The organism is Flavobacterium celericrescens, assembly GCF_011392075.1.
Classification (GTDB): domain Bacteria; phylum Bacteroidota; class Bacteroidia; order Flavobacteriales; family Flavobacteriaceae; genus Flavobacterium; species Flavobacterium celericrescens.
In genome coordinates this window covers 1-57,671 of record NZ_JAAJBV010000011.1, presented here as the reverse complement: position 1 = coordinate 57,671, position 57,671 = coordinate 1, and the positions used below count along the sequence as shown (strand labels likewise).

Genomic DNA, 57,671 nt, shown 5'->3' with positions numbered 1-57,671 from the left:
AAATTATCGATATTACGCTAAAAGTAGGTAGTTACAGTCCTTATTATCATTATATGAAAGATAGAGCTTTAGAGTTAAGAGAAATAAGTCAAAGGGAAATGTATGATTTAAGTGAAAGCCAGATTAAAGAAATAATTTACAATAAAACTCCTTATTATCGGTAACACTACAACAATAAAAAAACCACCCTTTAAGAGGTGGTTTTGGAAATAAGTATTTACTAAATTTATGAAGCCGTACCAGAGCCAATGTAAATACTATTTGATAATTGTGTTTCTTCAAAATTCATAAAAGAAATGAACATGTGTAATTCATCACCTGAATAACTATTCGGAATAATTACAGTTTGAGATAAATCCGCTCTAGCAGCACCTTCTGTTAAGTAAACGCTTTCTCCTTTTAAGGGGTTAAAAGCTACTACCATAACTTTATCAGTTGCTAACGCATTACCTTCAGCTGAGTTATCATCCCAACTAAATTGAACTTGTCCAGGTGTTGTTAAATCAAAAACAGGGTTTAAAGCTCCTGCTAAATTACCTCTTGATAATAACGCCATTGAATAGTCAATTTCAAAATCAGGTGATACCCCTGTAATTGCATTATTCAGAATGTAAGACATCGCACTATTAAACTGCGACTTCTTTACTGCATAATTTTTATACCCAATCTTAATGAAATTTAAGTTAGGTTGTAAGAACCTCAACACTAAAGCAAATTTTGTTCTTTGATTTACTTGCAATAATGTTCTCGGATTTGCTACACTCTGAGGCTTAGCTCTAATGTAATCAATTCCTTTCCATCTTGAACCAACTACGTTGGCTACTTTTCCTGATACCCCTCCAAGAATACCTCTACCAATTTTACCCATATCTATACAATTTTAAAATTAAAAATTCAATTATGTGAGCTTGGTACGGCTTTGGTATTGATTTTTACATGTTCAAAATTATTATTTCCTAATGTATTTTTTTTAAACTCAAATTGTAATGTTAAAATTTGTTATTAATTATCATAAATTGTTAGTATTCAGATTTAAGAAGAAGGAAATTATTTTTTTATCCATTCCACTATTGCAAGTAAGCCTGTAACTTTCCATTCAGAAAAAAACTTTCCGAGTGGTTGGAATTGACGCTGTTTTTTTTGAAAGAATGCCTACCGATAAATATCAATCGGAGTGAAAAACGTCTGGCATTATTTTAAAAAAAATTGCACCCTAAGGGGTTTGGGGAAATGGGAGATTTCCCCAACTGTACTTTACCGAGTGCGTTGGCAGTAGCGGAACAAGGGTATAGTTTTTTATTTGCTTTACGAGATTTTCTGATTGTTTTTATTGACGGCTTGATGCTAGACACTTCTTTTTAAAAACGGGTTTATATGTTTATTTAATTGTTTTATTGACATTGCTTAGCATCAAGACGGCTTAAAGACAATTTACTACCAATTTTCTGGCAAATAAAAAACTATACTCTTGTGGGCAATTTTGATTTTTGAGGATGCTTGAATGTTCTTGAGGATTTATTACAAGATTATGAGTTCTTATGAAAATGGTAAGCATCTTCAAAAAACAATGAAAATACTATTCCTATTTCGGGCGGGTGCGGCTGGGAGCGGATATTTTACATAATGAAATTATAGTTCTAAAAAAATTCCAATAAAAATATTAACGCTTTTTTTTGAACTATAATGTTGCCATCATTATGTAAAATAGCTTGGGGTGGTTTAGCATTGGGAAAAACAGCTCTTGTTTTTTGGGATGGGTGTAAGTGGATAAAAAATGGCTTACTGTGCGCGTGGGGTTGGAAAAACAGAAAGCCATTTTTTATTGACTTACTTAGGGAAAACAAGTGCTGTTCTCGGTAGGGAAAGCCACATGTGCGGCGGGGAGCGTTGGACTGGGTGGGCGCAAATACGTCAGCGATAGCGTTCCTATCTTAGTTTTTGTATCAGGATAATTTACTAATATAATTTAAAAATGCTTTTTAGATGTTTATCTCTATTGGTATTTATTGAATTAAAGTAAGGTTTAGCATTTAGTAATTTTGTATTGTTTATTTGTATTGTTTTATCTTCAAATTTAAAGTTTCTATCTATAAAATGTTCTGGGGTTATTATTTTAGAGTCGATAGCAATTGCAAAAATTTCAATAGTAAGTTTATATTTCTGTAAACTTGTGTTGTGAATGTTTTTACCTATATTTTTAGACAAATTCAATAAATAGTTAGTTTCTTCATTAGTTAGTTTTTTTTCATCAATTATTAGTGGTTTACCGAAAGTAAAGAACAAGTCTAAATTCACAAAGCATACATCTGTTTCTTCAATTAACCATACTAAATAAGGAATATCTAAAAGAAAAATCCATTTAAAAGGTTCCCCATTTTGTGAACCAAAATCTATTGAATCATTTGTATCGATTAATTTATATTCACTTGCCATATACTTTACCAAACAATTAAAGTTTTTTTACTTAAACGAATTTAAATATTTTATTTTGAAATTAACGAAATGAAGCAAACAAAGAATTGATGCTAGGAATACTTGGACTAGGAGCGATTTTTGTGCAGCTGAATGAGATAATTTTAAGAAAATAATTTTCTAAAAAAATCAGCTATTGTTGACCAGATGCTTTTATTGGTTTCGTTGTTGGTTTGATTTGATTCACGAGAAAGAACGATTAAATCATAATACATAAGACGTGTTTCTAATGAATCTTCTGGTTTAAGACCTGTAAATTCTTTCTCTTGATCTTCTGTACTAAAAAGAGGTACAAATTCATTATCAGCGTAGTATTTTAATGGGCCTGGAGTATTATATGAATCAACAACAATAAAACGACAACCTGTTTTATTAGCTCCATCAATGAACCAAGATTTTATAAAATCCATTAATTGTTTGCCGGTTCTTTCTGTTTCTCCTTGAATGAAACGATAATTTCTATTTACACCTAAACGACCAATTAATACAGCTGGATAAGACCTCATTTGTTTTTGACGAGGTATTTCTTGTATTACTTTCTTTTTTCTTGAATTTGGTAAGTGAGTTGTTTTGATACTATCATTTGAAATAGTAAAAGCACAAACTATAATTTTAGGATTTTCATCTAAAGTAAAACAATAGGTTTTTCCTAATAACTCAGATTGATAATTTAAAGCATCGTCACGAAAGAAATCGTTTAAATCGGCATTATCACAATCAAAAGTATCACAAAAAGCCAATAATTGAGCATTATAGACTTGAAGTGTACATTTATCAAGTAGAAAACCCAAGGTGAAATTACAGTTTTGCTTTAGCTAAAATTTTAGACGCAACATTGGCTTGCTTGGAAAAATCTACAGAAGATTTTTTTGCAGTATTACCACTAATTCTATCTACAAAAGCTTTAGCAGCTTCACTTTTAAGAACTGGTATTGATTTAATTGCAATTGCCATAGTAATTTTTGTTTTGTTTCGTTATGCAAAGATATGAAAAATATAATACTTACAACATCTGTTGTAACTTCTTCAATTCTAACTCACTTTGCTTGTATTTATTTAACGCAATAATCTCATTAAAGTTACAAATGAAGTGTTAAAGTTTATATATGTCTTCTGCTTAATAAATTATTTTATTTATTAATATATTTTGATTCATCATAAAATAGATTAACACAACTTAAATTATCCTTGTAGATAAAGCATTCATCTCTAAAGTCTTTACCATATGGACATTTTTCAACTTTAAGACTTTTTACTGTATAATACTCAATATTATTAATTTCCTCATCATTTTCTATATCATAACCTGAAATTGTCTTAATAAAATCATAGTTTAATATATTGTAGTTTAACTTAGAATGCCCTGTATAAAGTAAAGAGACTACATATATATTCTCTACATTTTTAAAAAATTCAAATTGCCTTTTTTTAATTAATTTTCTAATTGTTCTACCATCGTTAACAACATCTGTGATTATAAGTATGTTTTTGTAATCATTATTGCTGTTATCAAAATTTAGTTGATTTTCATATTCATGATGTTCATCATGACGATATGAGTATGGTAAAAATGAATAAGGTTTATTAAATTTAATTGCCGCTTTTGATGATATTATATTTCCTTCATAACCTAAACCAATAATTAAATCTATTTTTTCAACTAAATTTTTATTTTCTATTACATCAATAATTGCATTTTTTACAAAATCTAAATTTTCTTTATTTTCAATAAGTTTTGATACATCAATCCAATTATGTGCTCTTGATGTTTCACTCCAATGAAAATGACCTGAATGAAATAAATTTAAGTTTTTTATTTTGTCATATAAAACGTCACTATACTTTTCATTGTAATAAACTTTAATTTGAGATGATATAGAACTAATTATGCTTTTCTCAACTTCTTCTGATGATGTTACAACTTCTTCACTAGGTAATTCTTTATACTCATCAATTAAAGGAGGTTTAACAATTGATATTTCAAAAACATCTTCTTGTCGTGCTTTTATATTAGTCCTTTTTTGCCAATAATACTGGTCGTCATTTAAACCAGTTTTTTGAAGACCGTAAATATTATTTTGTAAAATAATATTTTCTGAATTTTGCAATTCATATATTTTAAAAGCTGAATCATAATTTTTTGAAGATATAGTTCCAGAATCAGAAATTAATAAATCACCTGTAATTTTTTTACAACTACTTGTATGCTCATTTCCAGAGAAAATAAATTTAATACTATTTTCCTCTAAAACAGTCAAGAATCTACCTCTATTAACAATCTCCCATTGTCCTCTATTTTTATCTTCGTATGAAGAAGTTATATTATGATGACAGCAAGCTATATATTTTAGATTGTCATTATTCTCAATCTTTAGCAATTCTTCTTTAAATTTTTCAATATCTATTTTACCTTCAATATTTTCTAAATCTATTAAATGAGATGAATTTATACCTAAAAATAAAATTTTATCTTCAAAATTTAAAATATCAAAAATTACTTTATTAGAATCAAAAGGTTTATCTAACAATTTAAAATAAAAATCGCTAAAATTTTTAAACTTACATTCGTTTAATTCTTCAATAGAGTAACTTTCTTTTGAATATTTTAAATCCTCAATACTTTTTCGATTTATATCATGGTCACCTGGTAATAATAATATATTATCTTTATTAATATCAAGTTCTTTGATTATTAAACTAATATAATCAAATGCATAATCATATTCTAATTTTGCTCCACAATCAGTAATGTCACCTGTAATGAGTAGATATACTTTATTTTTACCACATTCTTCTTTCGCAGCAATAATAAATTTATCAATAAAATGTTTTGATAGTTCTTTTGAATCTGGAATTTTTAGATAAGAATCCTCATTAACTCTTTCTCCTTCGAGTTTGTTTTCTAAAGATACATGTAAATCTGAAATATGTAAAATTAAACTATTCATTAAGTGACTTTAAATTAGTGTATATAAAATATTCAAGCTCTTGGTTATTATTTTCAGTAATCGAAAATACAGAAATTGTTCTATCAATATTTTCTAATTTTAAATCCTCTCTATTAAGTGTCTCAACTTTTACTAAAGATACATTACCTAAATATTTTCCACCTGAAAACTCTATCAAATTTTTAGTTATTTTAACTTCAGTACCAAGACAAACTAAATCCGAAACAACAATATATTTACTTTTCTCAAAATTATGTTTGTCGATTTTATTATAAAGCTTCGTTATAGGTCCAATTTTATCAAATACAACAATATCAAGATTTAATAATTTTGATAATACAGAAACAATAAAAGTACTTGTTAGACTTTGTCCAACTAAAATTGGGTTGTTTAATAATTCCTTTTGCCATTTATCTTTTATTTTGATTGCAAGCCTATACAAAGCATAATATATAAATGGTCTTTCATTACTTATTATTTTTTTTAAATCAATAAATGAATTAAGATAAACAAAAGACGAAGCATGTTGTTTGTTGTAAACTTTGCTGTATTTCTTTAGTATAGACTTAAATTTTTCATAAAATAATTTTTCACTCTTTATTTCTATTTCATAAATTTCGGATGCCTCAACTGAAAAAAAATAAAATTCGTTATATCCATTAAATTCATTTAAAACATTTTTTGGATTGTCTATTGATTTTAAAGATAAAGGCTTTTTAATTTTTTCAGAAATATTAATAAATATAAGTTTAAAACCTAAATCTCTAATATCTGTAATTTTATCAATTATATTAGCTTGAACATGTTCCAAATTTTTAAAATCTAAAACAATATATTTTTGATGAATCTTATTTAATCCTTTTATAAAATTAAAAATCCTATTAACGGTTTCAAATTGTAAACTTTTAATGTAAATTCCTTGATTGCCATCATTTAAATAGCTTGATGAGATAACTTCTTCAGCATGTAAATTGAAGTAGTTATATAACGGAGTTTCTATATGCGATATAATCATAACTAAGCATTTGGAATTTCTACTTCAATATGAACACCTTTGAACTTTACATTGTAAAATCTAATTGATGAATACCTGTAGTCATTATTATATTTATCACAAACAATGTTATATAAATTCATGAAACAATCCATTATTTGATTTTTCAATTTAATCATTTGATCATCATAACGATTATCTTTAATAGAATTAATTAAAATATCTTCATGTATTTTAAATAAGTCATCTCTTAAATTTGATAATTCTAATAGTTGTTTATTCATTCTATTAGAAACAATAATTTGTGCATTATCAGAATGCAATCTAAAATATCCTTTTGATTCAAGAACAACTGAAATCATTAAATCAAACAAACCTCTTCTATCTTTAAGGGCTGAATAATAAAGTGTTTCAAAAATCACATGTAAATTATTGATTATTTTAGGATTAACTTTTAGAATACTTAGGTTATCAATTTTATTTTTTAATTCAAATGGAGTGTAAAGTAAATTTTCTGATTTAGATTTTAATGATTCCTCAAAACCAATCCCATTGTCTGATATTGAAAATTTGGTAGAGAAGTTATTTACAAACATTAAAGCAAAAGTATTTGATTTAGAATGCAAAACACCATTTGTAATTAATTCAGATAATAATTCTACATAGTAGTCGGTTTTGTTAGAAGTATTAGAATTATCAAATAATAATTCTTGAAAATGTTGTCTCACTGTGTAGACATATTCTGAAATTAAGAAATCTCTCTTTTCATCTTCGCTCTCAAATACTTCTAACTTACTAATTAAATTGTCATCATTGAGAGAGTAACATCTAACTCTGTGTTCAGGTCTAGGGTCTTTTTTTATGAAATCTCCCAAAAAAGATTCTTCAAATTTTAAAATGTTTTTACCTAAAGGATATGATGTGAGTTTGTTATTACCTGCAATCCAGAAAAAATCACTTTTATGTAAAAAGTTTAAAACTTCCTTAGTGGCATTATTTTTATAAAGTAATAGATCAATTGGTTCTTTGAAATATTTACTTAATTGTTCAGATAAACTCAGTAATAATGGTATTGATATTGGTTCTATTCTATAACTTGAATCAAATACTTTATCATCACCATTTTCAACAAATTTGAATATAACGTAACCTTCTTTGTTTATATCTTCTGCTACTTCTTTTAAGAAAGTAGTATAGAATACATATGGAGTGAAATTTTCATTATTTTTTAAAATGCTTACCATTTATTTCTTTTTTTACAATTACCAATCTTGAAACTCAAACAAACTATCAGACTTTCTATTTACTTCTTTACGGTAGCCACTTTCTAAATCAAAAATGTCTTCTAATTTAAATTGACTAATTAATAAATCATTGAACAAATTATGAATCATTCTATAATCAGTGAAATATTTATTGTTATCGTCTTCCCATTGCTTTCCAAAGTTCGAATACCAATTATAAAAAAGAAGTGTTTGTTCTGTATTAGATAATTGACTTCTTAATATTCTTAAAAAGTTTCTTTTCATTTCATAGGAAATAAAAGATTCATTTTGATTAACTATAAATTTTACTGTTTGAAATAGATGTCTATAATAATGTGCTAATTGATGTGAATGTCCTTTAAATAAAGAAAACTCTAACATTTGAGTAATATCTTTATTAAAGCGTAACCCTTCTCTTAACTTTTTATTGAAATTATCGTAATCTAAATTATCAATATAACTTTCCAATTCCAATATTTCATCAAAAAAAATATGCGTTCCTTTTTTAGTTTCACTTATTCCATTGAAAAAAATTGCATAGGCCTCATTTAATAAAACCTTAGGATTTTCATTGTGAAAGTGTTTTAGGGCTATCATATAAATTAAAATCAATTCAAATTTCATGTGTTCAAAAACGACTCTTCCTTGAACAGTGCTTTCTATTATATCCTCATCCTTTGGATATATTATTTTCTTCTTTGTAGTTAAATATAAGCTATTTACATTCTCTTTGTGTAATCTCAACATCTCATAAAACTGACTCTCAAATTGCTGTACTTTGAACTGTTCTTGGACTTGTCGATTTGCTTGATACTGTATATAAAATGCTAAAAAAGTTAGTAGAGCTGCACCAATTGCAATTACGGGATTTAGTATACCTCCAACAGCATCACCAATAGTACCAATACTATCAATTTTTGTAGTATTGTAAAATACCATAGGTAGCATTATCATAACAAAGCCTATAACACCAAAAAAAATGTATAAAAAGCTTAATTTGGAACTAAATTTTATAATTTCATTTTCTTTGCTCATATCTTTTATTTTTTTCCAATTTAAAATACCATATTTTTTTTGTTAAGAATACAAATTATATCTTAGTTGCCTGAAACCCCATTTATAAAAGTCTCAACGAAACCAACAATTTTATTGAGGATTTTATCTCCTAATTTTTTTCGAACTAATACTGACGGTTTTTCGCCTTCAATTAAATCTAACACCTCATCTCTTAAAGGTTCTCTTTCGGCAAATAGGTAACTTTCAATTAATTTATGTGTTTTGTCTGCTGATAGATTTTCTTCTTGAACTAATTGATTGAATGCTTTTTGTTGTTCTTTATTCCAATATTTATCAAATTCTTCTGGGATTGTATCGGTATCTTCAATAATTGGTAAGTTTTCTAAAATGAATTTTTCAATTAATTCTCGTTTACTTCTTAAATTGGCTTCTCCTGTTAATAAATCAACAATTTCTTTTTGTTTTTTTTCTTTATCAGCTTTTGTGGTGTCTTTTAATGCTGCTAATAACTTTAATATGTATGTAACATTAACTTCATCACGGTGAATTAACTCTAATTCAAAATCAACATCTTCAAGAATTGATACTTTTTCTACTTGGTGTTCATTTTTTACTTTGTCGTATAAATCAAGGTATTTGCTTTTATAGTCTTCAAATAATTGTTCGTTCATTGCTAAATCTTCCCAAACAAAATCTGCAAAAGTTACCATTGTATTTTTAATACGCATTAACTCACGGAAAGCTTTAATAAATTCTAATTCGTCTTCTTCACTCTGTAGATTATTAACACTATTTACTGTTGGAACAACATTTAACAAGCCTATAAATGCTTCGTTAAATTTATTTACATAATCCTCATAAGGTTGCATTATGATTTCTTCAATTGCTTCCTTATTACTGAATAGTGTAATTGCTTCGTCTGTAACTTTTTTTAGATTCCTAAAAACAATTATATTCCCTTGTGATTTTTGTTCATTTAGAATACGATTAGTTCTTGAATAGGCTTGAATTAAACCGTGATATTTTAGGTTTTTATCAACGTACAAAGTATTTAGAGGTTTGCTGTCAAATCCTGTAAGAAACATATTTACTACTAACAGAATATCTATTTTACGCTCTTTTACTTTTTTAGAAATATCATTATAGTAATTGTAAAAACTTTCGCTGTCTTTAGTTGAAAACTTCGTTTCAAACATTGTATTATAATGTCCTATAAACTCGTCTAGTTTTTCACGAGTGTGAACATTCAATCCATATAAAGCTCTTGGTTCTTCTACTACTGATAATTCTTCAGGGATAAATCCATTAGCATCTGCATCGTCTTCATTAGCTGAAAAACTAAATATTGTAGCTACTTTCAAGTTATGTTGACCTGAAATTTTCTTTTGTTGTAAAATGTCGTAGTACTTGATTAGGGTATCTACACTACTAACACAAAACATTGCGGTAAATTCTTTATTATATGTTTTACGATTGTGATTTGCAATTATATAATCTGCAATTTTTTCTAATCGCGTTGGAGCTTCCATTAATTCTTTAGTATCAATGTCTTCTACTTCAATATCTATTGCCGTTGCACTTTCTTTTTGTTTATATCTACCTACGTATTCAATAGAAAACTTCAATACATTTTCATCTTTTATGGCATCTGTAATTACATATTTATGCAAACATTCTCCAAATAGTTCTTTGGTTGTTCTTTTTCCTAATTCATTTTTAACCGCATTATCGGCAAATATTGGTGTGCCGGTAAAACCAAACATTTGATAGTTGTTGAAAAACGATTTGATTTTATTGTGAGTTTCTCCAAATTGCGAACGATGACACTCATCAAAAATAAAAACAATACGCTCTTCTTTAAGCTTTTCCATTTTACTTAAATACTGACTTTTACTTATGGCAGTATTTAGTTTTTGAATAGTGGTTACTATTAATTTTGTATCGTCTGAAAATTGCTTTACTAATGCTTTTGTATTATCAGTACCATCAATACTTCCTTTACTAAAACTATTGAACTCTTTTGTGGTTTGGTAATCTAAATCTTTTCTATCTACTACAAATACCACCTTTTTAACTTGTGGCATTTGCATAATAATTTGACTAGCTTTAAAAGAAGTTAGGGTTTTGCCCGATCCTGTTGTATGCCAAATATAGCCGTTGTGATTGCTGTTTTTTACTTTATCAATTAAAGCTTCTACTGCATAATACTGATAAGGGCGAAGCACCATTAATATTTTATTGGTTTCATTCAATACCACATACTTACATATCATTTTTGAGATATGACAAGGTTCAAGAAAATTACTAGTGAAACCATTAAGAATATTGGTTAAACGTTTGTTGTCTTTATCTGTCCAGTAATACGTTTGCTTGAATGATTGGTATTTATTGTTTGCGTAATATTTTGTATTTACTCCGTTACTAATGATAAATATTTGAATGTATTGAAATAAAGCAGCACCTGAACCAAAAGAATGTCTTTGATAACGATTGGTTTGATTGAATGCTTCTTTAAGTTCTAAACCTCTACGTTTTAATTCTATTTGTACTAATGGTAAACCATTAATTAAAATTGTAACATCATATCTGTTTTTATAACTACCTTCCATTGTAACCTGATTGGTTACTTGGAATTGGTTTTGACACCAGTGTTCTGATTGGATAAATTCAAAATATAGGTTGTCACCGTTATCTCTAACTATGTGTTGCTTTTCTCTTAATGTTTTAGCTTTTTCAAATACCGAACCTTTGCTAAGAATATTCATCACTTTTTCAAATTCTTTATCAGAAAATGAAATGTTGTTATGCTTTTCTAATTGCTTTTTAAGGTTTGAAAGTAATGCTGTTTCATCTTTAATTTCAACATAACTATAACTCAACTTTTGAAGTTGTTCAATTAGTTGTTCTTCTAAAATTTGTTCGGGTTGTTTACTCATATTGTCTCAAAAAAAAACCTTACCAATTATGGTAAGGTAAATATATTATTCTTTTTATACTTTTCTATTGTTTTATTTCAAAAACTACATCTTTTGTTACCAAGTTACTAACGTTTAGAGTTGGGATGATAAATCTATTAAAAGCTGTATTTTCTGTTTTTGCATGAAGTATTCCTCTTGAAGTTCCTACAGTAATCACGCAAAGATGTTCTAAAAAATGTTTAGGCAAAGTTATTTTCTTTGCAGATATTATATTTTCATTCCACGATTTTTCTTCTACATCAAAATTACAAATAACTGTTAAAGCTACTATTGGTTGTTTTTCGTGTAAAAATTGAAATTTCATTTTACATGCAACAACTCTATTTTCTGGATTTATTGAAAATTGAAGATCAGATTGCAAATTATTAGTATCAAGTAGATTTTCTGTCTCAAATGTTGCAAACTGCTCTGTAATTATATTTAATAGTCTAAAACTAATATTTTTTTTAGTCTCCATTTTATGAATGATTATAATTCAATTCAAAACATTCCTCGTCGTTTATATAGGTGTTTAAAGGAATTACTTTAGTTTCTTTTTCAGCTACCATTGTTTTTTCTATCTTATTCAAATAGGTGTGGACTTGATTGCTTATTTTGATAATATTTGTAGATGTTATAAGAAGACTATTATTGTTTTCATAAATGTGCATTAACTTAATGTCTAATGCTTTTTCAATTCTACCGATTGTAAAGAAACCAAAATTTTCAGAACCTTTAACCCATTTATTAACCGTTTGTGGTGTAACTTTTAATAAATCGGCTAAATCTTTTTGTGATAATTTTTTTTCTCTTAAAGTTCTTAAAATACGAACCGCAACTTGTTGAGAATAACGTAATCCTTCTTTATCCTCAAATCTTTTGTTGCTTTCTTCTATCCATTTACTAGGAGTTTTAGAAACTAATGCTTCTAATTTATTACTCAATTCTTGATTTTTCATAATGGTAGTTTTAATTAATGATGTCTATATATCCGAAGTCATCTTCTTCTAATAGTCCATTTTTTTTTAAATATGCAGCTGTAATTTTTAGTTTTGTCAATTCGATTTCTGTGTGGTCTTTCTCACCCATAGCTTCTGTTAGCTTGATTGCACTTCCCGAAACCACAAAGCATTCGGGACTAATACGAACGGCAAATACACGAAGCCAGGATTTGTTTCCTGTACCGTATGCTCTTGTTTCTTGTAATTTATAGGTTTGGTCATTTTTGTGTAATGGATAAAAAACTAAATCTTGTAATGAACTTTGTGTTTTAAATTTTCCAATTTTAGCCACTCTTCTAATTGTTGCTTCAAATACTTCTGCTTCTTCTATTGTCGAGAAAATAGCTTCCTCTACTGATATATTGCCATAAAAACCTGATTGTAAATCATTTTTATTATTTTCAAAAAAATCTTCTAAATACTCTGTATCGTTCCAGTTTCTGAATGCTAACGTAAACTCATCACAGTCGTTAGGTTCAAACTGAACCGACAATAATTTGTTTTTTACGACTGCAAATATATCAACTATTTCCATATAATCAACTTATAGGCTTATTATTTTAACTTTTATTTACACAAACATCTGTTGCAATACACCTTTTTTAAACTTTTTTGTTTGTTTTAATTGTGATGTAACAGCTTGTATTTGTTTGTCAATTTCATTTAAAAAGGCAGCTATTTTTTCTTGTTCTTTCACTTCTGGAAAAGGTAATGGTAACTTTTCAAAGCCATCTTTTGTTATATTCATTCTATCATGTCTAACACCGTAATTAGCAATTCCTTTCATGTATTTATGCCAAAAATTTGAATTAAAATAGTTTTCAAAAAAATCTAAGTTACCTTTTTTACAACTTAAAATAGTGTATAAAGGTGACATGACACCTATTGCTAAATTATTTCTTTTTAATGGGCCAACAGGAGCAGATTGAGAAATTCTTGGATTGTAAACAAAATCATCAATTTCAACAACGTAATATCCTTCTAAATTGTTTTGATTAGCAATATCTTTATCAAAATAATCGCCTTGTGAAACAATTCCTCTTGTTGCGGAATTTGTTAAAACATTTTGTATTAAACTATTTTTATTTTTGATAGATTTTATCGCAAAAACATCTTTTAACTTTAAGAAAGTCCAATCAGGAAAATCTTTTCCCTCTTCGTCTTTGAATCTCAGCTCTTGCGAGAATATTTTTTGAGTAATACCTTTTTTATATTGTTCTAAAAGTTCTTTTTTCTCTTTTAATTGTTCAATTCTTTTATCAATAGATATAAAAAAGTCAGTTATTTTTTGTTGTTCTAAAACTTCAGAAGGAAAACTTATTTTAGCACCTTTTAAAAAATCTTCATTACCTATATTCATAGTGTTTTTAGCACCTTTATGTACTAGTGGTACTAAATAATTATATGTATTTACAGGCAAAGAAAAATAATAATCCAATAGAAGACCTAAATATTTGTTTTGTGGTTTAAAAACAGCATAAAGAACTGAGACTACCCCAGTTCTGTCTATTTTATTTTGCTTTATAATACCGAAAGGAAAACCTGCGGTTGGACTCTTTGTATAGATTACATCATCAGGAAATACGACTTTGTAATTTGTAATATTGTCTGAGGCATAAGACCTACCTAAATGCTCAATTTGATTGATAACACCTTTTTCTTTAGCAACAGAAAACACCTCATCAAACTCACTTTTTGAATTTCTTGATTTATGTTCGACTAAAACATCTTTTAATTGAAATTTTTTCCAATCATCTTTAAAATTTGGAAATCGTAATCGCGGATTGTTGACATTACTTTTTATCATTTTAAAAAGGAGTTGAGATGTTTAATTCTTTACAAAAGTTTGTAATATTTGATTTAGTAGCATTTATTTCTTTTTCTAAATTAATTAATTTAGAAGAAACATTTTCTAAATCGATTGGCTCTTCTTCCTCAAAAGTATCTACGTATCTTGGAATATTTAGATTGTAATCATTTTCTTTTATTTGATCAATACTTGCTACAAAACTATATTTAGATTCAGTAATTCTATTTTGATATGTAGCAATAATTTTATCAATATCTTCTTGACGAATATAGTTTTGAGTACCTTTACCATAATGTTGACTAGCATCAATAAATACAACATCATTTGGATTCTCTCTACATTTTTTGAAAACCATTATGCAAGTTGGAATATCTGTACCAAAAAAGATTTTTTCTGGTAAACCTATAACAGCATCTAAATAATTACGGTCTTCAATTAAATATTTACGAATGTGTTGCTCAGCACCACCACGAAACAAAGCACCATGAGGCAATACAAGAGCCATTGTACCGTTATCGGCTAAATGGTGAATCATGTGTTGTACAAATGCAAAATCAGCTTTACTAGCTGGTGCTAATTTGCCATATTGCGAAAATCTATCATCGCTTGTAAATAAAGGATTCGCACTCCAATTGGCAGAAAATGGAGGATTTGCTACAATTGCTTCAAACTGTAACCCATTGTGTTGTGGATGTTCTAATGTGTCTTCTTGTTTAATATCGAATTTGCGGTAATGTACTCCGTGCAAAATCATATTCATACGTGCTAAGTTGTAAGTAGTTCGGTTCATTTCTTGTCCGTAATAATTACTTACTTCTTTAACTTCTTTAGCCACACGCAGCAAAAGGGATCCACTACCACACGTTGGGTCATATACTGATTTTAGTTTGCTTTTTCCTGTAGTAACTATTTTAGCTAACACCATACTTACTTCTTGTGGTGTGTAAAATTCACCTGCTTTTTTACCAGCTCCACTAGCAAACTGACCAATTAAATATTCATAGGCATCTCCTAAAACATCAAGTTCCGTGTCTTCTAATTTGAAATCAATTTTATCTAAATGTAAAAGTACTTTAGCAATAATTTCGTTTCTTGCTTCTGGAGTTTTTCCAAGTTTTGTGCTATTTAAATCCATATCCTCGAAGAGATTATCGAAATCATCTTCGCTTTCTGTACCCATTGTGCTTAATTGGATATTGATAAGGATTTTTTGAAGGTCTTCAATAATAAAATTACTTTGTCCTTCTACGTCACTATTACCGCGTTTGGCAACTTCACTAAAAAGTTCATTAGGTTTTAGAAAATACCCTAATGTTTCTAAAGCTTCTTCGCGAATTGCTTCTATGTATTCTGCTCCGTTTTTTGTGTTTTCATTAATGGATTTATATTTGATACCATCGGTTTTTAATATACCGTTGGCATAAATTTCCATTTTTTCAGCAAGATATTTGTAGAAGATGAATCCAAGGATATAATCTCGAAATTCATCGGCATTCATTTTACCTCTAAGGGTGTTGGCAATATTCCAAAGTTGTTGTTCGAGTTGTTTTTTTTGGTCTTCTGACATTTAGTAAGGCTTTTTATTTAAGAATGTAAATATATGAAAATGAAAATACATTTAATAAATTGAAAATCAGTTATAGATTATTTTATACTGTGCAGTTTCCAAGTTTATAGTAGTTGGAATATGCACACTTTTTAAGTATTTGATTTTGCGTTCCATTGTCTTTTTGATGTTCGTGTGTAGATTATCGTTTCCTAATTTTGTGTAGTAACTTTTCTTTTGATTGTTGAACTTGTTGCGATTTTTAGCCATTAAACATTCTTCCCAAAATTGAGGATTATAATATTTGCTGTCTATCTTTTTTGATTTATCAAATAGTAACACATTGTCCCATTCTTTTAGCAATGAATTTATGATGGTTTCATAATGTATTTTTTCGGTAAGATTTTGAAGGGTATAGATGCCTAAATTATTAATAAATTTGGCTTGTTTGGTCTTTACTTCAAATCTAAATGTATTGTTACAAAGGTTTGGAAACTGCACACTTTTATCATATGCTTTTATATGTTTGTATGCTTCATTACCGGCAATTTTATAGTCAAATTTTCTAGGTCGGTTAAACGGTCTTTTTTCGTGATAGATTAAATTTAGAATTAGTTCTGGAACAGGAATGTTAGGTTTAATGTTTATTCCATATTCTAAATTTATCAAATAACATTTATTCAAATCAAGATTAAAAATGGTCTTGATTTCAATAATGGTATCTATACAATCTGAAATATAAAAATCATTAGCATTGTGAGGTTCATCATTGAAATAACAGTGAATGCTTCCTTTTATTTCCAGTCTGTTTTGATACTTGGTGAAATATAGGTTTTTGTAACTTTTGATTACTAATTCCTTAATTTCATCTTTAAATCTCTTTTCAGATTTACCCTCATACACTAATAAATTATCATTGTTCCATACTTTTTCGATTAGTGCTTCATCAGTAATTTTAAACTTGATAAAGTCTATCATGACCTAAAGAGTTACTTTTTGAATGGTCGATAGTTATCGTCTAGCATTTTATTAATATCCTCAATTTTATAGACAATTTTATTGTTTATTTGGCTGTAAGCAATTAGTCCTTTTTCTCTCCAATTGGCTGCAGTTCCAGGGCTAATTTTAAACAGTTTTTGAAACTCGTCATTATCTATAATAACCTTATCGAATATTCTTTCTTGCTTTTTGGTAACGGCATGGGTTAATTCTTCCAAGCGTTTTTCGATATTGCTTAAACTTTCTTGAAATGGATGGCTCATAGTTATTGTTTTTTTGCATTAATACTAACTAAGGCTTGTTCAATTTCGGAACGTTTGTACCTGATGAGGTTTCCTAATCGGTAGGGGTTAAGGATTTTCTTTTTGTTCCAGTCGGAAAGTGTCACCAAAGAGACTTTTAGTATCTCTGCTGTTTCTTGGCGAGTGAGATACTCTTGTGGTGCAATAGGTTGGAAATTTTGAGCTAAAGATTTGATTTCAGCTCTTACATCAGTTAAGATGCTTTCTTTAAATTCTTCGGGAGATACACCGAAAACTTGTGTCATTTTACTTTGTTCCATCGTGATACGTTTTTATCGTTATTGATGGTACAAAGTAAAGTTGGTTATATTTCAGTAAACGTTCCTTTACGTTCCGGAACGTCTCAACTTACTTCAATTATGTTAGGTAAATGGTATTTTGCTTTATCAAATGATTTTTTGTTTTCTTCGAATTTATCATCTTCAGGGTTGAGGTATTTTCTTAATGACTCTTCTGAAATTTCAGCATTGAAATTTTGTTTAATCAATTTAGCATAAGCCGTATAATTTATTTCACCGTTTTTATTTTTTGGTGCATCAATAAAACCATTTAAAGCTAACGTCCCTAAAATATAACCGATATGCGTTTTTTTACCTATCCAATTAATTTTTGGATTAACCGCTTTTTCTTCTTTTAAATCAAACACGATTTGTTGAATTTTTTTAAGCTGAACGACAAAATCATGTCCTATCACAAATAATGACAACGGAAGAAAACTTAATGCTTTAGATCTTTTATAAATATCTTCTAAAAAATATATACTTTCAACTTTTCTAAATTTGGAATCTGAAATTAAATCAAAAATCTTTCTATCGATTTCTAATTCATTTGAACTTGTTCTATCGTGAGTTCTTGCAATTAATTCCTGAAGATTTGGATTGTCATCTATTACTGAAAAGTATCTTGATTGTTTTTCATCCACATAAAAATCAGCTCTTAAAATTTTTAATTGCAGTTTTACAGCTTCGATATTGAATGCTAAAAAGGAATCAAAATTATCTGGGTCTTGTGAAGATAATTCGATATAAATTTGTGATAATGCGTTTTGATATAGCTTTTTAATGTTGTCTATTATTTCTCTTCTTTTTAGATGAATTTCATTAATTTTCAATTCATAATAATAATGACTTTGATAATTAACTGGTAAAAAATATCTATGAAAATCAATTTCTTCAGCAATAGCATCAGTAAGAAATTCAAAATAATAATTTGCGCTTAAAGCTTTTATAAACGAATTAACACTTTTCATACAAAATTAAAAAGTTAAATATAGTAAACTTTATCTTACTTAACTACTTTCATTTTTTTCTCTTCAATTTCCTGTTCTTCGTTTTGCTTGTTCCAGTACTCTTTTAGTTTTTCTGCTTTTTCTGTATTAGTGATTTTGATGTACTTTAAAAATTGAGTTTCTGTTTGATGTCCTGTAATACCCATTATGGTTAAATTATCAAGTTTCCCATATAGATTGGTTGCAAAACTTCTTCTACAAATGTGTGAAGTAACTAATTCGTACTTATGATATAAACCTTCTTCTTTACGTTTTGTTTTCTTGTTGATTTTAGAACCTTGAACTTTTTCTTTAAATCCTACTTCTTCACAAACATCTTTTACATGCTCATTAAATTTCTGGTCCGAAATGGCTCTCGGAAATCCGTTTCTTTTTTCTAAAATTGCTTTTACTTGCTTGTGGAGTGGAATAGTAACTGTTTGCCCTGTTTTTTGCGTTTCAATTTCAATATAGCCATTTTTGATATTGGCATCTTTTAACCTTAAAAAATCTGAAATTCTCAATCCTGTACGCAATCCAATAATAAATAAATCTCTTGTGTTTTCTAGTCTTTCAACGCCTTTAAAGTCGTGATTGAAGATTTTATTAATTTCATCATCATTCAAGTAAATACTATCAGCTGTAATTTTAGGAACAAAAAAGTTTGGATGCTCGATGTGTGGATGTACCGGCAAGCCTTTTAATTTTGCATCTCTGGCAATGGTTTTTAGTGTGCCAATGTAATTTCCGATAGTACCTAAATTTATCTTTTGTTCTTGTGATAAAAAGTTTACGAACCTATCATAAAAGGTTAAATCTAAATCGGTAAATTTTAGCTTCGTTTTAAAGCGTTTCTCGTACTCTTCTAGCTTTCTTTGTGTTGTGTTATACTTTGTAATAGTTCCTTTGGCAATTGGCTTGTTTTTACCTTTAATTATCCTTGATGGGGCATTTTTAATAAATGTTTCCATGAACGGAATGAAAAACACTTCATCGATGGCTGTTTCATCAATAGGTCTATTGAAGAAATTAGCTATTTTTTTTCTTAACCAGTGTTTGTCGATGTATTCTCCTTTGCTGTTATCGGAATTGAACTCATCAAATATGAATTTTTCAAGCTCTGCAAGTTTGTTATTAATAACGTCCTTGGACTTATCATCGTTTGTAAGTTTGACTTTTTGCTTTGCAGCACTCCATCTTTTAGGTTCTACCTTTAAATCGGTTGAAGCTGTTAAGTCAAATTTTCTGCCATTTTTGAAACGCAAAAGTATGTTTGTTGCGTTTTTTTCTCCTTTGATGAGGTAGTTAATAGTTGCCATTGGTACGGAATTATCATGTTTTTCAATAGTTTAAAGATACAAAATTATCCCCACATAATCCCCACATTGACTATTTTTATTTATAATTCACTTAATTTTACTTAACTATGATATATTGAAAAATCCTTATTTTATAGGGGTTAAGGCTTGTTTTGATAAGATTTGATATGTATAGAAAAAGTGGGTGTTTGTTCCTCTTTCTCCGCGGAAAAAAGCCCGAAACGAAAGTTTCGGGCTTTTTGTTTGTGGTTGAATGTAAAATGCGACGAAGCATTTGAGTATTTGTGACTCAATTCGATTGTTTGTAATGCTAAATTTGGATTGGATTTTAAAATTAATTAGAAAGTGACCATGGAGGGATTTGAACCCTCACGCCCTTGCGAGCACCACCCCCTCAAGATGGCGAGTCTACCGTTTCTCCACATGGCCTAAAATAAAAAAAGTTACTCACCAAGGCGAATAACTTTTTTGTGACCTGGCTGGGATTCGAACCCAGGACCCCATCATTAAAAGTGATGTGCTCTACCAGCTGAGCTACCAAGTCGGTGCTTTCAAGAATATGTTATTGTAGTGACCTGGCTGGGATTCGAACCCAGGACCCCATCATTAAAAGTGATGTGCTCTACCAGCTGAGCTACCAAGTCATTTATTTCCTTGAATGCGGGTGCAAATATAGTAACATAAATTCGTTTTTCAATGGGTTTTTCTTATAAATTTGTCTTTTTTTTAATTAATTTTTTTAACTCCTTAATTTATAAGGGATTATTTATATGGAAAAAGTTGTTTTAGTAGGGTATATGGGCAGTGGAAAGTCTTCTGTTGGTAAAAAAATGGCTTCAACAATGGATTTGCCATTTGTAGATTTGGATGAGTTAATTGAAAAAAAGGAAGGGATTTCAATCAATAGTTTATTTGTAACTAAAGGAGAAATTTATTTCAGGAAGGTTGAAAGCGAAATTTTAAAGCAGATTTTAGCAAAAAATGATTCGTTTGTATTGAGTCTTGGAGGTGGTACACCATGTTACTTTAACAATCATGAATTATTAAAGCAAAATGGTGTAGTTTCAATATACTTAAAAGCTTCAGCTATTACATTAGCTAATCGATTAAAAACTGAAAGAAAAACTAGACCACTACTTTCTAATTTGAACGATGATGAATTGATAGATTATATTAATAAGCATTTATTCGATCGTTCTTTTTACTATCATCAAGTTGCACATATTATCAGTGTTGATGACAAGTCAATAACACAAATTGCAGCTGAAATAAGAGACTTATTAAGATAAATAAGCGTAGGAGTTATTTTCTTCAAAAACTACTTGAATATGCTCTTGTAATGAAGTTGAAAGAGATAAGCCTTTGAAATCTGCTTTAACTGGATATTTTTTATGATTTCGGTCAACCAATACAGCTGTTTTAAATTTACTTAACGGGACTTCTAAAAAGTGTTTAACCCCATATATTAGTGTGGTGCCAGAACTTAAAACATCATCGATTAATACTAGTCCTTTGTTTTGATATTCTTCTTTAGGAATTGAAGTGGTAATAATATCTTGAGGTAGATTTTTATTGATTTTAACTTCACAAAGAGTAATTTTTAAATCAGAAATAGCATTAAGTTCTGCTCCAATTTTTTTTGCAAAAATATAACCATTAGTTGTAATTCCTGCTAAAACTACTTCTTCTTCGTTAACGAATGTTTCGTAAATTTGGTAGGCAATACGTTTTGTTTTGTGAGTTATTTCTTTGTCAGTTAAGATAATATTTTTCATTTTGTTGTGTTATTTTTTTTCAAAGATAAAAAAGAGTTCTTTGTCTTGTCTTGGTTTGATTGAATTATATGCTTTATTTAAAATTTTAATTTTGAATTTTTCAGAAAATAAATTTAAGTATTCATCAGCAGAGCCACCGAATGGAGGACCTTCATTTGATAATGGAAAATCAAACAATAGCCCAACTATTTTTCCATTTTTATTTAATAATTGATGCATTTTTGTTGTGTATTCTGCTCGCATTGATGGTGGAATTGCACAAAAGAAAGTTTGTTCGATAACCAAATCAAAAGTTTCATTAATCTCAAAAAAATCGCTATGGATTAAATTTTCTTCAAAATCCGGATTTCTTTCTGCAATATTTTTTAAAGGTGAAGCCGCTATATCAACAACATACACATTAAAAAAGCCTTTTTTGATGAGATAATCAAATTCATACCCATTTCCAGCTCCTGGAATTAAAATACGAATACTTTTATCAGTTATTTGATCGATATAATCTTTTAGAGGAGTTGTTATAGCACCAACATCCCAACCTATTTCATTATTTTGATAGCGTTCTTCCCAGTAATTCATCATTAATCTTCATTATCGTTATAAAAATCTTCGTCAGAAATATAATCATCTATTTCTCTTCGGTCTTTTTTTGTAGGTCTTCCGGTACCATTAGCTCTATAGTGTTCTTTTGAAAGTCGAAGTAACTCTAAATGTTCAAATGCCTCTGGCGGTGTTTCGTCTTTTCTATACATATCAACTAGTTTGGCTCCTAATCGGTTTAGAGGTACGTCTAGAACGGTCAATTTATAGTTAATTTGATCTTTACGAAGAGTGATTTTATCAGTAGGAAATACTTCTCGCGATGGTTTTGCTACCTGGCCATTCACTGTGATATGTCCCTTTTTTGCTGCTTCAGTTGCAATACTTCTCGTTTTGTAATAGCGAATACACCATAAATATTTATCAATTCTCATATATAAATCAAAAATCCGTGTTAATATTTCTACAAAAATAAATGAAAATTGTATCTTGCGCCCTATAAAAATATATAATAATGATTAGAGTTTATAAAATAGTAGCTTTGTTGGTTGTTGGATTTACTTTTATGGCATGTCCAGCTGATGATTCACCAAGCTCTGAACCATTAAGAGATTATCAGGAAGTTTATGATGAAGAGCTTGTAGAGATTGAGAATTTTTTAGATACCCATTATGTAACTGTTGACGCAGATTTTAATACTACATTTACTGAGATACCTGATGGAGGTACACAAACACCTATTTCAGAAATGCCTGAATTAACACACATTCCTGTAACATTAAATGATGTTGATTATAAAGTATATTATTTAAGACTTAATGAAGGTAACAATGAAAATCCAACAGCACTTGACTCTGTTTATTCTTCTTATAAAGGTCAACTATTAGATAAAACAGTTTTTGATCATGCTTCAACTCCAATTTGGTTTAAATTAGAAGAAGTAATACCAGCTTGGGGAAAAATATTTCCATTATTTAAAACTGGAGATTTTGTTGAGAATACTTCTACAGGTATAGTTTCCTATTCAGGTTATGGAGCAGGTGTTATGTTTGTTCCTAGTGGTCTTGGGTATTTTAATATTGAGAAAGCATTAATTCCTGCTTATTCCCCATTAATTTTTACTTTTAGTTTAAAAAGGCTGCGTTATCGTGATCATGATGGTGATAAGATACTTTCAAAATATGAATACGGACCTGATTTGGCTGAAGAGGCAATTGATACAGACGGTGATGATTATTATGATTATTTAGATGTTGATGATGATGCTGATGGTGTATTGACTAAGGAAGAAGTAAAATTTACCTATGTTGATGGAACTGTTACTAAAACGGGATATTATCCATACACAGGTAAATCTACAGATGATCCTTTAACTCCATACGATGATAGAAGAGGAATTCCTAGAAAGTTTACTGGTCCTATTGTACCACCTTCAACTTTACCCTCACCAGCTTCTGATGATTCGGATTTTACAGATGCTACTAGGTTAAGAAGACATTTAGATAAAACTTGTAAACCGCCATACACGAATTAAAATAAAAAATCCCGATTTCAATTGAAATCGGGATTTTTTATTTATATAGAAAATGTAATTACTTTCTTTTAATAACCTTTTCAACCGCTTCAACAATCGCTTGGTTATTTAATTTGTATTTTTCCATTAATTGGTCTGGTGTTCCACTTTCACCAAAACTGTCGTTTACGGCTACAAATTCTTGTGGTACTAAATGGTTTGCCACTAACGTTCTAGAAACGCTTTCGCCTAATCCACCAATAATGTTGTGCTCTTCAGCTGTAACCACACAACCTGTTTTCTTAACCGATTTTAGAATTGCTTCTTCGTCTAAAGGTTTAATAGTGTGAATATTGATTACTTCAGCCGAAATTCCTTTTGCTTCTAATGCTTCTGCGGCAATTAATGCTTCCCAAACTAAATGTCCAGTTGCAATAATGGTAACATCGGTTCCTTCGTTTAACATAATGGCTTTTCCAATTACGAAAGGTTCGTCAGCTGGCATAAAGTTAGGCACTACTGGACGTCCAAAACGTAAATATGCTGGACCATGGTGATCTGCTAATGCTAAAGTAGCTGCTTTTGTTTGGTTGTAATCACATGTGTTGATAACTGTCATTCCTGGTAACATTTTCATCAAGCCTATGTCTTCTAAGATTTGGTGTGTAGCTCCGTCTTCTCCAAGCGTTAATCCTGCATGAGAAGCACAAATCTTCACATTTTTATCTGAGTATGCTACCGATTGACGGATTTGGTCGTAAACTCTTCCTGTAGAAAAGTTAGCGAAAGTTCCAGTAAAAGGTATCTTTCCACCAATAGTTAATCCAGCTGCAATTCCAATCATGTTGGCTTCTGCGATTCCAATTTGGAAGAAACGCTCTGGGTGGTTTTTCTTGAAATCATCAAATTTTAATGACCCAATTAAATCCGCACAAAGTGCTACTACGTTTTCATTTTTCTGACCTAATTCCGTCATTCCAGCTCCAAAACCTGAACGGGTATCTTTACTGCCTGTGTTGGTATATTTTTTCATAATTCTAGTAGTCTCCTAAAGTTTCAACATTCTGTTCTAACGCTTTTGCTAATTGCTCATCATTTGGTGCTTTTCCGTGCCAAGCGTGCGTGTGCATCATAAAATCAACACCGTTACCCATCTCTGTATGTAATAAAATGCAAACTGGTTTTCCATTACCTGATTTTGATTTTGCATCAGCTAAACCAGCTTTGATAGCGTCAATGTTGTTTCCTTCTTTGATTTCTAATACAATCCAATCAAATGCTTCAAACTTTGCTTTTACACTTCCCATCGATAAAACTTCGTCTGTAGTTCCGTCAATTTGTTTTCCGTTTAAATCGATTGTAGCAATTAAATTATCTACTTTTTTAGCAGAAGCATACATAATTGCTTCCCAGTTTTGACCTTCTTGTAATTCACCATCACCTAAAAGTGCAAAAACCAAATGGTTATCGTTGTTTAATTTTTTAGCTTGCGCAGCTCCAATTGCAACTGACATTCCTTGTCCTAACGAACCTGAAGCCATTCTAATTCCTGGTAAGCCTTCATGAGTTGTTGGGTGACCTTGTAATCTTGAATTTAATTTTCTAAATGTTGCTAATTCTGCTACTGAAAAGTAACCGCTTCTAGCTAAAACACTATAAAAAACTGGAGAAATATGTCCGTTTGATAAGAAGAATAAATCTTCACCAATTCCGTTCATATCAAAACCTTCGTTACGTTTCATAACGTCTTGGTAAAGGGTAACCAAAAACTCAGCACATCCCAAAGAACCTCCTGGGTGACCTGAATTTACGGCATGAACCATACGAAGAATATCTCTTCGAACTTGTGTTGTAAAATCTTGTAGTTGTTGCGTGTTAGACATTATAATAGAATATATGTTAATTGCTTGCAAAAGTAATTTTATTTTTTTGGTGCTACAAATCATTTTGTTAGAAGTTATTAATAATTATTGTTAATCATAAATAATTCTAAATTCTAAATTCTAAATTCTAAAATAAATTATCTTTGCCGTTCGTAAAAGCACAATATGAAGTTTGATTTAATTACCAAAGACCCAAAAAGTAAAGCTAGAGCTGGAAAAATAACTACAGATCATGGTGTTATTGAAACACCTATTTTTATGCCTGTAGGAACGGTTGCTTCTGTAAAAGGAGTACACCAACGAGAGTTAAAACAAGATATTAATCCAGATATTATTCTTGGAAATACCTATCATTTATATTTAAGACCACAAACCGAAATCCTTGAAAAAGCAGGTGGTTTGCATAAATTTATGAATTGGGATAGAAATATCTTAACAGATTCTGGTGGATATCAAGTGTATTCTTTATCAGGAAGAAGAAAGATTAAGGAAGAAGGTGTAAAATTCAAATCTCACATTGACGGTTCGTATCATTTCTTTTCTCCAGAAAATGTAATGGAAATTCAAAGAACTATTGGTGCAGATATTATCATGGCTTTTGACGAATGCACGCCTTATCCATGTGATTATCGTTATGCAAAACGTTCTATGCACATGACACACCGTTGGTTAGATCGTTGTATCACACATTTAGATAAATTACCTTTTAAATATGGTTATGAACAAACGTTTTTTCCGATTGTTCAAGGAAGTACATTTAAAGATTTACGCCAACAATCAGCAGAATATATTGCTAATGTGGGTGCGCAAGGAAATGCTATTGGAGGCTTATCAGTAGGAGAACCGGCAGAAGAAATGTATGCAATGACCGAAGTGGTAACGGCAATTCTTCCTGAAGATAAACCAAGATATTTAATGGGAGTAGGAACGCCAATCAATATTTTAGAAAATATAGCGTTAGGAATTGATATGTTTGATTGCGTAATGCCAACACGTAATGCTAGAAATGGGATGTTATTCACAGCTCATGGTTCAATCAATATTAAAAACAAAAAGTGGGAAGCTGATTTTTCGCCAATCGATGAAATGGGACATACTTGGGTAGATACTGAATATTCAAAAGCTTATCTTAGACATTTATTTGCGGCTAATGAGTTTTTAGGAAAACAAATTGCTACGATTCATAACTTAGGTTTTTATATGTGGTTGGTTCGCGAAGCTAGAAGACAAATTTTAGCAGGAACTTTTAGAGAATGGAAAGATATAATGGTGATTCAAATGAGTCAACGTTTATAAAGTCAGAAATCAGAATTTAGGATGAAAATAATAGATAAATACATTTTAAAACGTTATTTGGTAACTTTTTCGGTGATGTTGATTATGTTTATTCCAATTGGAATTACAATTGATGTTTCTGAAAAAGTGAATAAAATGATTGAGAAAAAAATTCCATTGACTGATATTTTAGTTTATTATGGTGATTTCACAATTTATTTTGCCAATTTATTATTTCCTATTTTTTTGTTTTTATCGATTATTTGGTTTACTTCAAAATTAGCCAATAATACAGAAATTATTGCTATTTTGAGTTCAGGAATTTCATTTTCAAGATTTTTACGTCCTTTTATTTATGGTGCCGCAATTGTTTCTGTTTTCGCGCTAATCATGGGATTCTTTTTGGTACCAAAAGCAAGTAAAGGCTTTAATGATTTTAGATACCAAAATTTAAAAGGAAACAATAAAACAAGAGAAACGTCGGATATTTTTAGACAAATAAAAAAAGATGGTAAACTTGAAGAAAATATCTATGTGAGTAATTATAATTATTTGTCACAAACGGGTTTTAATTTTACTTATGAACGATTTTATGATAATGTTTTAGTTGAAAAAGTTACAGCAAATAGGATTCGTTACAACGAGATATCAAAGAAATATACTTTATACAACTATAATAAAAGATTAATAGGAGAATTTGACGATAGATTATTAAAATCTGATAAAATTGATTTAACCTATAATTTTGAACCTGATGATTTAACGCCAGTAGTTTATGTTGCTGAAACAATGACAATTGGTCAATTAAATTCCTTCATCAATAAAGAACGAGAAAGAGGTAACGGAAACATAAACACATATTTGGTTGTTTTTTATAAGAAATTTAGTTTACCAGTTTCTGCTTTTATATTAACAATTATTGCTGTGGCTGTTTCCTCAATGAAAAGGAGAGGCGGAATGGGAGTAAATCTTGCCATTGGAATCGTAATTGCGTTTGTTTTTATTTTCTTTGATAAAGTATTCGGAACTTTAGCCGAAAAATCAAGTATTCCTCCATTTATTGCGGTTTGGTTGCCAAATTTTGTTTTCGGAATTTTAGCAGTTTATTTACTTCGTAATGCAAAACGATAATTTAAAGAGTTATTTACATCTTCATTTAATAGTCTTTATTTGGGGATTTACTGCCATACTAGGCAGATTAATAACGCTTGACGCTTTACCATTAGTTTGGTTTAGAATGTTATTTGCCGTCTTTTTTATTTATTGGTTCATTAGATACAAAAAAATTCCAACCAAAATTCCTAGGGTAATTATTTTTAAATTTCTTGTTGCAGGTTTAATTATTGCATTGCATTGGTTTACTTTTTTTAGGGCTATAAAAGTTTCTAATGTATCTATCACACTTGCTTGTTTATCAACAGGTGCGTTTTTTGCCTCATTAATAGAACCGATTTTCTTTGGAAAAAAAATGGTTTGGTATGAAATTTTCTTCGGATTAATTGTAGTTTTTGGACTAACCATAATATTTAATGTAGAAACTAATTATGTTGAAGGAATAATTTTAGCATTAATATCTGCTTTTTTATCTGCTTCTTTTGCTGTTATCAATAGTAAATTTGTAAAAGAATATGATCCCACAGTGATTTCTTATTATGAATTAGCTGGTGGTGTATTGTTTTTTTCTCTGTTCTTATTGTTCAACAATAATTTTGATGCAGCATTTTTTCAATTGTCAGTTTCAGATTTTGTTTATTTAATGGTTTTAAGTTCAATATGTACTGCTTATGCTTTTATTGCATCTACAGCGGTAATGAAGTATTTAAGCCCATATACAGTAATGTTAACCATCAATTTAGAGCCTATATATGGTATAATTTTGGCTTATTTTATATTTGAAGACAAAGAACAAATGTCATCTATGTTTTATATTGGTGCAATAATCATTTTAGCAACAGTGATTGCTAACGGAATTGTTAAAAGCTATAAAAAAAATAACAACTAATTAAAGATAAGTTTATAAAGTTAATTGAAAATTTTATCTTTGTAATAACAAACACAAACCCAAATAAACCGATTATGGAATATTTAGATTTTGAATTACCAATTAAAGAGCTTGAAGACCAATTAGATAAATGTGAAATCATTGGTCAAGAATCTGATGTAGATGTTACTAATACATGCAAGCAGATTGAGAAGAAATTAGAAGAAACGAAGCGAAAAATATATAAAAACCTTACCGCTTGGCAACGTGTTCAACTTTCAAGACACCCAAATCGTCCTTATACTTTAGAACACATTACTAACTTAACTAAAGGAACATTTTTAGAACTTTTTGGTGACAGAAATTTTAAAGATGATAAAGCAATGATTGGTGGACTTGGTCAAATAGATGGTCAATCCTATATGATTATTGGTCAGCAAAAAGGAATCAATACAAAAATGCGTCAGTATAGAAACTTTGGGATGGCTAATCCTGAAGGTTATAGAAAAGCACTTCGTTTGATGAAAATGGCTGAAAAATTTGGAATTCCAGTTTTAACTTTGGTTGACACTCCTGGTGCTTATCCAGGTTTAGAAGCAGAAGAAAGAGGTCAAGGTGAAGCTATCGCTCGTAATATTTTTGAAATGACTCGCTTAAAAACACCTATCATTACTGTTATTATTGGTGAAGGAGCATCAGGTGGAGCTTTAGGAATAGGAGTAGGAGATAGAGTTTTTATGTTGGAAAACACTTGGTATTCTGTTATCTCTCCTGAATCTTGTTCTTCTATCTTGTGGAGAAGTTGGGAATATAAAGAGCAAGCTGCAGAGGCATTAAAATTGACTTCTTTTGATATGAAAAAACAAAAGTTGATTGATGATATTATTCCAGAACCTCTTGGCGGAGCTCATTATGATAAAGAAACTACTTTTAAAACTGTTGAACAATATATTTCTAAAGCATATAAAGAATTAAAAGATTTATCAACAGAAGAATTGGTAGCTCAAAGAATGGATAAATATTGTAACATGGGTGAATTTAAAGAATAGCCTTGTTCTACATAATTATATTAAATCCGGAGCGAATTAGTTTCGGATTTTTTTTGGCTTATTAACAATAAAATTAAGTTATCAACAGTTGGGTATTAAGAACTCAACAATTTTTTTTGTAAAAATTGGTTAACTTCGCAATATGGAAAATATCAGAAATATAAACCCTATTAAAGTAGATAAAACTACCATCATTAATTTAGAAAAAGGAAAACTACCTCCTCAAGCCTTAGACCTTGAAGAAGCAGTACTTGGAGCTATGATGATAGATAAAAAAGGTGTTGATGAAGTAATTGATATTTTACAACCTGATGCTTTTTATAAAGATGCTCACAAGCATATATTTGAAGCTATTGTTCAGTTATTCAATGAAACACAACCTATAGATTTATTAACTGTTTCTGCTCAATTAAAGAAAAACGGAAAATTAGAATTATCTGGTGGCGATTTTTATTTAATACAGCTTACTCAAAAGATCTCATCATCTGCACATATTGAATTTCATTCACGTATTATTCTTCAAAAATTTATTCAACGTAGTTTGATAAAAATTTCCAGCGAAATTATTGAAGAATCTTATGATGAATCTACAGACGTATTTGATTTACTAGACAAAGCTGAATCAAAATTGTATGAAGTTACACAAGGGAATATAAAACGAAGTTCTGAAACTGCCCAAAGTTTAGTTATTCAAGCTAAAAAACGAATTGAAGAAATTGCTGGAAAAGAAGGATTAAGCGGAATTGCTACAGGATTTCATAATTTAGATAAATTGACTTCTGGTTGGCAACCTTCTGATTTGATTATTATTGCTGCGCGTCCTGGTATGGGTAAAACAGCTTTTGTTTTGTCAATGGCCCGTAATATGGCTATTGATTTTGGTGCACCTGTGGCCTTGTTTTCATTAGAAATGTCATCTGTTCAATTAATTACTCGTTTAATTTCTTCAGAAACTGGACTTTCTTCTGAAAAATTAAGAACAGGAAAACTCGAAAAACATGAATGGGAGCAACTATCTATCAAAGTTAAAGATTTAGAAAAAGCGCCATTGTATATCGATGATACACCATCATTATCAATTTTTGATTTACGCGCAAAAGCTAGAAGGCTTTCATCTCAATATGGAATTAAAATGATAGTGATTGACTACCTTCAATTGATGACAGCAGGAGGAAATGGAAAAGGAGGAGGAAATCGCGAACAAGAAATTTCAACAATTTCAAGAAATTTAAAAGCATTAGCAAAAGAATTAAATGTGCCAGTTATTGCACTTTCTCAGTTATCACGTGCTGTTGAGACTCGTGGTTCAAGCAAACGACCACTACTTTCTGATTTAAGGGAATCTGGTGCTATTGAGCAAGATGCCGATATCGTGTCATTTATTTATCGTCCAGAATATTATAAAATTGATGAGTGGGATGATGAAGAACGCTCTCCAACTCAAGGACAAGCGGAATTTATAGTCGCTAAACACCGTAATGGAGGTTTAGATAATATCCGATTAAAATTTGTGGGCAATTTAGGTAAATTTGAAAACTTAGATGATTTTAGTTCTCCGTTTGATTCATTGCCATCAAAAATGAATTTAGATGATAGTAATCCATTTATTACACCAAATTTGCCAACTCCAAATGAAGCGTTTGGAAGTACCATGAATACAATAGATGACGATTCTGACGTACCATTTTAATTCATTCATCGATAAAACAGACATTTTGGTCTGTTTTTTTTTGTTAAATTGATATTTTTCTTACATTTATTTGTATAACCTCTAAAAGAACAAATTATGTCAGATTTTACGATTACACTTGACGAAGCAAAAACTTGGGCGAAGTCATGGAGAAACAATCCACCAAAAGCATTAGCTAAAGGTCATTTAATTCAAGGTGAAGCATTAACAGAATTATTAGGAACAGCTGGTGTAGTTAATGTTAGAGCCTACATGGGAGTTGATGGCACTGGAACTCAAAAATTAATGTTTGTAGGAGTTGATGCATCTGGAAACGATTTAATTGATGCAACACATTTAATTTATGATCAAACTCAGCCATGTCCATCATGCTGTGATACAAATAGCCCGCTATTTAATCCGTAAATTTTGTTTGATTCAAAATATCTATATTTAACTTCAGCAATCTTATGTTTGCTTTATTTTATAGGTTTTTCTAAGCAAGGAAAAACCTATAAAATTTTTTCGTTTTATTTATTAGGAGTTTTATTTATAGATTTTATTTCTTCTAAACTATGGAAATGGTTTGGTATATATAATATTTTTACATCTCATTTTTATGATTTGTTTCAGTTTGTAATATTAAGTTATTTTTATGCAACACTATTAAAAACTAAACAGCAACTCTATATAGTTTATTCTTTAATTATTGTATTACCTATTTTTTTACTTTCAAGGTATGTGTTTAACCCAAAAATGTTTTTTGAATATAGCTTGTTAGAAACATATTTAGCTACAATGCCAATAATTATTTATGGGACAATGCACTTGTATAATAATCTAAATGAGAAGAAAGAATTTCATTATGCAAATATTGGAATTTTGTTGTATTTATTTTGTAGTACATTTATTTTTTTATTATTTGAATTAAAAAATGTATTTAAAATAAAATCGTTTGATAATTTTTTAATTAATATAAATATTATTTTACAATTCATCAAATTTGGTTTTTTCTTTATACAATGGAAAGTAATTTATTTTAATAAGCATGAACTCAATTAGTTTAGAAAATACCGAATTAATTAAAGCCGTTTTTTTTATATTACTGGCTTTTTTATCTATGTTTTTGGTTTTAATTTTATTCTTCTATTTTTCAAGAAAAAAAATTGTCAAGCAAGAAATAGAAAAGAAAAATTTGGAAATTGATTACCAAAGAGCATTATTGAATTCGATATTAATTACGCAAGAAAATGAACGTCAGCGTATTGCGCAAGATTTGCATGATGATATAAGTTCAAAGCTAAATGTTGTTTCCTTGAATAGTTATCTTTTAAAAACTCCAAATTTAAGCGAAGCAGAACAAACTGAAATTACCAATAACATCATTGATTTGACACAAAAAGCACTTGAAAATTCTAGAAGAATTGCTCATGATTTATTACCACCTGTATTAGAAAAATTTGGTTTAAGCGCAGGTATCGAAGAATTGGTTGAAGAGTATAATAGTACAAAAGCGACTAAAGTAAATTATAAAAATTCTATTCTTTTTAATGATGCAGATATTGATAGAAACTTGCATATTTTTAGAATTTTGCAAGAGTTGTTAAATAATTCTGTTAAACATGGAAAAGCTTCTTTAATTTCAATTGAATTTACTACTTTAGAGCATCAAAATATGTGCACATATATTGATAATGGTGTGGGTTTTGACTATTTAGATGAAGATAATAGAAAAGGCTTGGGAATGAGAAATATAGAAAGTAGAATTAGTTTTCTAGGTGGAAAATATACGATCACTTCCAAACCAAATGAAGGTGTTAAAATTGTATTTAATTTTGTATGATGGAAGGTAAAATAAAGATTTTTTTAGCAGATGATGAAGAATTATTCCGAAAAGGAATTGTTTTTTTATTGCAAAGAGAAGAAAATATTGAAATTCTTTTTGAAGCTTCAAATGGAAGTGATTTGGTTGAAAAACTAAAAACTACTGACATACTTCCCGATATTATTTTAATGGATTTAAAAATGCCTTTATTAAATGGAGTAGAGGCTACAAAAATTATTCACAAAGATTTTCCTCAAATAAGAATAATAGCGCTTACTAGTTATAATACTAAATCATTTATAGCCAATATGATTGATGTAGGTGCTGCTTCGTATCTAGTTAAAAGTTCATCTCCAAAAGATATGCTTAAAACGATTAACGAAGTCGCAGAAAAGGGCTTTTATTATAATGAAACAGTGATGGAAGTAATTCATCAAGATATTTTATCTAAAAATACTTCAAGAACACTTTTAGATGAAGATTTTCTAACCTTAAGAGAAAAGGAAGTATTAGAATTAATTTGCAAACAACATAGTTCTACCGAAATTGCAGATATGATGAATGTGAGCACAAGAACCGTAGATGGTCACAGAAATAGTCTTTTGCAAAAAACTAATTCTAAAAATATGGCTGGATTAGTCATTTTTGCTATCCAAAATAAAATCATATCATTAGATGATTCAAATAATCAAATTGAATCCTAAGGTAATAGATTTTTAAAGAAATTAGTAGCTTCTACAAAATTGAAATACTAAAATAAAATAAACTAGTATTGTAACAATAAGTACTAAGTATCCGATTTTTTTTAAAACTTTCATTTCTTTCGAATTTAATAGGGATAAATTACTTTTATTTGTGCTCATCTTTATTTGATTTTTGATACATGTCAAAACTAAATCATTTTTTTTTTCTGTGTAAGAGTAAAAATACCTGTTTTTCAAAATAGGTATTTTTACGGGGGTAACCAGGTATTTTTACGGGGGTACCATTTTAACATTTCAATGAAAAGTATTTGTTATAAAAGTTATAAATTAGACCAATTTTTAATTCCAGCGAATGAAAGCGTTACATAAATTTTTCTTTATTGCCTTGATTTTATTGACATCTTTGTCGAGTAAAGCAGCTTTTGTATTAATTCCAATGGAGGCCGAAGGTCAGCAAAATCATCTGAAAGCATATGGCATTACCTATTGGGCCTTAGACAAAAGTTATAAAGTAAGTTGGTTGTTAAATTATAGGGGAGGTTCATTTTTATTACCAGATGCTCCCGAAATTAGGAAAGAATGCCAAATTCGAGGGGTAACATTTGAAATACTTTCAGATGCAACAACAAATACAATTTTAGAAGAAATTAGCTCGCCTTCACAAAATATGGAAACTGTTGTTTTAGAAAAAGCACCTAAAATAGCAGTGTACACACCAAAAGGTAAACAACCCTGGGATGATGCTGTCACTATGGTTTTAACTTATGCCGAAATTCCATACACAGAAATTTATGATGAGGAAGTATTATCAGATCAATTATTATTATATGATTGGTTGCATTTACATCATGAAGATTTTACGGGGCAATATGGAAAATTTTTTGGAAATTATAGAAATGCCCCATGGTATATTCAACAAAAGGCAGATGCAGAAGCTTTAGCAAAAAAGTTAGGTTACGATAAAGTTTCTGAAGAAAAGCTAGCGGTTGCAAAAAAAATAAGAGATTTTGTCATCGGAGGAGGATTTATGTTTGCGATGTGTTCAGCAACAGATAGTTTTGATATTGCTCTTTCTGCAGAAGGTGTCGATATTTGTGAACCTATGTTTGATGGTGATGATTCTGATGCAAATTATCAATCTCAAATTGATTATTCAAATACTTTTGCGTTTAAAGATTATAAGCTAGAACGTCAACCAATTGTTTATGAATTTTCTGATATTGATACTACCGAAGAACATGGAAAGGGTTCATTTATAATGGATAAGGATTATTTTACGTTAATGGAATATTCTGCAAAATGGGATCCAATTCCAACAATGTTATGCCAAAATCATACACAATTAATAAAGGGTTTTATGGGACAAACCACTGCTTTTTCTGCGGATAAAATTAAATCTAATGTGCTGATTATGGGAGAATGTAAAATCAATGAAGAAGCTCGTTATATTCATGGTACAAAAGGAAAAGGAATGTTTACTTTTTATGGAGGTCATGACCCAGAAGATTATCAACATAGAGTAGGTGATGCACCAACTGTTTTAGATTTGCACCCTAATTCTCCTGGATATCGATTAATTTTGAATAATGTATTATTTCCAGCCGCAAGGAAGAAAAAGTTAAAAACTTAATTTTTATATATTTATAGTTCTAATTCTGTTGGGATGACAAAAAAAGATAAACGATTATTTTCTTTTCAAGATATTTTTATAGGATTACTTTTTCTAGTTTTTTCCATAAGTTATTGTCAAGAAAGCACTAAAATTGATAGTTTAAAGCGGTTAATTGAAAAATATAAATCTAATCAAAAGAACACTTTATTAGATTCTTCAAAAGTTATTTTATTTAATCAGTTAAGTGAAGCTTATATAGAATCTAATCCAATCGAAGCTTCAAAATTTGCTATGGAAGCTTTGGCATTATCAAATAAGATTCATTATAAAAATGGAAGTTTGATGTCGTTTTCTATTATAGGTAGAATTAATAATAATACAGGTGATTTTACAATTGCAATTGAAAATATAAATAAAGTTTTAGCTCAAAAAGAGACTATAAAAAATAAGACTTTTCTTGGTGATAATCATTTTTATTTAGCGCAATCGTATTTGTTTTTGAATAATTTTCCAGAAGCTTTAAAAAATTTAAATACAGCACTTCAATTATTTGAAAAATTAAATGATAAATTAAGAATTGCAAGAATTTATAATAACATTGCTATTCTATATGGAAAACAAGACCGTTATGATAAAGAATTGAGTTATTACAATTTAGCATTAGCAACTATTAAAAACGAAAATTCAAAAAAAGCAAATAGATTAAAAGATATTATTAATTCTAATATTGCACTTATTTATAATGATAAAGGAGAACATGATAAAGCTTTAAAGATTTTATTAAATTCTTATATTAATAGAGATAAAAATAGCAACCCCAATAATTATGCTCTTATCTGTAGAAGTTTAGGTTCTACATATTTAAGTTTAAAAAATTATGATAAAGCAATTGAATTCTTTGAGAAATCGTTAAAAATATATTCTGAAACTGGGAATAAATCTGGATTAGGAGATGTATATAGAGAATTAGGAAAAGTATATTTTCAAAAGAAAAATAATCAAAAAGCAATTGAACTTACTGAAAAAGGATTATCATTCTCAAGTCAAATAGGTGAACTAGAGTCAATTAAATTTGGACATGAAAATTTAGCAAAAATTTATAGCCAATCGGGTAATTATAAAAAAGCATTTGAAAACCAGTTGTTATATAAAAAATATAGTGATTCTATGTTTAATGGCGAAATAAACAACAAAATGAATCAATTACAAATGAACTTTGAATTCGAAAGAAAACAAGAAATGCTGCAATTAGAACAAAAGCAAAAGGATGAAAAACAAGTTAATGAGGCAAAAAAGCAGAAAATCTTATTTTCTATTATAGCTTTGAGTTTGTTTTTTGTAAGTATTCTAGCTGTTGGAATTTATGTTAACTTAAAACAACATCAAAAGCAGAAAAGAATTGTTGAAAAGCAAAAAGAAGTTATTCAAAATTCTTTGACAGAAAAGGAAACATTATTGAGGGAAATTCATCATCGGGTTAAAAATAACCTACAAATTATTTCAAGTTTATTAAATATGCAATCGCATGATATTGATGATGAAAAAATTTTAGCAACCATTCAAGAAGGACAAAGTAGAGTTCAAGCAATGAGTTTGATTCATCAAAATTTGTATCAATCTGAGCATGTAAATAAAGTTGATGTTGAAAATTATTTAAAAGAACTAGCTGCTTATTTATCAAAAATGTACCGAGGCGATTCTGATGAAATACTAGTTGCTATTAACACAAAAGGATTACAATTTGATTTTGACACCGCTATTCCGCTTGGTTTAATTGTTAATGAATTGGTTTCAAATGCCTATAAACATGCATTTAAAGATAGTATAAAAGGAAATATTTGGATTGAAATTCAAGCACTAAATGATGTAGACTATGAATTGAAAGTTAGTAATAATGGTAATAAACTTCCATTGGATTTCGATATTGCTAAATCAAAATCGTTAGGATTAAAATTAGTTACTATTCTAAGTAAACAATTAAGAGGAAGTTTTAAAAATGAAACTACTAATAGTAAAACAGTGTGTGTAGTCGTTTTTAAAGATTTGAAAGCGTTTCAATCGTTAGAAGTATAAATTTATGGTACAAATTGTTATTGTTGAAGATGAACTTATTATAGCTGAAGATGTAAGTAATATGTTAACTCGTAAAGGTTACGAAGTAATGGGAATTGCTATGGATTATGATGAAGCTATTGCTATTTTAAAAGTTAATAAGCCTGATTTAATTTTGCTAGATATAAACTTAAATAGCAAAAAAGACGGAATTGATTTAGCAAATACAATCAATGAGTTTTATGGAATTCCTTTTATATTTACTACTTCATATTCAGATTCTGCAACACTTGAACGTGCAAAAAAATCAAACCCCATCAATTATTTAGTCAAACCTTTTAAAGAAGAGCAATTGTTTACAGCAATTGAAATTGCATTACACAAATTAGCAAATCAAGATAAAAAAGAAGTTGAAACTACAAAATCTGATGAGGCTTTGGTTATTAAAGATGCCCTTTTTATTAAAGATAAATTCAAATATACAAAGTTGATTATAAATGAAATATTGTGGATAAAATCAGATGGTAACTATTTAGAAATTCAAACAACTCAAAAAGAAGAACTAATTAGAGCAACTTTATCAAATTTTATAGAGCGTTTAAAAAGTGATACTTTTTTTAGAACGCACAAATCATATATTATCAATTTAGATTTTTTAACTAAAATTGAAACAAATTGTGTTTATATTCAAAATACAAAAATTCCAATTTCAAAAAATTATCATGACGAGTTAGTAAAAAAATTAAATATTCTTTAACTAGCCAAAATAATATCACAAATAGAACTTACTTCATAACAACTAGAGGTAATTTCATAACATTATTTTTTTAGACTAAATTTTTTTCATTCTTTTTATATTGTTAAATAAGAATAAATATATAAAAGTGAAAATGAATTACAATTTAAAAAACCAGCTTTCAGGTAATACAAAATTATTATTAAAAGTTTCGGGTGTGATAGCTTTAATTATACTTATTGTATTTTATTTTTATTTAGTGTTTAGCTACGTATTAATTTAAAATATCATCTATAATTTTTAAATGATGATTAGTGTGTAATGCTAAAAACTTTTCAGTTGGTTTCTTATTCAAATCACCAAAATATGGATGCGGGAAAAAAGCATTTTTATTTAAATCATTCCAGCCATCTATATTTTCTTTTGCCTTTTGTATACTTAATTGTAGTAATTCAGGATTAATTGTTCCTTCTGGACGTACAATTTTGGGAGCTTTAGCTTTTCCTCTTGGAATTTTATTTAAAATATCGAGTATTAATAAACGATAAAAATTAAATTTCCATTTATAAGATTCTGGATTTGAATTTTTTGTAGCAATAATTATTTGGTCAATAGTTTTTAAACTATGTTCAATATGCCAACCAACACTTTCACCAGAAATAGAATGGTTAATTCTATCATAAAAAATTATTTTGGATTCTAATTTAGAGATTAACAAAATTAAAGTGTTCATAAGAGCATAATTATTTAAGAAGTAAATGTACAAAAGATAATTTTCAGTTATTCTTAATTTGTAACATTATATTTTGATTTCTATTTTATACTTTTGCAGTACAACACAACTACTATGTATAAATTATTTATTCGTCCATTATTTTTCTGTTTCGACCCAGAAAAAATTCATTATTTTACCTTTTCATTAATTCGTTTTTTTAATAAGATTCCAGGTTTTTCAAAACTATTTCAAGCACTTTATGAAGTAAAAGATAAGCGTTTAGAAAGAGAGGTTTTTGGAATTAAATTTAAAAATCCCGTAGGTTTAGCAGCTGGTTTTGATAAAGATGCCAAATTGTATAATGAACTTTCTAATTTAGGTTTCGGATTTATAGAAATTGGAACTTTAACACCAATTGGGCAAGAAGGAAATCCAAAAAAACGCCTTTTCCGTTTGAAAGAAGATAATGCAATTATTAATAGAATGGGTTTTAATAATGGTGGCGTAAAAGAAGCTGTAGAACGTTTAAAACAAAACAAAGGTGTTTTAATTGGAGGAAATATTGGAAAAAATAAAGTAACTCCTAACGAAGAAGCCGTTAATGATTACGAAATCTGTTTTGAAGCTTTGTTTCCATATGTTGATTATTTTGTAGTGAATGTTAGTTCGCCAAATACACCAAATTTAAGAGAACTTCAAGAAAAAGAACCACTTAAGAAGCTGTTACAAACGCTAGAAAATAATAAGCTACAAACTATTAATCACAAACCAATATTATTAAAAATTGCACCAGATTTAACAGACGAGCAATTGTTAGACATAATTGATATAGTTAATGAAACAAAAATTGCAGGTGTGATTGCAACAAATACAACACTTTCAAGAGAAGGTTTACAATCTGAAAATAAATCTGAAGTAGGAGGTTTGTCTGGAAAACCATTAACAAAACGTTCTACAGAAGTGATTCGTTTTCTCTCAGAAAAAAGCAATAAATCTTTCCCAATTATTGGAGTTGGTGGTATTCATACAGCTGAAGATGCAATTGAAAAATTAGAAGCAGGAGCAAGTTTAGTACAACTTTATACCGGTTTCATTTATGAAGGACCAGCATTAATAAAAGCAATCAATAAAAAGATTTTAGAAAACAGCTAAAATTTATATCTTTGAGCTATGAATCCAATCAAAATTATAGAGTGTCCACGCGATGCAATGCAAGGTATAAAGCCCTTTATTCCTACAGAAAGAAAGGTAAAATATATACAATCATTGTTGCGTGTGGGTTTTGATACTATAGATTTTGGTAGTTTTGTTTCGCCTAAGGCTATACCACAAATGCAGGATACTGTAGAAGTATTATCTCAATTGGATTTATCAGCAACCAGTAGTAAATTATTAGCAATTATTGCAAATACACAAGGCGCACAAAACGCATCTGTTCACAAAGAAATTCAGTATTTAGGTTTTCCTTTTTCAATTTCTGAAAACTTTCAAATGCGTAATACTCACAAAACCATTGCAGAAAGTTTAGTTACGCTTAAAGAAATTTTAGAAATTGCAGATAAATCAAATAAAGAAGTGGTAACCTATATTTCAATGGGTTTCGGTAATCCTTATGGTGATCCATGGAATGTTGAAATTGTAGGAGAATGGACTGAAAAATTAGCGAATATGGGTGTGAAAATTCTTTCGCTTTCTGATACTGTTGGAAGTTCAACTCCAGAAGTGATTGATTATTTATTTTCTAATTTGATTCCAAAATATCCAAACATTGAATTTGGTGCTCATCTTCATACTACTCCAGACAAATGGTTTGAAAAAATTGATGCAGCATACAATGCTGGATGTAGAAGATATGATGGAGCCATTCAAGGTTTTGGTGGTTGCCCGATGGCAAAAGATGATTTAACAGGAAATATGCCAACAGAAAAATTATTATCTTATTTTACTACCAAAAGAGAAAACACCAATACTAGTCCAATGAGTTTTGAAAGTGCTTACAATGAAGCAACAAAATTATTTGGTGAGTTTCATTAAAAACTAATAGTAATTACTGTTACTAATCACTTTTTTTCTTATATTTGCACGCAATTTAACAACAACTACAAATTGCACCATGAAAGCACACACAACTAAGATCGTTGGCGAAGGACTTACATACGACGACGTTTTGCTTATTCCAAATTATTCAGAAATTTTACCGCGTGAAGTAAATATTCAATCGAAGTTTTCGAAAAATATTACTTTAAATGTTCCTATTGTTTCCGCTGCAATGGATACAGTTACCGAAAGTTCTATGGCTATTGCTATGGCTCAAGAAGGAGGAATAGGTGTTTTGCATAAAAACATGACGATTGAACAACAAGCGGCAAAAGTTAAGAAAGTAAAACGTGCGGAAAGCGGTATGATTATCGATCCAGTTACGTTACCATTATCTTCAACAGTTGGTGATGCTAAAATGGCAATGAAAGAATTTAGTATTGGCGGAATTCCAGTAGTAGATGAAAACGGAATTTTAAAAGGAATCGTCACTAATAGAGATTTACGTTTTGAAAAAGTAAATTCACGTTCTATTTTAGAAGTGATGACTTCAGAAAATCTTGTAACAGCTGCTCAAGGAACCACTTTGCAAGAAGCAGAAGGAATTCTTCAAGAAAACAAAATTGAAAAATTGCCAGTAGTTGACAATAATAATAAATTAGTTGGCTTAATAACTTTTAGAGATATTACCAAATTAACTCAAAAACCAATTGCAAACAAAGATAAATTTGGTCGTTTGCGTGTAGCTGCGGCTTTAGGAGTTACGGCGGATGCTGTTGAAAGAGCAACGGCTTTAGTAAATGCTGGAGTTGATGCTGTAATTATCGATACCGCTCACGGACATACAAAAGGTGTAGTGGATGTATTAAAAGCTGTAAAAACAAAATTCCCAGAATTAGATGTAGTAGTAGGAAATATTGCTACTCCAGAAGCTGCTTTATATTTAGCTCAAAACGGAGCTGATGCAGTGAAAGTTGGAATTGGTCCAGGTTCTATTTGTACAACGCGAGTTGTTGCTGGAGTTGGATTTCCTCAATTTTCTGCGGTTTTAGAAGTAGCTGCTGCATTAAGAGGGACTGGAGTTCCAGTTATTGCTGATGGCGGAATTCGTTATACAGGTGATATTCCAAAAGCGATTGCTGCGGGTGCTGATTGTGTGATGTTAGGTTCATTATTAGCAGGAACAAAAGAATCACCAGGAGAAACGATTATTTTTGAAGGAAGAAAATTCAAATCGTACCGCGGAATGGGTTCAGTGGAAGCCATGCAAGAAGGTTCGAAAGACCGTTATTTCCAAGATGTAGAAGATGATGTTAAGAAATTAGTTCCTGAAGGAATTGTAGGTAGAGTACCTTACAAAGGAGAATTAAACGAAAGTATGCAACAATTCATAGGCGGTTTAAGAGCTGGAATGGGTTATTGTGGGTCAAAAGATATTAAAACTTTACAAGAAACTAGTCGCTTTATCAGAATTACAGCAAGTGGAATTGGTGAAAGCCACCCACATAATGTAACGATTACGAAAGAAGCTCCGAATTATTCAAGATAGTTTTTCGAGTGTTCAGTCTTCAGTCTCAGTCTTCAGTTAAACACAACGTTTGTCATTCCGAAGGAATCTCAAATTATAGTTAATACAAACCTGACAGGTTTCAAAAACCTGTCAGGTTTTTTTTGCTTTAGATAGAACCCGAATTTCACAAATTCACACCAATTAATTCATTCTAATTCGTAAAATTCGTGTTTAATCATTTCGCTCCAAATAATTGCACCGCATATATTTTATTGTTTTCCCAATCAATACTAAAACCAATTTCCGTGTACAAATATTTATGTTCAATCATATTTTTGTAATGATTTGGTGAATTTTTCCATAGATTAAACATTTTTAAAGCTAATGTTTCTAAATCTTCATCTGTATAAATTTGTTCTTTAATACTTGTAAAAAGTAAATTTTCACCAACTAATACAAAAGAATTTCCACCATGAAAAAATACGCGATCTTTTGGTTTTAATTTTTTTTCATCAGTTTGTTCGTGCGATAAATTTTGAATCTTTGCGATAAATTTTGCATGATCTTCTGCTGCTTTTTTTAGATATAAGTTTTGGTTAAGTATTTTACGGTCGTTATTTACTCTTTCTTGATTTATTAATTTATGAACTTTAATTTTCAATTTTTCTAAATCAATTTTATTTTGATTTTGACTGAAACTTAAAGCCGAAATGAATAATAGGAGTAAGGTGAAATGGGTTTTCATATTATTTGTTTTTCAATACTTTATATAACTTAAAAATAGATTAAATAGTATTTTACCCTTTTAAAAATTCAGCAATTTTTTTCTTATCTCCAGCAATCCAAAGAATATCATCTGATTCTAAAATTAAATGTGATTCCGGATTTAAAATACGTTTTCCATTGCGCTCAATGCCTACGATAATACCATGAGTTTTTTCTCTAATTAAAGAATCACGTATACTTTTTCCAATACAAATTCTGTTTTTTAATTCTAGTTGTTGTAAAATGATTTCGTCTTCTGCCACAACTTCTGGAATGTCTATTTCATGCTTATCTAAGTAATTTTTAAAAGCTACAACCTGTTCGTCAGTGCCAATAACGCTAATTTCATCACCTGGAAATAACCTTTCGGTTCGAATAGGGATATTTATGGTAATTTCACCACGTTTTATTGCTGCAATATTTATCCCAAATTGTTCTCTTATTTTTAATTCTTCCAATGTTTTGCCTGCTATATTGGATTCTATTGCAATATAAAAATTAGCCATGTGTCCATCCCAAGGCGATAAAACATTTTGTCTTTTATTTGGTTTTGATAATTCTCTTCCATGGAAATTTCGCAAAAAATGCGATTCAATTTTATTATAAAAGGAATGTAATTTTTTAGGAAATAAAACATAACTGATAATTGCAATAACTAAAGCTATTAGAGCAATTCCTGGAGAAAAAAACGTATTTAATATGAATCCAATATAAAATAAAGTTAATACAATTCTGAAAAATACTAAAACAATTATTGGTCCTTGATATTTTCTAACTTGCATTAATTCTTGTACTTGTTTTACTGCAACTCTTCGCAATGATAACGCCCATAAAAATGGTGATAGTATAATTAGTGTTATCAATGCAGCAAATGCATTTCCAAACCTTGAATCCTGAACCAGAGGCAAAATATATTTTGATGAAAGTATAATAATGGCAACAATTATTATGGAATGAAGAATCACTTGTGTTAAATAGGAGCGAAGTACAATTTGCCAATTGCTAACCGATTTTATCGCTTCAGTATTTGCGCTATAACGCTCAATTTTTTTAACCCAGCGCCTTGGTAATTTTTTTTCTAAATAGATTGAAAATGGTGTCGATAACTTTACCATAAATGGCGTTGTAAAAGTTGTTATAGCTGAAACAGCCACCACAATAGGATATAAGAAATCACTTGTAACATTTAGCGTCATTCCTAGAGTTGCTATGATGAATGAAAATTCACCTATTTGAGATAAACTCATTCCAGTTTGTATAGACTGTTTTAAAGGTTGTCCAGAAAGTAATGCGCCAATAGTAGAACTTAATGATTGACCAACGATAACCACAACTGTTAATATTCCTACAGGAATTGCATATTTAGCTAACATTTCTGGATCAATTAGCATTCCAACTGATACAAAAAAAACAGCTCCAAATAAATCTTTTACGGGTTTTACCAAATGTTCAATGTGTTCGGCTTGTGTAGTTTCGGCAATAATTGAACCCATAATGAAGGCGCCAAGAGCAGGCGAGAAGCCAACATTTGCAGCAAAAAGAACCATTAATAAACACAAAGCCAATGAAACAATTAGTAACATTTCGTCTGTTAAAAGATGTTTGGCTTTTTTGAGAAGTGTAGGAATAAAGAAAATTCCTGCAACAAACCATATCGTTAAAAAGAAGATTAATTTTAAAACCGATTTTAGTAATTCACCACCCGAAAATTGTTGACTTACTGCTACTGTTGATAATAAAACCATCATTAAAATGGCTAAAATATCCTGAACAATTAAAGCTCCAATTACATTTCCGGCGAACTTTTGTGTTTTTACTCCTAATTCGTCAAAAGTTTTCAGAATTATTGTAGTTGATGAAATGGATAAAATGACACCTAAAAATAAGCTGTTCATTTTACCCCAATCCATTAATTGACCAATGAAATAGCCTAAAACGACCATTCCAATTATTTGGGTGATAGCTGTTATGGATGCCGTTCCACCAACCTTCATAAGTTTTTTGAAACTAAATTCGAGCCCTAAACTGAATAAAAGAAATATAACACCAATTTCTGCCCAAACTTTGACACTGTTCATGTCTTTAACTGTTGGAAAAAAATCAAACTCACTTCCTGCCAAAAAACCAGCAACTAAATAACCAAGAACTAAAGGTTGTTTTAATATTCTGAATAATAAAACTGCAATAGCAGCTGTGACAAGAATTAATCCTAAATCACTTATTAAATCAGGTAAATGGACGGTGGAAGTGTTTAATGGAATTGGCATATAATTGATTTTTTACTAAAATAGTGAAAATGGTTTGGTTTTCAAAATTATGAAAATATAAAATCTCGTTAAAATTACTTCTAACGAGATTCTTAAAATGTATCTTATTTTTGAAGAAATTAAATCCCCAAATAATTACTCGGTGTAATTTGCATTAACTCCGCTCTAACTTCTTCAGAAACGTTTAATGTTCCTATGAAATTATGAATTGCTTCTTTGTTAATTACAGTATTCGTTCTGGTTAAATCTTTTAAAGCTTCGTATGGATTTGGATAGCCTTCACGACGTAAAATCGTTTGAATTGCCTCTGCCACAACCGCCCAGTTTTTCTCTAAATCTTCTGCGAATTTGTCTTCGTTTAATAACAATTTGTTTAATCCTTTTAAAGTGGCTTCAAAAGCAATTAACGTGTGTCCCATTGGAACTCCAATATTACGTAAAACCGTACTATCTGTTAAATCGCGTTGTAATCTTGAAAGTGGTAATTTTGCTGATAAATGTTCGAAAATCGCATTCGCAATTCCTAAATTTCCTTCTGAATTTTCAAAATCAATCGGATTAACTTTGTGTGGCATCGCTGAAGAACCAATTTCTCCTGCTTTGATTTTTTGTTTGAAATAATCCATAGAAACATACGTCCAAATGTCTCTATCCAAGTCGATTAAAATTGTATTGATACGTTTTAAAGCATCAAAAAAGGCTGCAAAATGGTCGTAATGTTCTATTTGTGTTGTTGGAAACGAATGGTGTAATCCCAAACTATTTTCTACGAAATCGGTTCCGAATTTTTTCCAATCCGTGTTTGGATACGCTACTTTGTGAGCGTTGTAATTTCCAGTTGCTCCACCAAATTTAGCTGCAAAAGGTACGTTGAATAACAAACGCATTTGCTCTTCTAAACGTTCTACGAAAACTAAAATTTCTTTTCCTAAGCGAGTAGGAGAGGCTGGCTGTCCGTGAGTTCTAGCTAACATTGGAACGTTTTGCCATTCCATTGCTAATTCTTTCAATTTTGCAATTACGCTTACTAAACCTGGTAAATATACATTTTCAAACGCTTCTTTTGTAGAAAGTGGAATCGCTGTATTGTTGATATCTTGAGAAGTCAATCCGAAATGAATAAACTCTTTAAATTCTTGTAATCCTAAACTATCGAATTTCGATTTAATGAAATATTCCACCGCTTTAACATCGTGATTCGTTGTTTTTTCGGTTTCTTTAATCCAAAGTGCATCTTCGGTAGAAAAGTTTTTGTAAATCGCTCTTAAAGAATCGTAAATCGATTTGTCAATTTTGGCTAATTGAGGTAAATCAGCTTCGCGCAAAGCAATAAAATATTCAACCTCTACCAAAACGCGGTATTTAATTAAGGCTTCTTCAGAAAAATAAGGAGATAATGAAATAGTTTTGCTTCTATAACGACCATCAATTGGCGAAATAGCATTTAATTCTGTTAATTGCATTTTGTTGTGTGTTGTTTAAAGAAGTGCAAATTTAGTAATTAGTGATTAGTTATTAGTAATTAGTTTCGAGTTTTTTAATTTAAATTTAAAAGTTCTTCTTTTACAATTTTCATTCCTTCAACTGCGGTTAGAGGTAAGATTTTCAATTCATTTGGTAAATCATAAATCGTGGCTGGATTTGGATCGATGTAATACACGGGAACATTTTGGTCAACATAATTCATTAATCCTGCTGCAGGATAGACTTGTAATGAAGTTCCGATAATGATTAAAATATCAGCGGTTTCTACAATATCAATGGCATGTTCAATCATTGGAACATCTTCGCCAAACCAAATAATATGTGGTCGTAATTGATTGCCTTCTAAATCAAAATCGCCTAGATTTAAATCGTGTTTCCAATCGATTACGAAATTTTCGTTTGAAATGCTTCTCACTTTTAATAATTCTCCATGTAAATGGATGACTTTGTTGCTTCCAGCTCTTTCGTGTAAATCGTCAACGTTTTGCGTAATGATATGAATGTCAAAATGTTCTTCTAATTCGGATAAAATTTCGTGAGCTTTGTTTGGTTTTACGGTTAAAAGTTGAGCTCTTCGTTTGTTGTAAAAGTCTAATACCAATTCTGGATTTTTTTTCCAGCCAACGGGTGAAGCCACTTCCATAATATCGTGACCTTCCCACAAACCATCTGCATCTCGGAATGTTTTTATGCCACTTTCGGCACTAATTCCAGCTCCTGTTAATACTACAATTTTTTTCATTTTTCTATTCTTTTGCAATTTTTATGAAAATAAAATGCGTCTGTGTAGACGCATTTTAATTATACTTTTCCTAAGGTATAAAGTTGTTCCATTGTAGGTCCGGCACTTCCACCGGCTGGTTCCAATGTAATTCCAAAAGCTTGTGCTTCATTTGCATTTTCTACTTTAATTACTTTTGTAGTACTTGTAGCGTATGAATCAAGCAATCCAATACTCGTAGGTGTTAAAACAGGTTCTAATTTTAAAGCCCATACTTGATATACCATTCCTTCTGGAGGAGTTGGTAAACCAGAAGCATCGATATATACTTCTTTTGTGTTTTTGTTGTAATATGCTTTTGCATAAGCATTAGGAGCTACTTGTTGTCCAGCTAAAGCTACAGCAACATTACTTGTATCTCTTAAAATAGCTAAAACTTGTTCAGATTCTTTCTTTTTCAGTTCTAAATCTACCATTGATTTTTGAAGATTATTTTTTTCAATTGATAATGTTTCAACTGCTTTATTCGATTCATTTAATTTATAAAATTGAATTCCCATTCCTAAAACAAATACAGCAGCGGCTACCCAACCTATGTATTGTGTTACAACATTTTTAGGTTTCATTTGAATCACATTTTGTTTTTCTAACAATTGATTTCTAATTTTTTCAAAATTTGTAGCTGATAAATGTGGTGCAACACCATATGATAAATTAATTACAGCTTTTTCAATAGCTTTAATTTCTTCTTTTATTTCAGGATACTGATTTGCCATTTGGTTAACTTCCGCAATTTCTTCATAGGAAAGTTTTCCAAATACATATAATTCTAATATACCTGATTCTATATATTCTCTACTATTCATTGATTAATAGTCTTAATTCGTTCATACAATTTCTATTTTGAGTTTTAACAGTACCTAAAGGAATTTCCAATTCATCAGAGGCTTCTTGTTGTGTATATCCTTTAAAAAAAAGCAAATCAATGATTTGAATGCATTTTGGTTTTAATTTCTTTATAAACTCCTTAATGCCTATCGCATCTATTTGGTTGATAGTTTTTGAGTTATCGTCAAGTATATGTACGAAATTATCGCTTGATAAGTTTTTTTGATTGTTGTTAAAGCTTTTTGAGCGCAATTTGTCAATAGATGTATTACGTGCAATATTTAACATCCAAGTATATAAACGACCTTTTGATTCGTTATATGTATCAATGTTTTTCCATATTTTGACAAACACTTCTTGAAGCACATCTTCAGCTTCTTCTCGATCTTTAATAAGTGTAAAAATTATACCGTACAAACTCTTGGAATAATTATCGTAGAGTAGGGTAAACGACCTATCATCTTTTTTTAATAATAAAGGAATTAGTTCTTCTTGTGTCATGCAATTTTATTTTTTCACTAAAATAATAAAAAAAGTAGTATTATTTTTGTTGCATGAAAAATAATGTAAAAGAGTTATTAGCATATTTAGAGGGATTCATTACAGAAAATCGAAAAGAAGGTTTTTTAAGAGTTTTGAAAAATAGAACCAAACATTTTACGATTGCAATTGAAGATGTTTATCAATTGCACAATACCAGCGCTGTAATGCGTAGTTGTGAGGTTTTTGGAATTCAAGAATTGAATGTAATTGAAGAAAAATTTGGTAAACGAATAGACACTGAAATAGCAATGGGAGCCCAAAAATGGGTTGATGTAAATCGATTTAATTCGGTACAAAGTTGTATCAATGAGTTAAAAGGTCAAGGCTATCAAATTATTGCCACAACTCCTCATAATGATTCATGTATGTTGCATGAGTTTGATATTTCTAAACCTTCGGCCTTATTTTTTGGCACTGAAAGAAATGGTTTATCAGAGGAAGTTATTCAACAAGCCGATGGTTTTTTGAAAATACCAATGGTAGGTTATACGGAAAGTTTGAATATTTCTGTTTCAGCAGCAATTATTATTCAAGACGTTACTAACCGCTTGAGACAATCAGAAATCAATTGGCAATTGACTGAAGATGAAGTGTTAGATAAACGTTTAGATTGGACAAGAAAATCAATAAAAGATATTGAATTTATAGAAAAGAAATTTTATGAAATAAAAGAATAAGAATTACTTATTTTTTTTCAATATTTTATATTCTTCATAACATAAACTTATGGCATCCATGATTTGTAAATCATTTGCTGTTTGAATAAAATATTCTGAATAATTGCAATTTTCTAAAATTTGAGGAATATCATCTTTATCAATTTCTAATAGAGCAGCAAGCGTTTCTCTATCAAATTTAGTGGCTAAAAGATTTCTGACAGTATCGTCTTTTTTCATTTCTTTTAGTTTTTTCATTTCTGCGGGTCTTTTTCCAAAGACATTATATAGTAAGTCAGCAGGATTAAATATTGAACCGATTACTCTTGAGACGGCTCCGGGAGATTTATCACCAGCTTCATAACCTGCATTGAGTCCAGAAATGCTATATCGATAGCCGTCAGCAGCTACAGGTATTAATTCTGTATCTACTTCAACATATCCAGTAAGTTCATATTGTCTAACGATTACTTCGTCTAAGACATAAGCTTTTTCTGTTAGGTAAATCTTAGTAGGATTGTTTTTAATCCAATCGTTAGTTACTTTTACTTTTACAGTTTCATATCCAATATATGAAAACAAAAGCGTATCATTCAGTTTTGTAGCAATTTCAAAAGTACCGCTTCCAGATGTAGATGTTCCAATAACGCGCGTTGCATTGATAACATTTACATTACTAAGTGGAAGTTTAGTCTCATTATTGATGACGGTTCCTTTTATAGTAACTAAAGAATCATTTTGTGCAAACACAAAAGAAGTAATGATTGAAAAAAGAAAAACTGTAAAATATTTCATTAGCTGTATAATTAAGTCAAAAATACAAATCAAATGATGATATTCTACAGTTTTTAGTAATTTTATAAGAAAATTAACGATTTTGTGTTAACTTCTTCTTGGTCTTCTTGGTCTTGATGAATCTCCAGCACTTTCAGCACGTCTTGGAGCTCTGTCAGAAAATCCGCCTTCTCTTCTTGGAGCAGAACTACTTCTCTCACCTCTAAATCCACTATCTCTTCCACCTTCTCTTCTTGGAGCCGAACCTCTGTCGCTTCTGAAACCTCCGTCTCTTCCGCCTTCTCTTCTTGGAGCCGAACCGCTTCTGTCACCTCTAAACCCGCCTTCGCGTCTTCCGCCACCAGAATTTCTTCCGTTGTGATCGCGTCTTCCGCCACCGTCGTTTTTAGAAATTTCAACGTTGATTCTACGACCATTCATGTCATATCCATTAAGAACAGACATTACTTTGTCTGTATGTTCACCATCAGTATTAAAGAATGAGAAACCTTCTTTTACGTCTACTTTAAATACGTCGTCTCTGCCTAATTCAACAGTTTCTTTTATAAAATCTTTCAACTGCATCCAATCGAAATCGTCTCTTGCACCAATGTTGATGAAATAACGAACTGGATCACCAGCTCTAATTTCTCTTGGTTCAGAACTTCTTTCTCTATCATTACTTCTTTCACCTGTAATATCACGTTTAGATTTGTAGTAATTGATAAATCTATTGAATTCTACAGAAACCATTTTTTTGATTAATTCTTCTTTAGATAATCCATCTAAAACTTCGTTAATAGCTGGTAAATAGTTGTCTATTTCATGATCAACTTCTGTATCTTTAATTTTGTTTGCCAAGTGTAATAACTGAATTTCGCAGATTTCAATTCCAGAAGGAATTGTTTTTTCTTGAAATTTTTGTTGAATTATACGCTCAATTGAGTGTATTTTTCTGATTTCACTTTTGGTAATGATAACAATTGAAGTACCTAATTTTCCAGCTCTACCAGTTCTTCCAGAACGGTGATTGTATGTTTCAATTTCGTCTGGCAATTGATAGTTTACTACGTGAGTTACATTATCAACGTCAATTCCACGAGCAGCAACGTCAGTAGCAACAAGCATTTGGATTTGACGTCCTCTGAATGATTTCATCACACCATCACGTTGTGCTTGCGATAAATCTCCGTGTAATGCAGCTGCATTATAACCATCTTCAATTAATTTTTCAGCTACAGCTTGCGTATCCCTTTTAGTTCTACAAAATACAACCGAGAAAATATCTGGGTTGGCATCTGCTAAACGTTTTAAGGCTTCGTAGCGATCACGTGCATTAACAACATAAAATTCGTGAGAAACAGTTGCTGAACCAGAATTTTTACTTCCAACAGTAATTTCTTTTGGTTCTGCCATAAATTGTTTTGCAATACGAGCTACTTCAGCTGGCATAGTTGCAGAGAATAACCATGTGTTTTTCTCGTCTGGTGTGTCCGATAAAATGGAACAAATGTCGTCGTAGAATCCCATATTTAACATTTCATCCGCCTCATCTAAGATACAAAAATCAATGTTTTTAATGTTTACAAGACCTCTATTAATCATGTCTTGCATTCTACCTGGTGTTGCCACAATGATTTGTGCACCACGTTTAACCTCTCTAGCTTGTTCTGTAATGCTTGCACCACCATAAACAGCCACGGTATGTAACCCTTTTATGTACTTTGAGTATAATTTAATCTCGTTGGTGATTTGTAAGCATAATTCACGTGTTGGCGATAAAATTAATGCTTGTGTATTTCTATTTTCAGCATCAATTTTTTGAATTAGCGGGAAACCAAAAGCTGCGGTTTTCCCTGTACCTGTTTGCGCTAGGGCAACTAAATCTGTGTTTTGTTCCAATAGTACTGGAATCGCTTTTTCTTGCACTTCTGACGGATTCTCAAATCCTAGATCTTTAATCGCCAGCAGTAGCGACTCATTCAATCCTAATTGTTCAAATTTATTCATATAATATTTTAAATTGGGTGCAAAGGTACAGTTTAAATACTACATAAACTAATTTGTTACTAATTGATTTTCAATTTGTTAATTATTTTTTAGAAATGTTATTTTTTAAAAAAAGGATTTTTTGAATTAAATCAGTCGTTTTTTTCTTCTAAAAATTTGATGAGTTGTTTTACTGCTTTTCCTCTGTGGCTAATGGTTGATTTTTCTTGTAAAGTTAGTTCAGCGAAGGTTTTCTCATAATTATCAGCAATAAAAATGGGGTCATATCCAAATCCATTTGTACCAATTTTTTCTGTGATAATTTTGCCATTAATTATTCCTGTAAAAAGAAATTGTTTTCCTTCATAATTAAGTGCTATTACTGTTTTAAAATTTGCCTTCCTATTGGTTTTGTTTGTAAGATTTAGTAACAATTTATCAATGTTTTTTTCATCATCTTTTGGTTCTCCTGCGTATCTTGCAGAATATACTCCTGGAGCTCCATCAAGCGCATCTACTTCTAATCCTGAATCATCAGCGAAGCAGTTTAGCCCAAATTTTTCAGTTACATAATTTGCCTTTAGTATTGCATTTCCTTCAATTGTATCAGCAGTTTCTGGTATGTCTTCAAAGCAGCTAATGTCTTCTAGGCTAACTATTTGAAAGGTTGAAGGAACTAATGCTTGAATTTCTTTAATTTTATTTTTATTGTTAGAAGCAAATACGAGTTTCATATGTTAAAAAATTAAGTTATAAATAAAAAACCCCGACATAATCGGGGTTTGATATATAAGTAAGATAAACTGAGTTAGACGTAATTATTTAATTTTGTTAACGATAGCTGTGAAAGCAGCTGGGTGGTTCATAGCTAAATCTGCAAGAACTTTACGGTTCAATTCGATGTTGTTAGCTTTAGCTTTACCCATAAATTGAGAATAACTCATGCCATGTAAACGTGCACCAGCATTGATACGCGTAATCCATAAAGCACGGAAATTTCTTTTATTTTGTTTTCTATCACGGTAAGCATAAACCATTGCTTTTTCTACCGCGTTTTTAGCTACAGTCCAAACGTTTTTACGTCTTCCAAAGAAACCTTTGGCTTGTTTTAATACTCTTTTTTTACGAGCTTTTGATGCTACTGAATTTGTTGCTCTTGGCATAATTTTAAATGTTTTTTGCAGTAAGGCGATCTTTCGATTCTTCTAAATTCTAAACTCAAAATTCTGAATTTAAAACAGCCCACTCCAGGGTTACTAAATTGTTTTAACCAAACAACGAATTAAATAATATTCAATTGTTGTTTAATGCTTCTCTCATCTGTTGGGTGAACCAAAGTAGAATGAGTTAAAGCTAATTTACGCTTTTTAGATTTTTTAGTCAAAATGTGACTTTTAAAAGCGTGTTTTCTTTTGATTTTTCCAGAACCAGTAACTTTGAATCGTTTCTTAGCACTAGATTTCGTTTTCATTTTAGGCATTTTCTTCCTGTATTTATAATCTATCTTACTTATTATTTTTAATGTAGGATTACTAGGTAATCACTATTTATATAGTTTAGCAACTAATCACTAATTACTTGTCACTTATCACTAAAACTATTTCCCTTTCTTTTTAGGAGCGATGTACATAATCATACGTTTTCCTTCTAAAACTGGCATGGCTTCAACTTTACCATATTCTTCCAATTCTTGTGCTAAACGTAATAATAAAATTTGTCCTTGCTCTTTATAGATAATTGAACGTCCTTTAAAGAATACAAATGCTTTTAATTTAGCACCATCTTGTAAAAATTTCAACGCATTTTTTTTCTTAAATTCATAATCATGCTCATCTGTTTGAGGTCCAAAACGAATCTCTTTAATTACGATTTGAGTTGATTTTGCTTTTAATTCTTTATCTCTCTTCTTTTGTTGGTACAAAAATTTACCATAATCCATCAATTTACAAACTGGCGGTTCAGCATTTGGAGAAATTTCTACCAAATCAACTTCTTGCTCTTCAGCTAATCGAAGTGCATCGGCTATTTTGTAAACTCCTGGTTCAATATTTTCACCTACTAAACGTACTTCAGCAACACGTATTAAATTGTTTATACGGTGCGCTGCTTTTTTCTCTTCTCGAGGTTGAAAACCTCTGTTGTTTCTAATTGCTATGGCTTTATTATTTTAGTTAAACTTAAAATTGTTTTAATGTTTTATTGATTTCTTCGTTTATCATTGCTGCAAACTGCTCAATAGTAACCGATATATTTCCTTTTCCTTCTTGTCCGCGTTGTCTCACAGAAATGGTTCCGTTTTTTTCTTCTTCCTCGCCAACAATCAGCATAAACGGGTATTTGTTCATCTCCGCTTCTCTAATTTTCTTACCGATTGTTTCGTTTCGGTTGTCAATTAGGGCGCGAATTTCGTGATTTTCTAGCAAATCTAAAACTTTTTTTGCATAATTTTCATATTTCTCGCTCAAAGACAAGATTATAGCTTGCTCAGGCATCAACCAAATTGGAAAATTTCCTGCTGTGTGTTCCAATAAAATTGCGATAAAACGTTCCATCGAACCAAAAGGCGCTCGGTGAATCATAACAGGGCGATGTAACTTGTCATCTGCACCTTTATAAGACAATTCAAAACGCTCTGGTAAATTGTAATCTACCTGAATGGTACCTAATTGCCAACTTCTGCCTAAAGCATCTTTTACCATAAAATCCAATTTCGGACCATAGAAAGCCGCTTCGCCAGCTTCAATCACATAATTCAATCCTTTATCTTTCGCGGCACTGATAATCGCATTTTCTGCTTTTTCCCAGTTTTCAACGCTACCTATATATTTATCCGGATTATCTAAATCACGAACCGAAACCTGAGCCGTAAAGTTTTCAAATCCTAATGAACCAAAAACGTACAATACTAAGTCGATTACATTTTTGAACTCAGTATCTAATTGATCAGGCGTACAGAAAATATGCGCATCATCTTGAGTAAATCCTCTAACACGAGTCAATCCATGCAATTCACCTGATTGCTCATAACGATATACGGTTCCAAATTCAGCATAACGCTTTGGTAAATCTTTGTATGACCAAGGTCTTGCATTGTAAATTTCACAGTGGTGTGGACAGTTCATTGGTTTTAACAAGAACTCTTCGCCTTCCGCTGGTGTATGAATCGGTTGGAAACTATCCGCACCATATTTAGCATAGTGTCCAGAAGTTACATACAAGTCTTTCATCCCAATATGAGGCGTAACTACTTGCTCGTAACCTGCTTTCTTCTGTGCTTTTTTCAAGAATTGCTCTAATCTATCGCGCAAAGCAGCACCTTTTGGTAACCATAAAGGTAAACCTTGCCCTACTTTTTGTGAAAAATGAAACAATTCTAATTCTTTTCCTAATTTTCTATGATCGCGGCGTTTTGCTTCTTCTAATAATTCTAAGTAATCCGTTAAGTCTTTTTGTTTCGGGAACGAAATTCCGTAAACACGAGTTAACTGCTTGTTTTTTTCATCACCTCTCCAGTAAGCACCCGCTACCGATAAAATTTTCATCGCTTTGATAATTCCTGTATTAGGAATATGTCCACCACGACACAAATCAAAGAAATTCGAATGATCACAGAACGTAATCGTTCCGTCTTCTAAGTTCGAAATCAATTCGGTTTTGTACTCATTATTTTTATAAACCTCCAATGCTTCCGCTTTTGAAACCGGACGCATTTTAAATTCATGTTTCTCTCTCGAAATTTCTAACACACGATCTTCAATTTTTTTGAAATCAGCATCCGTAATTTTTTTATCACCAAAATCCACGTCGTAATAAAAACCATTATCAATTGCAGGTCCAAGTGTTAATTTAATTCCAGGAAAAATTTCTTCCAAAGCTTGCGCCATCACGTGCGAAGTCGAATGCCAAAAAGCTTTTTTGCCCTCTTTGTCATTCCACGTATATAATATAAGTGTACCGTCCGTCGTTAAGGTCGTCGTCGTTTCAATAGTGGTACCATTGTAGGAAGCCGAAATCACGTTTCTAGCCAATCCTTCACTAATGCTTTTCGCAACATCCATTGGAGTAACTCCTTGAGCCATCTCCTTAACCGACCCGTCGGGTAAAGTAACTTTTATCATTTTTTAAAATTTATAAGCTGCAAATATAGTAGAATAATAAAATCCATACAATATATATAAGGCATAATATTGAAAAAGATTAGCAGCACACATTCCGCATTCCATAAAACTATCCATCCCGCTGTCCACTATATCTTTTACAAACCTGATGGGTTTATAAAAGGATGCCGCTCTCATCGGGGCTAAGCAAGACGTATCGTATTCTATATTACCATTTCACTGGCTCGCACCGCGAGCACAAATCCCTCTCAAAATGAGTTGTCCTTCCGAAGCATAGGAATCTTTTGCGCAGCAGGCTACGGCTTAACTCAGTTAAGCTCACAACTAAAAATTTAACAACACCTATATATATGTAGAAAGAATTCCCCTTCGAAGGGAGATAGAGGGATGTAACTGCAATATTTGAAAACTTCACTATTCAAAATTCGTTAATCTTCATTCAACATTCAAACAAGCAAATACCCTATAAAAGCATTCCCTCTTTGAAGGGGGCTATGGGGATGTAAAAAACTTTCTTGTATTAAATCCTTGTTATCAGTGAGTTAAGAAAAACATCAGAAAAAAGGCAAAAAAAAGATTACAAAAGGCTTGTGGATAAAGAAAAGATTTCTACTTTTGCACCCGCATTAGAGCAGAAGTTCATACACAAACTGGGAGATTAAACAAATCAAAAAAACTTTAAAAAAAGTCAAAAA

At 30.2% G+C, this 57,671-nt stretch carries 56 protein-coding genes and 3 tRNA genes (1 of these 59 running past the window's edge); 18 read left to right on the top strand and 41 right to left on the bottom strand.

What is annotated here, in order from left to right; all coding sequences use genetic code 11:
* Positions 1-164 carry the 3' end of a hypothetical protein gene (locus tag G4L40_RS12175; RefSeq protein WP_166237470.1) on the top strand. 454 nt of this gene lie to the left of the window's left edge, so only the last 164 of its 618 coding nucleotides appear in the window; the start codon falls outside the window, past its left edge; its stop codon occupies positions 162-164.
* Between the two features lie 62 nt (positions 165-226).
* Here the strand turns inward: G4L40_RS12175 and G4L40_RS12170 are convergent, their stop codons facing one another.
* The 22 genes from G4L40_RS12170 to G4L40_RS12065 all read right to left on the bottom strand — a co-directional run bounded on the left by G4L40_RS12170 (position 227) and on the right by G4L40_RS12065 (position 20,541).
* Positions 227-868, bottom strand: a complete 642-nt coding sequence (locus tag G4L40_RS12170) for a DUF6266 family protein (protein WP_166237469.1) — start codon at positions 866-868, stop codon at positions 227-229.
* A gap of 1,088 nt (positions 869-1,956) precedes the next feature.
* Positions 1,957-2,433 carry a hypothetical protein gene (locus tag G4L40_RS12165; RefSeq protein WP_166237468.1) on the bottom strand — a complete coding sequence of 159 codons (477 nt, stop codon included), beginning with the start codon at positions 2,431-2,433 and terminating at the stop codon, positions 1,957-1,959.
* 143 nt (positions 2,434-2,576) lie between these two features.
* Entirely contained in the window at positions 2,577-3,263 is a 687-nt protein-coding gene (locus tag G4L40_RS12160) for an N-acetyltransferase (RefSeq protein ID WP_207785385.1), read from the bottom strand.
* Between the two features lie 7 nt (positions 3,264-3,270).
* Complete coding sequence (locus G4L40_RS12155) at positions 3,271-3,426, bottom strand: hypothetical protein (RefSeq protein WP_165764834.1); 156 nt, start codon at positions 3,424-3,426, stop codon at positions 3,271-3,273.
* A 176-nt stretch (positions 3,427-3,602) separates the two neighbouring features.
* Positions 3,603-5,420, bottom strand: a complete 1,818-nt coding sequence (locus tag G4L40_RS12150; RefSeq protein WP_166237467.1) for a metallophosphoesterase — start codon at positions 5,418-5,420, stop codon at positions 3,603-3,605.
* Complete coding sequence (locus G4L40_RS12145) at positions 5,413-6,435, bottom strand: hypothetical protein (protein WP_166237466.1); 1,023 nt, start codon at positions 6,433-6,435, stop codon at positions 5,413-5,415. The genes G4L40_RS12150 and G4L40_RS12145 overlap by 8 nt, the downstream gene beginning before the upstream one ends.
* Positions 6,436-6,437: 2 nt before the next feature.
* Complete coding sequence (locus G4L40_RS12140) at positions 6,438-7,658, bottom strand: hypothetical protein (RefSeq protein ID WP_166237465.1); 1,221 nt, start codon at positions 7,656-7,658, stop codon at positions 6,438-6,440.
* 18 nt (positions 7,659-7,676) lie between these two features.
* Positions 7,677-8,714 (bottom strand): putative phage abortive infection protein, encoded by a 1,038-nt coding sequence (locus tag G4L40_RS12135; protein ID WP_166237464.1) that lies wholly within the window; start codon positions 8,712-8,714, stop codon positions 7,677-7,679.
* Between the two features lie 62 nt (positions 8,715-8,776).
* Positions 8,777-11,632: a type I restriction endonuclease subunit R gene (locus G4L40_RS12130; RefSeq protein ID WP_166237463.1), complete on the bottom strand. Its 2,856-nt coding sequence runs from the start codon at positions 11,630-11,632 to the stop codon at positions 8,777-8,779.
* A gap of 64 nt (positions 11,633-11,696) precedes the next feature.
* The gene (locus G4L40_RS12125) at positions 11,697-12,131 is read right to left on the bottom strand and encodes a hypothetical protein (protein WP_166237462.1); all 435 of its coding nucleotides are present in this window, start codon (positions 12,129-12,131) and stop codon (positions 11,697-11,699) included.
* 1 nt (position 12,132) lies between these two features.
* Complete coding sequence (locus tag G4L40_RS12120; RefSeq protein ID WP_166237461.1) at positions 12,133-12,612, bottom strand: helix-turn-helix domain-containing protein; 480 nt, start codon at positions 12,610-12,612, stop codon at positions 12,133-12,135.
* A gap of 10 nt (positions 12,613-12,622) precedes the next feature.
* Entirely contained in the window at positions 12,623-13,189 is a 567-nt protein-coding gene (locus tag G4L40_RS12115; RefSeq protein ID WP_166237460.1) for a hypothetical protein, read from the bottom strand.
* Positions 13,190-13,225: 36 nt separating this feature from the next.
* Positions 13,226-14,461 (bottom strand): restriction endonuclease subunit S, encoded by a 1,236-nt coding sequence (locus G4L40_RS12110; protein ID WP_166237459.1) that lies wholly within the window; start codon positions 14,459-14,461, stop codon positions 13,226-13,228.
* Position 14,462: 1 nt separating this feature from the next.
* Positions 14,463-16,031: a type I restriction-modification system subunit M gene (locus G4L40_RS12105; protein WP_166237458.1), complete on the bottom strand. Its 1,569-nt coding sequence runs from the start codon at positions 16,029-16,031 to the stop codon at positions 14,463-14,465.
* A gap of 66 nt (positions 16,032-16,097) precedes the next feature.
* A complete protein-coding gene (locus G4L40_RS12100; protein WP_166237457.1) occupies positions 16,098-16,988 on the bottom strand; it encodes a hypothetical protein in 891 nt (296 codons plus the stop codon).
* Positions 16,989-16,999: 11 nt separating this feature from the next.
* Complete coding sequence (locus tag G4L40_RS12095; RefSeq protein WP_166237456.1) at positions 17,000-17,272, bottom strand: helix-turn-helix domain-containing protein; 273 nt, start codon at positions 17,270-17,272, stop codon at positions 17,000-17,002.
* Positions 17,273-17,274: 2 nt separating this feature from the next.
* On the bottom strand, positions 17,275-17,571 hold the full coding sequence (locus G4L40_RS12090) for a helix-turn-helix domain-containing protein (protein WP_166237455.1): 297 nt from the start codon (positions 17,569-17,571) through the stop codon (positions 17,275-17,277).
* 83 nt (positions 17,572-17,654) lie between these two features.
* Positions 17,655-18,560: a hypothetical protein gene (locus G4L40_RS12085; RefSeq protein WP_166237454.1), complete on the bottom strand. Its 906-nt coding sequence runs from the start codon at positions 18,558-18,560 to the stop codon at positions 17,655-17,657.
* A gap of 35 nt (positions 18,561-18,595) precedes the next feature.
* Entirely contained in the window at positions 18,596-19,897 is a 1,302-nt protein-coding gene (locus tag G4L40_RS12080; RefSeq protein ID WP_166237453.1) for a site-specific integrase, read from the bottom strand.
* Between the two features lie 346 nt (positions 19,898-20,243).
* Positions 20,244-20,326, bottom strand: a tRNA-Leu gene (locus tag G4L40_RS12075).
* Positions 20,327-20,368: 42 nt separating this feature from the next.
* Positions 20,369-20,441: transfer RNA gene (locus G4L40_RS12070), tRNA-Lys, on the bottom strand.
* 27 nt (positions 20,442-20,468) lie between these two features.
* Positions 20,469-20,541, bottom strand: a tRNA-Lys gene (locus G4L40_RS12065).
* 126 nt (positions 20,542-20,667) lie between these two features.
* Between G4L40_RS12065 and G4L40_RS12060 the strand changes: the two genes are divergently transcribed.
* Complete coding sequence (locus tag G4L40_RS12060; RefSeq protein ID WP_166237452.1) at positions 20,668-21,186, top strand: shikimate kinase; 519 nt, start codon at positions 20,668-20,670, stop codon at positions 21,184-21,186.
* On the opposite strand, the gene G4L40_RS12055 is transcribed toward G4L40_RS12060, so the two are convergent.
* Genes G4L40_RS12055 through G4L40_RS12045 form a run of 3 tightly spaced genes read right to left on the bottom strand, consistent with a single transcriptional unit; the run spans position 21,178 to position 22,643 of the window.
* Positions 21,178-21,672, bottom strand: coding sequence for a phosphoribosyltransferase family protein (locus tag G4L40_RS12055; RefSeq protein ID WP_166237451.1), 495 nt, complete (start codon positions 21,670-21,672; stop codon positions 21,178-21,180). The genes G4L40_RS12060 and G4L40_RS12055 overlap by 9 nt on opposite strands.
* Before the next feature lie 9 nt (positions 21,673-21,681).
* Complete coding sequence (locus tag G4L40_RS12050) at positions 21,682-22,251, bottom strand: methyltransferase domain-containing protein (protein WP_317163964.1); 570 nt, start codon at positions 22,249-22,251, stop codon at positions 21,682-21,684.
* Positions 22,251-22,643 carry an RNA-binding S4 domain-containing protein gene (locus tag G4L40_RS12045; protein ID WP_166237450.1) on the bottom strand — a complete coding sequence of 131 codons (393 nt, stop codon included), beginning with the start codon at positions 22,641-22,643 and terminating at the stop codon, positions 22,251-22,253. The genes G4L40_RS12050 and G4L40_RS12045 overlap by 1 nt, the downstream gene beginning before the upstream one ends.
* Before the next feature lie 80 nt (positions 22,644-22,723).
* Here G4L40_RS12045 and G4L40_RS12040 point away from each other — a divergent pair, with 80 nt between their 5' ends.
* Positions 22,724-23,743, top strand: coding sequence for an FKBP-type peptidyl-prolyl cis-trans isomerase (locus tag G4L40_RS12040; protein ID WP_166237449.1), 1,020 nt, complete (start codon positions 22,724-22,726; stop codon positions 23,741-23,743).
* Between the two features lie 58 nt (positions 23,744-23,801).
* Here G4L40_RS12040 and G4L40_RS12035 read toward each other — a convergent pair whose 3' ends face one another.
* Together G4L40_RS12035 and G4L40_RS12030 are read right to left on the bottom strand one after the other, a co-directional pair.
* A complete protein-coding gene (locus G4L40_RS12035; RefSeq protein ID WP_166237448.1) occupies positions 23,802-24,755 on the bottom strand; it encodes a transketolase family protein in 954 nt (317 codons plus the stop codon).
* A gap of 4 nt (positions 24,756-24,759) precedes the next feature.
* Positions 24,760-25,605, bottom strand: a complete 846-nt coding sequence (locus tag G4L40_RS12030) for a transketolase (protein ID WP_207785384.1) — start codon at positions 25,603-25,605, stop codon at positions 24,760-24,762.
* 165 nt (positions 25,606-25,770) lie between these two features.
* Between G4L40_RS12030 and tgt the strand changes: the two genes are divergently transcribed.
* The 11 genes from tgt (at position 25,771) to G4L40_RS11975 (ending at position 38,529) form a co-directional block, all read left to right on the top strand.
* The gene (gene tgt, locus G4L40_RS12025; RefSeq protein WP_166237447.1) at positions 25,771-26,901 is read left to right on the top strand and encodes a tRNA guanosine(34) transglycosylase Tgt; all 1,131 of its coding nucleotides are present in this window, start codon (positions 25,771-25,773) and stop codon (positions 26,899-26,901) included.
* Positions 26,902-26,922: 21 nt separating this feature from the next.
* Complete coding sequence (locus G4L40_RS12020) at positions 26,923-28,011, top strand: LptF/LptG family permease (protein WP_166237446.1); 1,089 nt, start codon at positions 26,923-26,925, stop codon at positions 28,009-28,011.
* Positions 27,998-28,882, top strand: a complete 885-nt coding sequence (locus G4L40_RS12015; RefSeq protein ID WP_166237445.1) for a DMT family transporter — start codon at positions 27,998-28,000, stop codon at positions 28,880-28,882. The genes G4L40_RS12020 and G4L40_RS12015 overlap by 14 nt, the downstream gene beginning before the upstream one ends.
* Positions 28,883-28,956: 74 nt before the next feature.
* Positions 28,957-29,910, top strand: a complete 954-nt coding sequence (locus tag G4L40_RS12010; RefSeq protein ID WP_166237444.1) for an acetyl-CoA carboxylase carboxyltransferase subunit alpha — start codon at positions 28,957-28,959, stop codon at positions 29,908-29,910.
* Positions 29,911-30,052: 142 nt separating this feature from the next.
* On the top strand, positions 30,053-31,600 hold the full coding sequence (gene dnaB / locus G4L40_RS12005; RefSeq protein WP_166237443.1) for a replicative DNA helicase: 1,548 nt from the start codon (positions 30,053-30,055) through the stop codon (positions 31,598-31,600).
* A 96-nt stretch (positions 31,601-31,696) separates the two neighbouring features.
* Positions 31,697-32,005 carry a hypothetical protein gene (locus tag G4L40_RS12000; RefSeq protein ID WP_166237442.1) on the top strand — a complete coding sequence of 103 codons (309 nt, stop codon included), beginning with the start codon at positions 31,697-31,699 and terminating at the stop codon, positions 32,003-32,005.
* Positions 32,006-32,627: 622 nt separating this feature from the next.
* A complete protein-coding gene (locus tag G4L40_RS11995) occupies positions 32,628-33,422 on the top strand; it encodes a sensor histidine kinase (protein WP_166237441.1) in 795 nt (264 codons plus the stop codon).
* The gene (locus G4L40_RS11990; RefSeq protein ID WP_166237440.1) at positions 33,422-34,108 is read left to right on the top strand and encodes a response regulator transcription factor; all 687 of its coding nucleotides are present in this window, start codon (positions 33,422-33,424) and stop codon (positions 34,106-34,108) included. The genes G4L40_RS11995 and G4L40_RS11990 overlap by 1 nt, the downstream gene beginning before the upstream one ends.
* A gap of 352 nt (positions 34,109-34,460) precedes the next feature.
* Positions 34,461-35,738 carry an asparagine synthetase B gene (locus tag G4L40_RS11985; protein ID WP_166237439.1) on the top strand — a complete coding sequence of 426 codons (1,278 nt, stop codon included), beginning with the start codon at positions 34,461-34,463 and terminating at the stop codon, positions 35,736-35,738.
* Between the two features lie 33 nt (positions 35,739-35,771).
* Positions 35,772-37,793 (top strand): tetratricopeptide repeat-containing sensor histidine kinase, encoded by a 2,022-nt coding sequence (locus tag G4L40_RS11980; RefSeq protein ID WP_166237438.1) that lies wholly within the window; start codon positions 35,772-35,774, stop codon positions 37,791-37,793.
* A gap of 4 nt (positions 37,794-37,797) precedes the next feature.
* The gene (locus tag G4L40_RS11975; protein ID WP_166237437.1) at positions 37,798-38,529 is read left to right on the top strand and encodes a LytR/AlgR family response regulator transcription factor; all 732 of its coding nucleotides are present in this window, start codon (positions 37,798-37,800) and stop codon (positions 38,527-38,529) included.
* A 253-nt stretch (positions 38,530-38,782) separates the two neighbouring features.
* On the opposite strand, the gene G4L40_RS11970 is transcribed toward G4L40_RS11975, so the two are convergent.
* Complete coding sequence (locus G4L40_RS11970; protein WP_166237436.1) at positions 38,783-39,241, bottom strand: DUF1569 domain-containing protein; 459 nt, start codon at positions 39,239-39,241, stop codon at positions 38,783-38,785.
* Positions 39,242-39,355: 114 nt separating this feature from the next.
* On the opposite strand from G4L40_RS11970, the gene G4L40_RS11965 reads away from it, so the two are divergent.
* The 3 genes from G4L40_RS11965 to guaB all read left to right on the top strand — a co-directional run bounded on the left by G4L40_RS11965 (position 39,356) and on the right by guaB (position 42,809).
* A complete protein-coding gene (locus tag G4L40_RS11965; protein WP_166237435.1) occupies positions 39,356-40,375 on the top strand; it encodes a quinone-dependent dihydroorotate dehydrogenase in 1,020 nt (339 codons plus the stop codon).
* Between the two features lie 18 nt (positions 40,376-40,393).
* Entirely contained in the window at positions 40,394-41,257 is an 864-nt protein-coding gene (locus G4L40_RS11960) for a hydroxymethylglutaryl-CoA lyase (protein ID WP_166237434.1), read from the top strand.
* A gap of 79 nt (positions 41,258-41,336) precedes the next feature.
* Positions 41,337-42,809 (top strand): IMP dehydrogenase, encoded by a 1,473-nt coding sequence (gene guaB, locus G4L40_RS11955; protein WP_166237433.1) that lies wholly within the window; start codon positions 41,337-41,339, stop codon positions 42,807-42,809.
* 196 nt (positions 42,810-43,005) lie between these two features.
* On the opposite strand, the gene G4L40_RS11950 is transcribed toward guaB, so the two are convergent.
* The 6 genes from G4L40_RS11950 to G4L40_RS11925 form a co-directional block, all read right to left on the bottom strand.
* Positions 43,006-43,515 (bottom strand): CAP domain-containing protein, encoded by a 510-nt coding sequence (locus G4L40_RS11950; RefSeq protein ID WP_166237432.1) that lies wholly within the window; start codon positions 43,513-43,515, stop codon positions 43,006-43,008.
* A gap of 52 nt (positions 43,516-43,567) precedes the next feature.
* Complete coding sequence (locus tag G4L40_RS11945; protein WP_166237431.1) at positions 43,568-45,802, bottom strand: cation:proton antiporter; 2,235 nt, start codon at positions 45,800-45,802, stop codon at positions 43,568-43,570.
* Positions 45,803-45,921: 119 nt separating this feature from the next.
* The gene (gene purB, locus G4L40_RS11940; RefSeq protein ID WP_166237430.1) at positions 45,922-47,265 is read right to left on the bottom strand and encodes an adenylosuccinate lyase; all 1,344 of its coding nucleotides are present in this window, start codon (positions 47,263-47,265) and stop codon (positions 45,922-45,924) included.
* A 74-nt stretch (positions 47,266-47,339) separates the two neighbouring features.
* On the bottom strand, positions 47,340-48,029 hold the full coding sequence (locus G4L40_RS11935; protein ID WP_166237429.1) for an SIR2 family NAD-dependent protein deacylase: 690 nt from the start codon (positions 48,027-48,029) through the stop codon (positions 47,340-47,342).
* 59 nt (positions 48,030-48,088) lie between these two features.
* Positions 48,089-48,874: an anti-sigma factor gene (locus G4L40_RS11930; RefSeq protein WP_166237428.1), complete on the bottom strand. Its 786-nt coding sequence runs from the start codon at positions 48,872-48,874 to the stop codon at positions 48,089-48,091.
* The gene (locus G4L40_RS11925; RefSeq protein WP_166237427.1) at positions 48,867-49,397 is read right to left on the bottom strand and encodes an RNA polymerase sigma factor; all 531 of its coding nucleotides are present in this window, start codon (positions 49,395-49,397) and stop codon (positions 48,867-48,869) included. Before G4L40_RS11925 ends, G4L40_RS11930 begins: the two co-directional genes overlap by 8 nt.
* Positions 49,398-49,450: 53 nt before the next feature.
* Here G4L40_RS11925 and G4L40_RS11920 point away from each other — a divergent pair, with 53 nt between their 5' ends.
* Complete coding sequence (locus G4L40_RS11920) at positions 49,451-50,116, top strand: TrmH family RNA methyltransferase (RefSeq protein WP_166237426.1); 666 nt, start codon at positions 49,451-49,453, stop codon at positions 50,114-50,116.
* Between the two features lie 3 nt (positions 50,117-50,119).
* Here the strand turns inward: G4L40_RS11920 and G4L40_RS11915 are convergent, their stop codons facing one another.
* The 7 genes from G4L40_RS11915 to thrS all read right to left on the bottom strand — a co-directional run bounded on the left by G4L40_RS11915 (position 50,120) and on the right by thrS (position 56,976).
* Positions 50,120-50,890: a carboxypeptidase-like regulatory domain-containing protein gene (locus tag G4L40_RS11915; RefSeq protein ID WP_166237425.1), complete on the bottom strand. Its 771-nt coding sequence runs from the start codon at positions 50,888-50,890 to the stop codon at positions 50,120-50,122.
* Between the two features lie 87 nt (positions 50,891-50,977).
* On the bottom strand, positions 50,978-52,879 hold the full coding sequence (locus tag G4L40_RS11910; protein ID WP_166237424.1) for a DEAD/DEAH box helicase: 1,902 nt from the start codon (positions 52,877-52,879) through the stop codon (positions 50,978-50,980).
* A gap of 131 nt (positions 52,880-53,010) precedes the next feature.
* Positions 53,011-53,592, bottom strand: coding sequence for a non-canonical purine NTP diphosphatase (locus tag G4L40_RS11905; protein ID WP_166237423.1), 582 nt, complete (start codon positions 53,590-53,592; stop codon positions 53,011-53,013).
* An 84-nt stretch (positions 53,593-53,676) separates the two neighbouring features.
* The gene (gene rplT, locus G4L40_RS11900) at positions 53,677-54,021 is read right to left on the bottom strand and encodes a 50S ribosomal protein L20 (protein ID WP_166237422.1); all 345 of its coding nucleotides are present in this window, start codon (positions 54,019-54,021) and stop codon (positions 53,677-53,679) included.
* A gap of 119 nt (positions 54,022-54,140) precedes the next feature.
* Positions 54,141-54,338, bottom strand: coding sequence for a 50S ribosomal protein L35 (rpmI, locus tag G4L40_RS11895; RefSeq protein WP_026726127.1), 198 nt, complete (start codon positions 54,336-54,338; stop codon positions 54,141-54,143).
* A gap of 117 nt (positions 54,339-54,455) precedes the next feature.
* Positions 54,456-55,007 carry a translation initiation factor IF-3 gene (gene infC / locus G4L40_RS11890; RefSeq protein WP_288982376.1) on the bottom strand — a complete coding sequence of 184 codons (552 nt, stop codon included), beginning with the start codon at positions 55,005-55,007 and terminating at the stop codon, positions 54,456-54,458.
* A 28-nt stretch (positions 55,008-55,035) separates the two neighbouring features.
* Positions 55,036-56,976, bottom strand: a complete 1,941-nt coding sequence (gene thrS / locus G4L40_RS11885; RefSeq protein ID WP_166237421.1) for a threonine--tRNA ligase — start codon at positions 56,974-56,976, stop codon at positions 55,036-55,038.
* Between the last annotated feature and the right edge of the window lie 695 nt (positions 56,977-57,671).

Bases quoted from the DNA above. Each gene is read 5' to 3' on its own strand.
- G4L40_RS11920 (WP_166237426.1), top strand. From the start codon at position 49,451: ATGAAAAATAATGTAAAAGAGTTATTAGCATATTTAGAGGGATTCATT.
- G4L40_RS11930 (WP_166237428.1), bottom strand. From the start codon at position 48,874: ATGAATAGTAGAGAATATATAGAATCAGGTATATTAGAATTATATGTA.
- G4L40_RS11935 (WP_166237429.1), bottom strand. From the start codon at position 48,029: ATGAAAAAAATTGTAGTATTAACAGGAGCTGGAATTAGTGCCGAAAGT.
- G4L40_RS12000 (WP_166237442.1), top strand. From the start codon at position 31,697: ATGTCAGATTTTACGATTACACTTGACGAAGCAAAAACTTGGGCGAAG.
- G4L40_RS11990 (WP_166237440.1), top strand. From the start codon at position 33,422: ATGGAAGGTAAAATAAAGATTTTTTTAGCAGATGATGAAGAATTATTC.
- G4L40_RS12040 (WP_166237449.1), top strand. From the start codon at position 22,724: ATGATTAGAGTTTATAAAATAGTAGCTTTGTTGGTTGTTGGATTTACT.
- G4L40_RS12155 (WP_165764834.1), bottom strand. From the start codon at position 3,426: ATGGCAATTGCAATTAAATCAATACCAGTTCTTAAAAGTGAAGCTGCT.
- G4L40_RS11905 (WP_166237423.1), bottom strand. From the start codon at position 53,592: ATGAAACTCGTATTTGCTTCTAACAATAAAAATAAAATTAAAGAAATT.
- G4L40_RS12050 (WP_317163964.1), bottom strand. From the start codon at position 22,251: ATGATGAATTACTGGGAAGAACGCTATCAAAATAATGAAATAGGTTGG.
- G4L40_RS12015 (WP_166237445.1), top strand. From the start codon at position 27,998: ATGCAAAACGATAATTTAAAGAGTTATTTACATCTTCATTTAATAGTC.
- thrS (WP_166237421.1), bottom strand. From the start codon at position 56,976: ATGATAAAAGTTACTTTACCCGACGGGTCGGTTAAGGAGATGGCTCAA.
- G4L40_RS11970 (WP_166237436.1), bottom strand. From the start codon at position 39,241: ATGAACACTTTAATTTTGTTAATCTCTAAATTAGAATCCAAAATAATT.
- G4L40_RS12105 (WP_166237458.1), bottom strand. From the start codon at position 16,031: ATGTCAGAAGACCAAAAAAAACAACTCGAACAACAACTTTGGAATATT.
- G4L40_RS11925 (WP_166237427.1), bottom strand. From the start codon at position 49,397: ATGACACAAGAAGAACTAATTCCTTTATTATTAAAAAAAGATGATAGG.
- G4L40_RS12135 (WP_166237464.1), bottom strand. From the start codon at position 8,714: ATGAGCAAAGAAAATGAAATTATAAAATTTAGTTCCAAATTAAGCTTT.
- G4L40_RS12035 (WP_166237448.1), bottom strand. From the start codon at position 24,755: ATGAAAAAATATACCAACACAGGCAGTAAAGATACCCGTTCAGGTTTT.
- G4L40_RS11950 (WP_166237432.1), bottom strand. From the start codon at position 43,515: ATGAAAACCCATTTCACCTTACTCCTATTATTCATTTCGGCTTTAAGT.
- G4L40_RS12095 (WP_166237456.1), bottom strand. From the start codon at position 17,272: ATGAGCCATCCATTTCAAGAAAGTTTAAGCAATATCGAAAAACGCTTG.
- dnaB (WP_166237443.1), top strand. From the start codon at position 30,053: ATGGAAAATATCAGAAATATAAACCCTATTAAAGTAGATAAAACTACC.
- G4L40_RS11980 (WP_166237438.1), top strand. From the start codon at position 35,772: ATGACAAAAAAAGATAAACGATTATTTTCTTTTCAAGATATTTTTATA.
- G4L40_RS12140 (WP_166237465.1), bottom strand. From the start codon at position 7,658: ATGGTAAGCATTTTAAAAAATAATGAAAATTTCACTCCATATGTATTC.
- G4L40_RS12045 (WP_166237450.1), bottom strand. From the start codon at position 22,643: ATGAGAATTGATAAATATTTATGGTGTATTCGCTATTACAAAACGAGA.
- G4L40_RS12145 (WP_166237466.1), bottom strand. From the start codon at position 6,435: ATGATTATATCGCATATAGAAACTCCGTTATATAACTACTTCAATTTA.
- G4L40_RS12125 (WP_166237462.1), bottom strand. From the start codon at position 12,131: ATGGAGACTAAAAAAAATATTAGTTTTAGACTATTAAATATAATTACA.
- purB (WP_166237430.1), bottom strand. From the start codon at position 47,265: ATGCAATTAACAGAATTAAATGCTATTTCGCCAATTGATGGTCGTTAT.
- G4L40_RS12030 (WP_207785384.1), bottom strand. From the start codon at position 25,605: ATGTCTAACACGCAACAACTACAAGATTTTACAACACAAGTTCGAAGA.
- G4L40_RS12020 (WP_166237446.1), top strand. From the start codon at position 26,923: ATGAAAATAATAGATAAATACATTTTAAAACGTTATTTGGTAACTTTT.
- G4L40_RS11965 (WP_166237435.1), top strand. From the start codon at position 39,356: ATGTATAAATTATTTATTCGTCCATTATTTTTCTGTTTCGACCCAGAA.
- G4L40_RS11945 (WP_166237431.1), bottom strand. From the start codon at position 45,802: ATGCCAATTCCATTAAACACTTCCACCGTCCATTTACCTGATTTAATA.
- G4L40_RS11985 (WP_166237439.1), top strand. From the start codon at position 34,461: ATGAAAGCGTTACATAAATTTTTCTTTATTGCCTTGATTTTATTGACA.
- G4L40_RS11960 (WP_166237434.1), top strand. From the start codon at position 40,394: ATGAATCCAATCAAAATTATAGAGTGTCCACGCGATGCAATGCAAGGT.
- G4L40_RS12100 (WP_166237457.1), bottom strand. From the start codon at position 16,988: ATGATAGACTTTATCAAGTTTAAAATTACTGATGAAGCACTAATCGAA.
- G4L40_RS12120 (WP_166237461.1), bottom strand. From the start codon at position 12,612: ATGAAAAATCAAGAATTGAGTAATAAATTAGAAGCATTAGTTTCTAAA.
- G4L40_RS11975 (WP_166237437.1), top strand. From the start codon at position 37,798: ATGGTACAAATTGTTATTGTTGAAGATGAACTTATTATAGCTGAAGAT.
- rplT (WP_166237422.1), bottom strand. From the start codon at position 54,021: ATGCCAAGAGCAACAAATTCAGTAGCATCAAAAGCTCGTAAAAAAAGA.
- G4L40_RS12080 (WP_166237453.1), bottom strand. From the start codon at position 19,897: ATGGCAACTATTAACTACCTCATCAAAGGAGAAAAAAACGCAACAAAC.
- G4L40_RS12060 (WP_166237452.1), top strand. From the start codon at position 20,668: ATGGAAAAAGTTGTTTTAGTAGGGTATATGGGCAGTGGAAAGTCTTCT.
- guaB (WP_166237433.1), top strand. From the start codon at position 41,337: ATGAAAGCACACACAACTAAGATCGTTGGCGAAGGACTTACATACGAC.
- G4L40_RS12090 (WP_166237455.1), bottom strand. From the start codon at position 17,571: ATGGAACAAAGTAAAATGACACAAGTTTTCGGTGTATCTCCCGAAGAA.
- G4L40_RS12170 (WP_166237469.1), bottom strand. From the start codon at position 868: ATGGGTAAAATTGGTAGAGGTATTCTTGGAGGGGTATCAGGAAAAGTA.
- G4L40_RS12085 (WP_166237454.1), bottom strand. From the start codon at position 18,560: ATGAAAAGTGTTAATTCGTTTATAAAAGCTTTAAGCGCAAATTATTAT.
- G4L40_RS12110 (WP_166237459.1), bottom strand. From the start codon at position 14,461: ATGATAAAAAGTAATGTCAACAATCCGCGATTACGATTTCCAAATTTT.
- G4L40_RS12130 (WP_166237463.1), bottom strand. From the start codon at position 11,632: ATGAGTAAACAACCCGAACAAATTTTAGAAGAACAACTAATTGAACAA.
- G4L40_RS12165 (WP_166237468.1), bottom strand. From the start codon at position 2,433: ATGGCAAGTGAATATAAATTAATCGATACAAATGATTCAATAGATTTT.
- G4L40_RS11995 (WP_166237441.1), top strand. From the start codon at position 32,628: ATGAACTCAATTAGTTTAGAAAATACCGAATTAATTAAAGCCGTTTTT.
- G4L40_RS12150 (WP_166237467.1), bottom strand. From the start codon at position 5,420: ATGAATAGTTTAATTTTACATATTTCAGATTTACATGTATCTTTAGAA.
- G4L40_RS11915 (WP_166237425.1), bottom strand. From the start codon at position 50,890: ATGAAATATTTTACAGTTTTTCTTTTTTCAATCATTACTTCTTTTGTG.
- G4L40_RS11910 (WP_166237424.1), bottom strand. From the start codon at position 52,879: ATGAATAAATTTGAACAATTAGGATTGAATGAGTCGCTACTGCTGGCG.
- tgt (WP_166237447.1), top strand. From the start codon at position 25,771: ATGAAGTTTGATTTAATTACCAAAGACCCAAAAAGTAAAGCTAGAGCT.
- G4L40_RS12010 (WP_166237444.1), top strand. From the start codon at position 28,957: ATGGAATATTTAGATTTTGAATTACCAATTAAAGAGCTTGAAGACCAA.
- G4L40_RS12115 (WP_166237460.1), bottom strand. From the start codon at position 13,189: ATGGAAATAGTTGATATATTTGCAGTCGTAAAAAACAAATTATTGTCG.
- G4L40_RS12055 (WP_166237451.1), bottom strand. From the start codon at position 21,672: ATGAAAAATATTATCTTAACTGACAAAGAAATAACTCACAAAACAAAA.
- rpmI (WP_026726127.1), bottom strand. From the start codon at position 54,338: ATGCCTAAAATGAAAACGAAATCTAGTGCTAAGAAACGATTCAAAGTT.